Here is a 57295-nt window from a genome sequence, read left to right as displayed (position 1 = left end):
CTACGACGCCACCGCCGCGGCCGGGGGCACCCAGTACCCCGTCGGCAGCATCCCCTTCACACCCGCCGACTGGCGCGCCCACTTCGGTCCGGCCTGGCCGGGACTGGCGTCGGCGAAACGGACGTACGACCCGCAGGGGATCCTCGTCCCGGGGCAGGGCGTCTTCGGCTGATCCGGCCGCGCGCCTCCCCGACCCGACCGTATTTCATACTTAATCTGGTCATGTGACACAAACCCCCCGTTCGGGCGCACCCCGCCCGGCCCACCCGAAAAGGCGGCCTCCTCCCCGCCCCCGCACCATGCGAAGGAGGCCGACCGCCGGGCGGCCCACGCACGAGAGGTTCGCCGGCCCGGCGAGCCTGCACGGTCTGTGCTCTCGGGAGGACCTGCCATGACCGCCAGTCTGGAGCAGCTGCGCCGCTGCCACTTCGCCGTCGACCTGGGAGCGGCGCGGACGCGGGTGTACGTGAAGGGGGCCGGGCTCGTCGTCGACCAGCCGTCCGCCGCCGCCGTGAACACCCGGACCGGCGCGCTGATCGCGGTCGGCGAGTTCGCCGAGAAGATGACCGGGCGCACGCCGCACTACATCCGCGTCGTGCGGCCGGTCTCCGGCGGCACGGTCGTCGACATCGAGATGGCGCAGCGCATGCTGCGCCATCTGCTCGGCGACAAGATCCGCCGTCAGCTGCGCCGCAAGCCGTTCCTGCGCGCCGCCGCCTGCACCCCGCACGACGCCGACCCGCTCGCCCAACGCGCCGCGATCGAGACCCTGGTGGGTCTCGGGGCCCGCCGGGTGGAACTCGTCGACACCCTGATCGCCGCCGCCGTCGGCTGCGGGCTGCCCGTCGAACGCCCCGAGGCCACCATGATCATGGTGTGCGGGGCGGCCGCCACCCAGGTCGCCGTCCTCTCCCTCGGCTCGATCGTGACCGCCGAGCGGATCCCCGTGGGCGGTGAGGCCGTGGACCACGCGATCGTCCAGCACCTGCGCCACGAGCACGAGTTGATGCTGCCCAGCCAGTCCGTCCGGCCCCTGCAGGTCGCCCTCTCCGGCAACGGCCTCACCTCGCAGGGCCCCGCGTCCACCGAGATCCACGGGCGGGACGTCGCCACCGGCCTCGCCCGTACCGTGCAGGTCGACACCGCGGCCGTCCGGGACGCCATCGAGACCCCGCTGACCGCCGTGCTCGACGGCATCGGCAGGGTGCTCCGCGAGTGCCCGCCCGACCTGGTCGCCGACCTCGCCGACCGCGGAATCATGATGGTCGGCGGCTCCGCCCTGCTGCCGGGCTTCGACCAGATGCTGCGTCAGGCCACCGGCATGCCGGTGCACATCGCGGAACGGCCCGACATCTGCGCCGCACAGGGCCTGGGCGCCATGCTGGAGGGCAAGATCGAGCCGCTGACCCTGGACCCGCTGGGAGCCTGACATGGCGGGCGCCGGTGCGGGCGCGGCCTGCGTCCCTTGCCACCCCAGAACTCCTTCGTTAAAATACGATTGCTGTATGCAAATAGAATTTCGATCAGCAAATCGGGATTGAGCGGGTCACGCCGAGCTTCGCTCGGAGCGTTTATCTGAACACCGGGGGGATTCAATTGGGGGGTTTCCGCAGAGCCGACCCCGATCGGGCCGTGTGCATCACCGGAATGGGCTGGACCACAGCGCTGGGTGACGGTCTCGACGAGGTGTGGCGACAGCTGACGAACGGCCGCGTCGGCATCCGGGAGTCGGCCGGCGCCGACCGTGCGCCCGCCGCCCTCCTGACGGACGGCGGGCCGGCCGGACCTCCGTCCGAACGCCAGGTCTCGCTCGCCGTGACCACGGCGTCCGCCGCCCTGCGCGACGCGGGCTGCCCCGCCGGGGACGTCGACACGCTGGTGCTCGGCAGCAGCCTCGGCCCACACCTGGACGACGCCGCCGAGATCTCGCCGCACGTCCTGACGGCCGCCGTCGCCGAGCGGTTGGGGGTGGCCGGGTCCGCGTCGGTGAGCACCGCCTGCTCCTCCGGCGCCGACGCGGTCCTGGCCGGCGCGGCCCTGCTCACCGGCGGCGAGGCGGACCGCTGCCTGTGCGGCGGCATCGACCTGCTCACCGAGGGAAAGCTCCTCGGACACCGGGCGCTCGGCACCCTCGCGGCGTCCGGCACCGTCCGCCCCTTCGACACCGACCGCGACGGCACCCTCTTCGGCGAGGGCGCCGGCTTCCTGCTGCTGGAGACCCGGGCCGCGGCCACGGCGCGCGGCGCCCGGATCCTGGGCGAGCTGCGCGGCTGGGGCGCGTCCAACGACGGCACCGGCCCGACCGCCCCCGCCGAGACCGGGGCCGGCGCGGTCCTCGCCGTCCGGCGCGCCCTGGCCAGGGCAGGGGCCGACGCCCGGGACATCGCGGTGATCAACGCCCACGGGACCGGCACCCGCGCCAACGACACGGCGGAGGCGGCGTGTTACGGCACCGTCTTCGGCACGGAGTCGGAGGCGGTCGTGTTCGCCACCAAGCCGGCCCTCGGCCACACCCTCGGCGCCACCGGCGCCCTGGAGGCCATCGCCCTGCTCCTCGCACTGCGGCACGGCAGCGTGCCCCCGCTCCCGCACACCCGCACGGTCATGCCGGAACTGACCCTGGCGCTGGCCGCGGACGGCCCCCGGGAGTTCACCGGCTCCCTCGGCATCAGCCTCACCCTCGGCTTCGGCGGCTTCAACACCTGCCTGCTGATGGCGGCTCCCGAGCAGCTGACCGCGGTCGGGGACGCCGCGTGAACCCGGCCCAGTGGTGCCCCGCGGGAGCCGTGATCACCGGCTCCGCCCTGGTCGAGGCCGACGATCCGGGCACGATCGGGCGCCGCGTCCCCGGGGTGTACGCCGACCCCGTGGCCTGGCTGATGGCGGCGACCGTGGCGGACGCGCTGGAGAACTGCGGCGACGCGGCGCCGAGCCGGCCCGAGGAGGTCGGGGTCATCGGGGTGAGCGCGCCGGCCACCCGCCACACCCTGCGCGCGCTCGCCGAGTCCGTCCCGCGCGGCCGGGTCTCCCCCATGCGGTTCGCGGGCGCCGGAGCGGGCTCGCTCGTCGGCGTCGTCTGCTCGGCGTTCGGCTTCCACGGGCCGGTGTCGATGCTGCCCATGCCCCTCACCCCGGCCGTGCCGCTCACCAGAGCCCTGTGCGGCGACTGGCTGCTCGGCGACCCGCCGAGCGCCGCCCACGTCCTGGTCGTCACCCACGAAGTCGACGACGAAGGCAAGCACCGGGCGCACTGCCTGGTCGTCAGTGGGCCGACGCCCACGCGGAGGCCCCGGAGAACATGACCTCGCAGAACATGACCTCGCAGAACACCACCCCGCGGATGGCGACTTCACCGAGCGCGGCTTCACCGAACACGACGTCACCGAGCGCGGCTTCGGCGGACCTGACCGATCCGCTTCTCGACCCGGCCGTCGTCGGCGACTTCCTGGGCCGCGTCGAGGAACTGTCGCCCACCGAGGATCCCGACGGCCCGGTCGGGCTGCCCGCCCTGGTCGACCGGTTCGCGGCGCTGCCCGCCCCGCCCGGCGCCGTCGTCGTCATCGCGCTGCCGAACGGCATCCGGGCGCTGCGGTTCTTCTTCGCCGTCGCGCTGGCCGGACACACCCCCGTGCTGCTCTCCCCGTCCACCCCGGTGTCCAGGGTCCGCGAGGTGGCCCGCGAACTGGGCGCCTGCGCGCTGGTCCGGGCGGCGATCCGGGCCGACGCGTACGGCGTCACCGACGTCACCCGCACCGGCGGCGCCGACCTCGGCCTCTTCACCGGCCGACCGTATCTGCACCACGGGCCGGGCCATGTGATCCTGATGAGCTCCGGCACCTCCGGCATGGCCACCGGCTGTCTGCACGGCCTCGACGCCCTGCTGCGCAACGCCCGCCGGCACGGCCGTTCCCTCGGCCAGCACGCCGCCGACACCGCCCTGGTCAGCCTGCCCGTCTACTACTCCTACGCGCTGGTCGCCCAGGTCCTCGGGGGTCTCGTGCACGGCTCGCGGCTGGTCATGGCCGGGCCGCCGTTCTCGGTGGCCGACTATCTGGCCACGGTCGCCGGCCGGGGCGTCACCCTCTCCTCGCTCACCCCGAGCCTGGTGAAGTCCGTCGTCACCGCGGGCGGCGAACTGCCCGCGCCGCTGCGCACACTGACCGTGGGCGGCCAGGCGCTGGACCCGTCGTACGTCTCCCGCCTGCTGAAACTCAACCCCGAGCTGGGCCTGTACCTCACCTACGGGCTGACCGAGGCCGGCCCGCGGGTGTCCACCCTCGCCGCCCACCTCGAACCCCCGCACCGGCACGGCTCGGTGGGGGTGCCGCTGGACGGCGTGGAGGTGCTCACCCGGCCCACCGACACCGGGGAGCGCGAGCTGCTCGTGCGCTCCGACACCGTCTACCGCAGGCGGGTCGGCGAGCCCGCGCCGTCCAAGCGCGGCGATCTGATCGAGCCCGGCCTGCTGGCCACCGGCGACATCGGGCACGTCGACGACGACGGATACGTGTACGTGCACGGCCGCTCGTCGGACTTCGCGATGGTGCGCGGCGAGAAGGTGTCGACGGCCACGGTGCGCCGGGCCGCCGAGTCGCTGCCCGGTGTGGTCCGGGCCGCGACCAGGATCGCCGTCGTGGACGACGACTCCGCCGTCCTCGAACTGGACGTCTTCGTCGACGACGCCGTACCGCCCTCCGAGGCGGAGATGCGGCGGCATCTGCGGTCGCTGCTGACCCGTAACGAACTGCCGCTGACGGTCCGGATCCAGCCGCTGCGCGCGGGCGAGCACCACAAGTGACGGGCCCGGAACCGCTCACCCTGTACTGCGTGCCGCACGCCGGCGGCTCCGCGCGCAGCTTCGTGCGCTGGCGGCGCGAGCTGCCGGCCGCCCTGCACGCCCGGCCGCTGGAGATCGCGGGCAAGGGCCTGCGCTCCCGTGAGCCGCGGGCGGCGACCCTGCGGGCGGCCGCCTCAGACCTCGCGCTGCGCCTGGACCCGGCCGGCCGGTACGCGCTCCTCGGGCACAGCATGGGCGGCCTGCTCGCCTACGAGACGGCCCTCGCCCTGCACGCGCTGGGCCGGCCCGCGCCCGAGTTCGTCGTGGTCGCCGCGACCCGGCCGCCGCATCTCCTCGGCGGCTCCTCCTACGGCCCCCTGCTCGCCCTGGACGACGACGCGCTGCTCGACGCGCTCGCGGAGAACGGCCGGATCCCGCGGGAGGTGCGCCGGTCACCGATGCGGCACCGGTTCGTGCCGGTCATCCGCGGCGACCTCGCGCTGCTCGCCGGCCACCGCCCGGACCGCGAGCCGCGGCCCCTCCGAAGCGACCTCGTCGCCTGGTACGGCGGCGACGACGCGGACACCCCGCCCGAGGTGATGGCCGGCTGGCGGCACTACACGCGGCGCACGCACGTCGGCGAGGCCTTCGACGGCGGCCACTTCTTCCTCCATGAACGCTTCGACGAGGTCGTGGCCCGGCTCCTCGGCCTGGCACAGCACAGAGCGGGCCGCTGACCGAGACCGGTCGGCGGCCCGCTCGCCGAGGGGCGGTGCCGGAAGGAGCATCGCGAGAGGGACGACGCCGAAGGAGCGGTGTCAGTGCTGCACCGGACAGCCGCTCCCGCCGCCGCGCACCGGGGCGTCCGTGTCGTGCCGGGTGCCGAGCAGCCAGTACGCGTCCTCCGCCGCCCGCCACAGTTCCGGGAAGAGCGCCAGTTGCGAGCGGGCCTCCAGCGTCGCCAGGGACCGGCCGCCGAGGCTCTGCGGCAGCTCGAGCTCGTCGTCGCCGTCCTCGTTGCCCTTGCGCAGGCCGGGCTGGCCGCCCAGCTGCGACCAGACCATGATCAGGTGGTGCTGCTTCCAGCCGAGGACGCTGCCGTCCAGCCGCAGCATCGCCTCCCGCACCAGGGCCAGCGACTGCGACCCGGGCGAGCGCGGGCCGTCGTAGCCGTCGTCCTGCTGGGCGATCACGTCCTGGAGGGACAGCCCGGCGCGCTCCACCGCCTGTTCGTAGGCCTTCCAGACCGGACGGGCCACCCGCCGCAGGTTGCGGTAGCCGGGCGAGTCCAGGCCGGTGGCGTCCTCGGGGAGCGCGTTGCGCATCATCAGCAGGCTGTGCTGCGGCAGATGGTCGGTGAGCAGCCGCACCGCCTGGACGGTGACCTCGCTGAGCCCGGTGGCCCGGTCGAACATGCGGACCGCCTGGTGGTGGCGGTCCTGGTCGAGGTGTCCGATCGCCCGGCGCAGCTCGTAGTGCACCTGGACCCACGCGTACTCGGTGATCAGATGGGTGACCTGGAAGAACCGCTGGTCGGGGTGTTCCGTCTCGCTCTCCGGGACCAGTGCGCCGAGGGCGTCGGTGAGGTGCAGGACGTTCTCGTAGTTGCTGCCCCGGTCGAAGTCGTAGGAGAGCAGGGCGTTCGGCTCGTCCGGGTTCAGCGAACGCTTCACCGGGTCTCCTCTTTGGTGTACTCGACCAGCCAGTGGCCGGGCAGCTCGAACTTCCTGGAGTCCGTGAGGGTGAGCCCGACGCCGGCGCCGAGGTCGCGCAGGTCGTCCATGCTGCGTTCCCGGCCGCCGAGCAGGACCAGCATCAGCAGGTCGGCGTAGCTCGCCATCACGGGGTCCTTGCCGCTGTCCAGCAGCCGCTCGACGACCACGACCCGCCCGCCGGGGGCGAGCGCCGCCGAGCAGCGGCCGAGGATGCGGGCGGCGTCCCGGTCGCTCCAGTTGTGCAGGGTGTTGGCGATCAGGTAGACGTCACCGCCGGCCGGGATCGGCTCGAAGAAGCTGCCCGCGACCAGCTCGCAGCGGTCGGACACCGGGGCGGTGACCCCGGCGGCCTCGTCGATGACGCTCGGCAGCTCCAGCAGCGTGCCGCGCAGCGCCGGGTGCTCGGTGAGCAGCTTCAGCAGCAGGGAGCCGTTGCCGCCGCCGACGTCCACTACGTGCCCGACCGACGCCCAGTCGTAGATGCGGGCGAGTTCCGGCACGAGCCGCTCCGCGATCCGGGCGATGCCCGCGTTGAAGGACTTCTCGATGTCGGGGTTCGCCTCCAGGTCCTTCCAGAAGGGCCGCCCGTGCGCCTGCTCGTACACCGGCAGACCGGTGCGTACGGCGTCCATGAGCCGGCCGACGGCCGGTTCGAAGCGGGCCTCCATGGGCCGGCTGGGGTCCTCGTAGTCCAGCCAGCGGCGCAGATTGCTCGGATGGTCGCCGAGCAGCACCCGTCCGACGTCGGTGAGCTCGTACGTCCGCTGCCGCGACTCGGCGTCGTGCGTCTCCTCGAAGAGGCCGAGGAGGCTGACGTAGTGCAGGACGCGGCCCAGGGACTGCTCGTCGGTGCCGGTCTCGGCGGCCAGGGCGGCCGCGGTGCGGTGCCCCTGCTCGACCAGGTCGGGCAGGCGCAGGGTCGCGGTCACCCGCACGGCGGTGGGGGTGAACCCGGAGCCCAGGGCGAGGATCGTGTTCAACGGGTCTTGGCGGAACACCAAAAGCCTCCAGTCTCGGTGGAAATTCAGGCGCTTTTCTCGATCTCGTCGAGGGCGTCGAGGAACCGCAGGAGGTCCTTTTGTTCGCCGAGCGACGTACGGAGGTAGCCGGGGAATCCGAACAGTCCCGCATTGCGAACGAGAATGCCGAAATCAGCGGCGAGACGATCCTGCGCGCGGGCGCAGTCCCGGGCCGCGACGGCGACGAAGTTGGTCACGGAGGGCAGATGGGCCCGCCCTCGCCGGTCCAGCTCGCCGACGAACCAGCGCCTGCGCTCGGCGGTGGCCCGGCGTACCCCGTCGACGAAGTCCCGGTCGCCGAGGGCGGCGGTCGCCGCCGCCTGCCCGAGCCGGTTCACGCTGAAGGGCAGGGCGCGCAGGGCCGCCCGCAGCCCGGCGATCAGATCGGGCCTGCCGACGGCGTAGCCGACGCGCAGCGCGGCCAGGCCGTAGGCCTTGGAGAAGGTGCGCAGCGCGACGACCGGCGCGTCCCCGGCCAGCAGGTCGCGGGTCTGCGGGGTGCCCGGGTCGGCGAACTCCATGTACGCCTCGTCGCACACCAGCGGGACCCCGCTGCGGCCGGAGACGTCGACCAGCGCGGCCAGCTCCTGCCGGGTGAGGGCCGCGCCGCTGGGGTTGTGCGGGTTGCACAGATAGCCGATCCCGTGTCCGGGCAGCCGCGCGGCGAAGGAGGCGACGTCGACGGCCGTGCCGGCCGGCGGCACGGCGGTGCAGCCGCGCCCGATGAGTTCCAGACAGGCCCGGTAGCCGGGGAACGTACCGTCGGTGACGAGACCGGGAAGGCTCCGGTCCCCGAGGGTGAGGGCGGTGGCGAGCACGAGCTCGTCGCTCCCGTTGGCGACGGCGATGTGGCCCGGGCCGACATCCCAGTGCGCGGCGAGCGCCCGCGCCAACTCCTGCCGCTCGGGGTCCGGATAGACGTTCGCCCGCCCCAACTCCCGCTCGGCCGCCCGCAGGGCCGCCTCGCTGGCCCCGTGCGGACTCTCGCTCAGATGCAGCCGGATCAGGTCATCGGCCCCGGGGACACTCGTGTTGAACGACGTGCCGACGGCGGGGGCCGACTGTCCCGCGGCCGGGGTCACAGGCGGTCCCCCAGCAGGATGCCGAAGCAGTAGCTGCCGACCTCCGCCTCGAGGGTGAGGAAGCAGTGTTCGCTGCCGGCCGGGATCCGCATGACGGCCGGGGAGAGCAGTTCATGGCGTCTGCCGTCCAGTTGGACCTCGATGCGGGCGCCGCCCTTGTTCGGGGAGACCAACAGGTACAGCTCGTCGACCGGGTGGGTGTGCGGCGCGGCGACCGGCTTGCCGACCAGGGTGCTGAGTTCACCGCCGGCGAGCTGCACGGGCAGGCCGCCGAACATGTCCGCGGTGAGGTAGAAGGGCGCGGGCTGGTGGTGCCCGGCCACGGCGAGGGGAATGGGCAGACCCTCCACGATCTCGGGGTCGGCGGGACATCGCTCGGTCGTCACTGCGCCTCCAGGACGAACAGGTAGGTGTGCGGGGCGCCGAAGGCAACCGTGCGGCGCAGGTGCAGCCCGCCCTCGTGGAAGAGGTTCTCGTACTCCTCGCGCGTGTAGATCGGGACGCCCATCAGGGCGTGGGCGAGCTCGAAGCCGCTGGAGAAGACCGGCAGCGTGTCCTTCTCCCCGCGGGGCCGGACGGTGGTGTCGGCGAGCAGGAAGGTGTGCGCGCGCGGGAACGCCTTGCGCAGCGCCGGGATGACGTCCGTCCGGGTGGTGGGGTCGACGAGCAGGTCGTGCAGGAACATGAAGCTCATCGCGACGTCCACCTGGTCGGCGCCCTCGATGCGGCGGCCCCGGAAGAGGACGTCGAGGACGTCGGCGCAGATCGGCTGGACGCGGTCGGCCAGTTCGTGGCGCTCGACGGTGCCGGCGGCCAGCGCGGTGGCCGAGGCGCTGATGTCCAGGCCCAGACCGCGGGCGCCGGGACGGGACTTGACGAGGCGGCACACGCGCTCGCTGATCCCGCTGCCGAGGTCGGCTATGACGGAGAAGTCGAGGGCGGCGATCTGCTCGTCGAGCAGGTTCCGCATCAGCGCCATGTCGGCCTGGGCCGAACCGAGCGCCACCATGGCCTCGTTGCGCAACACGTCCTTGCCGAAAGCGCGTTCCCCTCGCGCGATGGACGCGGCATTGGCGAAGACGTCGTGGTATCCGCCCACGCCCCAGGTGAAGAACCCTATTTTCCGGCGGAGTTCACCCCAGGCCGGTGTGGGCGTCACCCGGTCGCCCCTGACGTCGAGATACCCGAAGGCCTCCGCCGCCGACAGCAAGTGGCGGAAAACGCTTTCGTGCACCTGTCGGCGCCAGCAGTACTCCGGGACGTCGAGGACGTCGTCCTCGTCGAACCAGGCGAACAGCCCCAATTGCTCCAAGGCGAAAACGACATGCGTGGAAATGAATCCGTTGAACGCGGTGTCGGCATCGAGCGGGGTGTTCGCGGCGCCCTGCCATTCGGCGGGACGGAAAACGCTTTCACCTAACTCTTGGAGGCCGTCACGGGAAAGGGGAGCAGTCACGAGAAGTGCCTTCCTGGTTTCTGTCGAGATGCCGAGCTCCGGTCGAGCCGACTGCCGATCCGGTATTGATCCGGTGTTGATCCCGCATTGATCCGTGTTGAGCCCGCCTTGAGCCCGCCTTGAGCCGATGCCGACGTCCAGCCGATGCCGACGTGCGCATCGGGCGGCGACCGGTGACACGCGGGGCGCCCGGTTACACGCGGGGACCGGTTACACGCGGGGCGAGGTGGCGGCGACGCGTTCCACCGCCACCGCCAGTTCGCGCACGGTGGGATGGTCGAAGAACAGCCGGTTGGGCAGCCGGACACCCAGCCGCCGACGCAGTCGGATGAGCACCTGCGTGGCCTTCAGGGAATGACCGCCCGCCTCGATGAAGGGCGTGTCGTCATCGAAGTCGTCATGCCCCAGAACCTCGACCCACGCGGCTCTGACCTGGTCTTCCATGGCCTGCGCGGGCTCTTCCACGACCTGCGCGGGCGGGATCGCGGGCCGCTCGGAGGCCGGCCCGGAAGGCGGTCCCGAAGCCCGTCCGGAGGGTAGCCCGGAAGGCAGCCCGGAAGACGGTCCGGCGTACGGATCCGGACGTGTTCTCACGCCGTCGTCGTTCAAAAGAATTCCCCCGTGTCATGACGGATCACGGTCGATCGCCCCGGATGCGGCGCAGCCGTGGAACGGCCACGCCCCTGGGCGTGGCTCGGTGAAGCTTCAATTGTTTTCCCCCGTAGAAACGGACGCTCCACCGGTCGGTCAAACCGGTTCGGTCCATGAGGTGATTGCTCACCCTGACGGCAGATTGCCGATATTCGGAGAGTAGGCAGCGGCCATCGAGCCAGTCAAGGGTCGAATGTCGGCCAGCACTTAAACAGAACACCTTTGGCCAACGCTTCTACCCTGTGTGCGAACCTGCCCCGACATTCACGTGCACCGGCCATCCGGTTGGCCGAAAAGCGGGTTGACGGCCGAAACTTGGCGGCTCTACCGTCGATGAGTCGATTGTGAACGCAGTATTTCAAGGGTTGCGTTCGAAGCCGACACCAACCGGCGTGACAGGGGGATTGATGTACGCCGCAACGGGGGAGACAGAACCGGCTGACCAACCGGTTCCATATTCCGTCAGAGTCCTTTTCGTACTCCGATGATCCTTGGATCGGCGACCGCCTGACCCGTGGCCGCCCGATCCCTCAAAGGCCGCAGCCGGCCTTTCTCCATCATTCACACGGTGTCGTCTTCCGCTGCCCGCCGCACAGCACACAGCCCACAGCGCACAGCTGTGCGCGCACCGCTGTACGGGCACCGGCATTCGTCACGACACGAGATGCATCAAGGAAGCGTGTTGAGGCATGCCATTCTGGGCGCCGGGGGAGTCGGGCTCGCCCTCGGATCGGCGCTGGCCCGCGCGGGCCACGAGGTCGTGCTGGTGATGCGGGAGTCCTCACGAGCCCGCTACCGCGGCGTGATCGACGTCCACAGCAAGCTGCACGGCGACCTCGCCGTCGAGGCACGCGCGGTGGAACGGCTCGACGAACCGGTCGACGTCCTGTGGGTGACGGTGAAGGCGCCGGAGCTGGACGCCGCCCTGGCCCGGGTCGCCCCACGGCTGACCCCCGACTCGGTCGTCCCCCTGCTGAACGGACTCGACCATCCACGGTCGCTGCGGGCCAGGTTCGGACCCCGCCAGCTCGTCGGCGCGATCCTCATCGAGGCGGAACGCACCGCACCCGGCCGGGTGACCTGGCATTCCCTGTACGCGGAGATCAGCCTCGCGACCACCCACGACGGCCACCCCGGGGACGTCCTCGCCGCGGGCGCCGGAGCCGGTGGCCGACGTCTCGGCGGGCTCGCCGAGGTCCTCGCCGACGCGGGTCTCGGCTGTACCCCGGAGCGGGATCCGGCGAGCGTCCTCTGGCGCAAGCTGGTCCTCCTGTTGCCGTTGGCGCTGGCCACCACCGCGGCCGACGGCCCCCTCGGCATCGTCCGCCGACGGCTCGACCTGTCCGCCCTGCTGCACGACGCCGCCCGGGAGGTCTGCGCCGTCGCCGCGGCGGACGCGGTCGCCGTAGACGCCCGGAGCCTGCTGCACACCCTGGACACCCTGCCCGGCCGGACCGACACCTCCCTGCACCGGGACGTCGCCGCCGGGGTCCGGCCGACCGAACTCGCCGCGCTCGCCGAGCCGGTGTTGCGCCGCGCCCGGGATCACCACGTGGCCGTACCCGCGCTGACCGAACTGGCCCGCAGGGCCGCGGAGCGGGAGCGGCAGGCGGAGGTTCCCGCACCGCACCGATCCACCTACCGCAAGGGAGAAACGTCATGACAGTCGGTTCGGGCGAGACACTGGGCGAAACCCTGGAAGCGACGCTCAAGGAGATCCTCGTCGAGGACCTCTTCCTGGACGTGCCCACCGAACGCATCGGGGACGACGACGGCCTCCAGGACGTGCTGGGCCTGGACTCCCTCGGCTTCGTGGAGCTGCGCGCCCAGTGCGAGCAGCGCTTCGGCGTGGCCATCACGGACGCCGAGTTCACCCCGCTCCACTTCCACTCGGTGCGCACGGTGGCCAATCTGGTGCGCACCCTGCGCACGGGCGCGGCGGGCGAGCACCTGGCGGTCCCGCAGTGAGGGAAGCGGCCTCCTCCGAGCAGATGGACGTCTGGCTCGCCTGCCAGCGCGAACCGGAGTCCGACCGCTACAACGTCACCGTCGACCTGGAGTTCACGCCGACCGTCGACGTACCGGCGCTGCGTGCCGCACTCGGCGATGTGCTGACCGCCCACCCGGCCCTGCGCTGCGCCTTCGTCACCGAGGGCGGCGAGCTGTGGCGCACCGCCGAGGCCGATCCGCCGATGGCGTTCGTCACCGACCGGCTCCCGGGCCGCTACGACCGTGCGCAGGCCCTCGCCCGCGCGGTCGTCGCCGGCCGCGCGCCCTTCGACCTGGCCACCGCGCCGCTGCTGCGGGCGACGCTGCTGGCCGGGGAGGGCGGCGCGCTGCTCGCCGTCACGATGCACCACATCGTCTCCGACGGCTGGTCCAGCCGGATCCTCGCCGAGGACCTGGTGACGGCCTACCGCTCCCGGACGACGGGCGGCCCGGGTCCGGCCCCCCACCCGGCCCCCCGCACGTCGTCCGACACCGAGGCCGACATCGAGGCCGAATCCGGTACGGGTGCCGGTGCCGGCGCCCGAGGCGATCACGACGCCGCCTCCGAGACCGACGCCGACGCCGACGCCGACGCGGACGCGGACGTCGATGCCGACGCGGACGCGGACGAGTACTGGACCTCCGTCCTGCGCGACGCCCCCGCCTCGCTCGCGCCCCCGCACGACCTGGTGCCGGAGGACGGTTTCCCCGGGCCCTCCGGCCGGGTGGAGGTGCTCCTGCCCGCCGAGGTGCACGCGGGCGTCCAGGCGCTGGCCGCCGCCGAGCGCGGCTCCCCCGCCGTCGTGTTGCTCGCCGCCTGGTCGGTGCTGCTGCACGCGTGGGCCGGGGAGTCCGAGGGCACCTTCGGCATGGTCTTCGCCGGCCGCCGGTACGCCGACGCCGAGCGCGTCGACCTGTTCAGCCGTGCGCTGCCGATGCGCGACCGGACGTCCCTCGACGACCGCTTCCTGGACGTGGCGGCCCGGCTGCGCGAGCAGATGCTCGACGCGATGGAACACGCCCACCTCCCGGTGCGGCGGCTGCGGGCGATCCGCAGCGCGCAGGCGAACGGGCCGGGCGTCGAGCGGACGGTGTTCATGTACACCCCCGCCTACGAGGACGAGTGGCAGGCCGGAGAGGCGACCGTCCGACGCTTCGACCACCCGGACGAGACGACGAAGTACGAGTTCTCGGTCAACGTGCTGGAGGGCTCGGCCGGCACCCGGCTGTGCGTCTACTACGACACCGCCCGCTACCTCCCCGCCACCGCCGAGCTGTTCGCCGAGGAACTGCGCGAGCTGCTGGCCCGCGCCGTGGCCGCCCCGGACAGCACCTGCGGCGACCTGCTCGCCGCCTGCGACCCGGGCCTGTCCGAGGTCGCCGCGCACGGCGCGCCCGTCGTGTCACCGGCGCCCAGTGTCTCCGAGCTGGTCCTGCGGCACGCCGCCGACCGCCCGGACGCCATCGCCGTACGCCACGGCGAGCGCACCCTCGGCTACGGCGAACTCGCCGTCCGCGCGGGCGAGGTGGCCGGCTGGCTGCGCGACCGTGGGGTCGGCCCCGGCGACACCGTGGCACTGCTGCTCGCCCCCGGCGTCGAGACCCCGGTGTTCTGGCTGGGGTCCGCCCTGGCCGGCGCCGCCTACCTCCCCCTCGACCCCGCCTATCCACAGGCCCAGCTCCAGCTGATCGTGGACGACGCCCGTCCCGCGGTCCTCGTCGTCGACCCGGACTGCGGACAGGCCCTCGACGTGCCGCAGGGCACGGCCGTACCGGTCGACGAGGCGCTCGCGCGGGCTCGCGGCCGGTCCGCGCCCGAGTCGGCGTACGACGACGGCGCGACCCTCTGCGTGCTCTACACCTCCGGCACCACCGGCCGGCCCAAGGGGGTCGTCCTGCCGCACCGCGGCCTGGCCCGGCTCTTCGTACGGCCCGACTTCCTGCCGCTGGACGAGACGGACGTCGTCGCCCAGTTGTGCCCGCTCAACTTCGACGGCGCCAGCTACGAGATCTGGGGCGCCCTCACGCACGGCGCGCAGCTGGTCGTCCTCGACAAGCACCTGGTGCTCAGCCCCCGTGAGATGCGCACGGTGGTCCGCGAGCGCGGGGTGACCACACTGCTCGTGACGACACCGCTGCTCAACCGGATCATCGAGGACGCCCCGGATCTGCTCCAGTCGCTGCGGCGGGTGTACTTCGGCGGCGAGCTGATCTCCGTACGGCACATGCGCCGTGCGCTGCGCTGGTCCCGGCCGGGTGTCCTGCTGCACAGCTACGGCCCCACCGAGAACTCCTTCACCTCGACCTGGTTCCCGATCACCGACCTCGCGCCGAACGCCAGGACGGTCCCGATCGGGCGTCCGGTGCCCGGCACCGAGATACGGGTGGTGCAGGAGGGCGGCACCCGTCCGGTCCCGCGCGGGGTTCCCGGCGAACTGCTGCTCGGCGGCGCGGGGCTGGCCGACGGCTATCTGAACGCGCCCGGGATGACGGCGGACCGGTTCGTCACCGACGGCACGACCCGGCTCTACCGGACCGGTGACCGGGTCCGCTGGCGTCCCGACGGCCTGCTGGAGTTCATCGGCCGCAACGACAACCAGGTGAAGATCCGCAGCCAGCGCGTCGAACTCGGCGAGGTGGAGGCGGTGTTGGACGCACACCCGGCCGTCGAGTCGGTGTTCGTCACGACGCGCGTCAACCGGCGCGCCGAGAAGGAGATCGTCGCCTACGCGGTGGCCGCGCCCGGCACGGACGCCGACGAGATCGGCCGGCACGCCAGACTGCGGCTGCCCGCGTTCGCCGTACCCAGCCATCTGCTGCTGGTCGGCGAACTGCCACTCACCCCGACCGGCAAGATCGACCGGCGTCGGCTGCCGGACCCGGAACAGTCGTCCCGGTCCGCACAGCCCTCCCCCTCCCCCTCGCTCTCCCCCTCCCCTGCCCTGGCCCTCGCCCTCGGCCCCGCTCCGGTCCCCATCCCGGCCCTCGCACCGGAAGCACCCTTCGCGGCTTCCGTGACGGAAGGCGTGCGGGCCGCCTGGCGGGCGGTGCTGGAGCACGACGGCTTCGGACCCGACCGCAACTTCTTCGACGCGGGCGGCCATTCGCTGCTGCTGGTGAAGCTGCGGGAGCAGCTGCGGCTGACGACCGGCGCCGACGTCCCGGTCATCGACCTGCTGCGCCATGTCACGGTCCGCGACCAGGCCCGCCTGATCGCCACGGCCCACCAGCCCACGGGCGGGACGGCGGCCCCGGCCGTCGTGCCCCGACGGCCCCTACATGGCGTGCCGTCGAGGCCGTCCGGCACGGCGTCGGTGGCGGCCCCCGGTCCGCGGATCGTCGCCCTCTCCGCCGCCACCGCCGACGCCCTGCTCGTCGCCCGCGAGCGGCTGGCCGTCCATCTGGAGGCGAGCCCGGACCTGGCACTGGCGGACGTGGCCCACACGCTGGAGGTGGGCCGACGGCACTTCGGTCACCGATGCGCCGTCGTGGCGTCCGACCTGGCCGAGGCGGTACGTGCCCTGCGCGCCCCGCACACCCCGACGCCCGCCGCCCCCGATTCGCTCCCGGCCGTGGTGTTCGCCTTCGCGGACGGCCCGCCGGACGGCGCGGGCCGGGCCGCCGAACCGCTCACCCGCCAGCTGCGCCTGGCCGGTCGGTTCGCCGAACGGGGCGTGACCCCGGCGGCGGTGTACGGCGTGGGCACGGGTCGGTTCGCCGCCGCGGTGGTGAGCGGCGCGCTGACGGCCGAGGAAGGCGTGCGGCTGGTCGCCGACGGGGCCGGCGCGCGCATCCCCGTACCCCGCCGTCCCGCCCTGCTGTGGTCCACCGCGCTGGGTCCGCTCCTCCCTGACGGGCCCGCCCCGCAGGAACAGCACCTGTCGGCCGAGGCCGAGCCGGCCAAGCTGCTCCGGACGGCCGGTGACCGGCTCGGCGACGTGGCCGTCCTCGACATCGCGGCCGAGGACCCCGACGAACGGGCGCTGCTGACGGCGCTCGCGGCCCTGTGGTGCCAGGGCGCCGAGGTGCGGCTGACGCCGTCCGGCCCGGCCCGTCGGCTGCGGCTGCCCGGCCATCCCCTGTCCTGGGCGTGTTCCGCGTCCCCGGTCCCCGCACACTCCTGAAGGAAGGTCCGCATGCCGCACGTACGTGGCGAAGCCGCCGTTCTCGTCGAACCCGGGCGCCTGGAGGTGGCGGAGGTCGCCTTCCGGGAGCCGGCCGAGGGCGAGGTCCTCGTCCGCAACACCGTGGCCGCCATCTGCGGCAGCGATGTGCACCGGGTGCGCGCCGAGTCCCCCTTCTTCCGGGACATGCGCGACCACCCCTACCCCTGCCCGGCGGGCTATCCGGGGCACGAGGGCGTCGGGGAGGTCGTCGAGAGCCGGTCGGCCCGCTTCTCGCCGGGCGACCTGGTGCTCACCGTGCCCAACCACGCCTACATGGCGTCGTTCGCCCGCTACCAGACGATCGCCGACCGGTTCCTGCTGCCGGTGAAGGGCACCGGGGCGCCGACCGTCCAGCTGATGGCGCAGCAGCTCGGGACGGTCGTCTTCGCGCTGAAGCGGTTCTGGCCGGAGCCCGTGCCGCAGGGGTCGACGGCCGCCGTGGTGGGCGTCGGCTCTGCGGGACTGCTGTTCCAGCAGCTGCTCAAGCACCGCGGTTTCGAGAAGGTCGTCGCGGTCGACCTGGAGCCGGGGCGGCTCGCGGTGGCCCGCTCCCTCGGCGCGGACGCCACCGTGCACGTGCCTGGGCAGAGCGCCGAGGAGGTCGTCATGGAGGCGACCGGCGGCAAGGGCGCCGACCTGGTCGTCGAGGCGGCCGGCACCGACGGAGCGCGCGAGCACGCGATGCGGATGGTCGGTCAGCACGGCCGGTTGGGCTTCTTCGGCATGCCCGAGGACTACGACATGCGCATCCCGTACGCCCATCTCTTCGTCCGCCAGGCGCAGTTGATCACCGCGGTCGGCGGCGCCCAGCTGGAACCGGGGCTCCCCTCCTTCCGGACCGCGCTGGAGCTGATCGGGGACGGCTCGATCCGGGTCGACGACCACATCACCCACACCTTCGACATCAAGAACATCGCCGACGCCTTCGACCTCGCGCACAACCGGCAGGACGACGTCGTCAAGATCGCGCTCACTTTCGGCTGACGGGAGGACAGGCATGTCGGAACTCGCCAAGCACTCGGCCCCGGTGGCCGTCATCGGCGTCGGCGGCCGATTCGCCGAGGCGCCCGACGTAGGGGCGTTCTGGGACAACCTCGTCGCGGGCCGGGACTGTTTCCGGCGGGAGCGGGTCCCGGTCGTGGAGGACCTGGGCGAGGACCGGCTGCGGGTCCACTCGTGGGGGATCGCCCCGCACCGGGACGCCTACGACCACACGCTCGTCGGCGTCGAAGGCCTGGACCCGCAGCACGGCATCCTCCAGGAGTCGCTGTGGCAGGCGGCGGAGGACGCCGGGGTCAGGCTGTCGGCGATCGCCGACCGGACCGCCGTCTACGCCGGCTGCGCCCGCACCAAGCATGTGCCGCGGGCCGCGTTCGACGACGTGGTGCGGGTCGACCCGACGTTCGCCGGGCCCTACTTCTCCTACCTCCAGGATCTGTGGGGCGAGTCGCTGATGCTCGACTCGGCGTGCGCCACGTCCACGGTGGCCGTCCAGCTCGCCTGCCAGAGCCTGCGGGCGCACGCCTGCGACTACGCGCTGGCCGGGGCGGTGGCCATCCAGGAGGACGTCGACGGCTCCTATCTGCGGACCCCGCGCAGCATCTACTCCACCGAGGGCATCGTGCGCCCCTTCGACCGCCGTCACAACGGCGTCGTGCCCGGCGACGGCTCCGGGGCCGTCCTGCTGCGCAGACTGGACGACGCCCTGCGCGACGGCGATCCGGTCTACGCCGTCATCCGGGGCGGCGCCGTCACCAACGACGGGCGGGCCAAGCCCGGTTTCGTCATCCCCGGTGTCGACGGCAAGGTCCGCGCGGTGCGCCGGGCGCTGGAGGCGGCGGGCCTGACCGGGACCGACGTCGACTACGTCGAGACGCACGGCGTCGGCATCCCCCTGAACGACCAGATCGAGGCGACCGCGCTGATCGAGGCCCTCGGCACCGACGGGCCGCCGGTGGCGGTCGGCTCGGTGAAGGCCTCCGTCGGCCACTGCGACACCGCCGCCGGCATGGCGGCCCTGATCAAGACATGCCTCGCGATCGACCGCGGCTTCCTGCCCGCGACCCCGAACACCGAGGTCCCCATCGAGGAGTTCACCGGGCGCGGCGAACGCTTCGGCATCCTCCCCGAAGGCCGCCCCTGGCCCACGAACGGCCGCCCCCGCACGGCCGGCCTGATGTCGGCCGGCGTGGGCGGCACCAACGCCTTCCTCGTCCTCGAGGAAGCCCCCGCTCACTGAGCACCCGTCAGTTCCGTTTGTTCTCCGCCCGCTTACCGAGGAGCACGTATGTCCGTCACCGCCGACCTCTACATCGAGGTCAAGAACTTCTACGCCCGCCAGATGCGCGTCCTGGACGACCTGGACATCGAGCGTTTCACCGCGACCTTCACCGAGGACGGCTCTGTCGCCCACCCCCACCGCGGCGAGAAGGTGGAAGGCCGCGAGGCGATGCGCACCAAGATGAAGAGCATGCTCCCGATGTACGAGGGGCTGGTCACCCGGCACTGGTTCGACCACTTCCTGATCGAGCAGACCGACGGCGAAGGCCTGCGCGTCACCTACTACTCGCTGGTGACCCAGACGAACACGCGGGACGAGGTCCACTTCTTCTCCTCCTCCAGCGTCGAGGACCAGATGGTGCGCGAGGAGGGTGAACTGCGCATCCGGGAGCGGGTCATCCACCGCGACAACCCCAAGTACGGCCGAGTGATCTGACCCCCCGCCCGCGCACCGTGACCCGCTGAAGGAGGGCAGAGCAGATGGCAGAGCAACAGCCCACGGAGTCCTGGGAACCGCCGCCGGCCGAGTGGAACGACACGGCACGGCCGTTCGAGGACCAGGTGAGCATGATCGACCTGATCGAGCGACGCGTCCGGGAGTCTCCCGACGCGCCCGCCGTCCGCCTCGGCGAGGGGGAGGTCAGGACGTACGGGGAGCTGTGGACCGACTCGGGTCTGCTCGCCCGTTTCCTCGCCGGTCACGGGGTGGGCCGGGGCGCGTTCGTCGGCATCCTGCACGAGAACTCGTGGGACAGCGTGCTCGCGGTCGTCGGGGTGCTGCGCACCGGGGCCGCCTATGTGCCGCTGGACGCGCGCTGGCCGGCCGCCCGGATCGCGGCGCCCGTACGCCAGTCGGGCATCGGATGGCTCGTCACCGGCCATGCGCTGGCGCGCCGCGCGGAGGAGGCCGGGCTGCTCGCGGGCACCGGCGTGCGACTGATCTGCACGGATCTGGTGGCCGCGGTCCCGGACCCGCTGGACACCGAGGCGGTGGGCCTGCTGTGGGACGCCGTCGCCGAGGACGAGGACCTGGGCCGGGCCTCGGGCTTCAACCAGAACCCCGGCGACGGGATCTCCGCCGCGCACATCGACACCTACGCCTCGCACGTGCGCGACCTGGTGCTGTCGGCGGCTCCGGCGGGACGGCGGCCCCGGGTCGTCGAGGTGGGCTGCGGCGCCGGTCTGATCGCCGGGGCGCTGCGGGACCGGGGGGCCGGCTACACGGGCGTCGACGTGTCGGCCGTCGCGCTGGAGCGGGCGGGGCGGGAGGCCGGCGAGGGGGCACGGTTCGTACAGGCCGCGGCGGCCGACCTCGGCCGGGTGGTGGCCCCGGCGAGCGCGGACGTCGTCCTCCTCGCGAGCGTCGCGCAGTTCTTCCCCGGGTTCGAGTACCTGCGGTCCGTGCTGCGGGACGCCGTGGGCGTTCTGGCGCCGGGCGGGGCGGTGGTCCTCGCGGACCTCGCCGACCTCGCGGAGCCGGGCGAGGGACCCGACTCCGGTCATCTGCGGGTGCCCGCCGAGTGGTTCGAGCGCCTCGCCGCCCGACTCGGCCTGCCGGTAAAGGCGGAGATCCACCGGCGCCGCGGGGACGACTGGCCGCAGGTTCTGCGCGACCGGTACGACGTCGTCCTGCGCCTGGCGCCGCGGGACGCGGCCACGACGCACACGCCGGTCATCAGCACCTGGAGCGACGTCGAGGAGGCCCGCGCCCTGCCGCTGCCGGCCGGCCCCGGCGCCGACGACACCGCGTACGTCATCTTCACCTCGGGCTCCACCGGCGTGCCGAAGGGCGTGTCGGTGCGCCACCGCAGTGCCGTCAACGTCATCCAGTGGGTGAACGAGACCTACGCGGTGGGTCCGGACGACTGTCTGCTGTGGGTCACCGCGCTCACCTTCGACCTGTCCGTCTACGACCTGCTCGGCGTGCTCGCGGCGGGCGCCAGCCTGCGCGTGGTCCCCGCCGCCGAACTGTCCGACGGCGAGCGGCTGCTGGACATCATGCTGCGCGAGCCGATCACCTTCTGGGACTCGGCGCCGGCCGCACTCGGCATGGTCATGTCCTTCGCCACCGAACCGAACGGCACGGCCGGGACGGAGGGCACGGCCGGGACGGAGGGCACGGGCGAGTCGGCAAGGACGGGCGCGTCGGCCGGTACGGCGGACGGCGGTCCGGTGCCGAGTCTGCGCCTGGTCTTCCTCAGCGGCGACTGGGTGCCGCTGGCCCTGCCCGGCCGGGTCCGGTCCCGCTTCCCGAAGGCCCATGTCGTGGCGTTGGGCGGCGCGACCGAGGCGACGATCTGGTCCAACCACTTCGACGTCGGCGAGATCGACCCGGCCTGGACGAGCATCCCGTACGGCAAGCCGATCCAGAACGCCCGCTATTACGTCCTGGACGGCGACCGCAAGCAGTGTCCGATCGGCGTCGAGGGCGATCTCCACATCGCGGGCGTGGTCGTGGCCGACGGGTATGTCGGTGACCCGGAGCTGTCGGCCGCGAAGTTCACGGCCGACACGGTGAGCGGCCCGGCGGACGAGTCCATGTACGCCACGGGCGACCGGGCCCGCTGGATGGCCGACGGCAACCTGGAGTTCCGGGGCCGCCGGGACGACCAGGTCAAGGTCCGGGGCTACCGGATCGAGCTGGGCGAGGTGCTGGCCGCCCTGCGCCAGGTGCCTGGGGTGGTGGACTGCGCGGTCACCACCCTGCGGGGCGAGGACGGACCGCAGATCGTGGCGGCCGTGGCCGTGGGCGGCTCGGAGCCGTCGCCGGGCGGCGGGTTCGTCCGCCGCCACCTCGCGCAGAGCCTGCCCAGCTACATGCTTCCCGAGCATGTGCTCGTCCTGCCGGCCCTGCCGGTCGGTCCCACGGGCAAGGTCGACCGGGACCGGCTGGCCCGCCTGGCCGCCCGCCCCCGGAACCGCCGACGGGCCTAGCGGGAGAGGGCGGCACCCGATGCGCGGTCGGGCCACCGCGAAAGACGGTGGCCTGACCGGGCAGGTCCTGGGGCCTGTCGTTTGGATCATGCCGCGCGTCGCGGGGTGTGGCACGCACATCTGCGGCGTTGTCGTCGGTCGCCGAGGCTCCGCCTCGACTCCCTCCTCCGCCTTGCAGCTGCACGCACCACAACCCGCTCGGGCCCGCCGACAGGGCACCGTCGGTCAGGCCGACCTGATCCAAACGACAGACCCTAGCCGCGCACGCCCAGCTTCCACACCATCGCGGCGACGGCGTCGCTGTTGACGTCCAGGGCCCGCCTGTCGATGTTGGCGGGGGTGTCACAGGCCTGGTGGTAGCACTTGTCCATGGCCTCGCCGGCGGTGCCGCCCCACTTCGCGGCCTGCTCCGGGGTCTTGATCTCGGCGGATCCGGTGAAGATCCCGCCCACCGCGACGCCCTTGGCCAGGAACGGCTCATGGTCGCTGCGGCCGTTGAGCGCGGTCGCGGGCTCGGTGGGGATGCCCTTGGTGGTGAAGTACCGGTCGAAGTGCCGGGCGACCTCCGGGCTCTGGTCATAGACGAAGTACCCGGGGTTCGGTGAGCCGATCATGTCGAAGTTCAGATAGGCGGTGATCTTCGACAGTTCGGCCGCCGGCAGGGTGTTCACGTAGTGCGTGGACCCGATGTAGGTCTCCTCCTCCGTTCCCCAGAAGCCGAAACGGAGGTGCTGGGCAGGGGTGACGTTCTTCGCGGAAACCGTCAGCGCGGTCTCCAGGATCGCGGCGACACTGGAGCCGTTGTCGTTGATTCCGGGGCTGGTCTCCACCGAGTCGAGGTGCGCCCCGACCATGAGGACTTTTCCGGTCCGGCCACCCCGGGGCCAGTCGGCGATCAGATTCCAGCTCTTCTTTCCGCCGAACTCGAATTCCTGGAGCGAGGTGGTGAATCCAGCGGCTTCCAGATTTTTCTTCACATAATCAACGGAGTCCTGATAACCGGCTGTGCCATGAGCCCGGTTTCCGTTGTTCGCGTCGGAGATCCGCTGGAGCGCGTCCAGGTGTCGCATCACTCTGGTGACCGAGACATCGGGTGCCGCACCTGCCTGAGCAGGCTCTTCCGCATGTACACCGACTGTTGTCAGCATCAGGACGGACAGCGTGGACGCCGCGACGACGGCCGGACGGGACGGCTTGAAAGGCACAGCTGATTCCCTTCTCGGTGCGAGCAGTTGATCTTTCCGAATGCTTCCACGAAGCCCGCGTAAATACCAACGGACTTCATCAGACTTCACAAACGGAACCGTCCGGACGCTCCTTTTGCGCCAAGTCGATCACAACGGCTTTCCCTCCAGGAAGCCCACCGGAAATCACCTTCCAGCGACCGCCTCCACGCCGAATAGGCGCGTCAATTCATGACGCGTTTCGCACTGTCGAGAACGGCTCGGGAAACTGCGGGACCACACCAACAAAAAAGGGCGGGACCACACCGGGCCATCGAAGTCGTACGCGGGACCGGACCGCCGAAGTCCTTCGCGGGACCGGGCCGCCGGGCACCTCACCGCACCGGCGGTCGACGGTCGCCCCCTTCCGTCCCACCCCGTCCCGCGCCACCCCGTCCCTCCCCGCGCCCCTCACTCCGCCCCGCCCCACCCGTCACCGGCGGCAACAGACGTTACGCGCCGGAAACCTTGACGATCACACCCCCGGGTGCCACGATTCCGGCGCCGCCATGTTTACGTAAACATCAGCCATCCCGGGACATTGATGTTTACGCAAACATCGCGTGGCGGCCGCCGCCCAGCCCGCGCGTCCCCCAGCGCCGAGCCGCCTCTCCTGAAAGGGCACGTCATGCGCAAGACCCCCACCAGAGCCCCCCGCACCCCCCGCCTGCGCGCCGCCCTCGTCGCGGTCGCCGTCGCAGCCGTCACCGGCACGACCCTGGCCGGCAGCCCGGCCGTCGCCTCCTCCGGCGCCGCTCCGACCACGGACACGACCCAGTTCAAGGGCGTGAACTGGGCCGACCCGCGCGACAACTTCGCGGACGACCTCCTCCAGCTGTCCGGTCTGTCGACCACGGACACCTACCGGCAGACCTACGCGAAGGCGACCCGGATCATCGCGGCGTTCCGCGCGAACCTCGGCGCCAACACCGTGCGGCTGCCCATCAACCCGTACACGGTCAACGGCGCCTACTGGAAGTCATACCGCGGGGTCATCGACGCGGCCTCGGACCAGGGCTTCAAGGTCATCGTGTCCTACTGGGAGGGCACGGGCGCGCAGAAGGACGGCTTCATCGACGACACGGCCACGTACTGGCCGATGTGGGACACCGTCGTCAAGGCGTACAAGAACGACGAGCGCGTCTACTTCGAGCCGATGAACGAGCCGCACGGCTACACCGACACGGAGTGGGCCGACATCGCGGCGAAGTGGCTGTCGACGTACTCGAAGGTCCCGCGCAACCGGGTGTTCGTCAGCGGCGCCGGCTACAACGACCACGTCACCTCGGTCTGCGCCGACCCGCGGCTGAAGGGCACGTACCTCTCCCTGCACCACTACGGGTTCTGGAAGGACTACGCGACCTACGACCAGTGGGTTGCCGACCTGAAGGTGCGCATCGGCGACTGCGCGAACCGGACGGTCGCGGACGAGTTCGGCGCCCCGATGACGACCGGCCTGAACTACAACGTGAAGACCCCGGACAACAACTTCGTCAACTACGTCCAGGCCGTCACCGACACCTTCCGCGAGCTGAAGATGGGCTCCGTGTACTGGCCGGGTCTGCGCACCGACGACACGTACTCGGTGCAGACCCTCACCGGCACCACCGCCCGCCCCTGGCTGGCCACCACCAACCAGTCCGGCGCCGACCGCCTCGCCTGGGCATGGGGTCGCGGCAAGCCCGTCAAGGGCTGAGGCGCACCGGCGGCCGGGCGTGAGCCGCCTTTCTCGATCGGTCCGGGCAGCGGCCCCCACCGCGCCCGGCCCGACCGGTCACCGTCACCGGGCCGGCCGACCTGACGGCCGGCCCGGTGACGGCTTCTTCCTCTGGACGGACTCCGGACGGACTGCGGACGGACTCTAGACGGACGGCTCCCCGCCGGGGCCCGCGTCGACGTAGTCGGCGACGAGCGCGGCGAACTCGTCGGGTGCGGCGAGCCGGACGCCGAGCGTCTCCGCCTTGGTCCGCTTGGATCCGGCGCCCTCACCGGCGACGACCATGCTGGTCTTCTTGGAGACGCTGGAGGAGGAGCGGCCCCCGGCGCGCTCGATGAGCTCGTTCATCTGGTTGCGGCTGAGCTTCTCCAGCGCCCCGGTCATCGCGCCGGTGACGACCACGGTCATCCCGGACAGCGGCCCGGCATCGGCGACGGCCGGCCCGCTCTCGCCGTCGCCGCCGTCGGTCGCGTCGGTCCCGTCGGCCGTCGGCGGGGCGGGCGGGGTCGCGCCGGGCTCGGTCATGTTCACCCCGGCGGCGACGAGCCTGTCGATGAGCGGGGCGAGTTCGGCGAGTTCGGCGACGATGGACGGAGCCTTCTCGGTGCCGATGCCCTCGACCCGCTGGATCGCCTCGGCGTCGGCGGCGCGCAGCAGGTCCATGGTGGCGAAGTGGCGTGCGATGCGGCGGGACATGGAGCGGCCGGTGCCGCGGACGCCGAGGGCGCACAGGACGCGGGACAGCGGTTGGTTCTTGGCCGCGGCGAGCGCGGCGAGGAGGTTGTCGGTGCTGGTCTCCCCCATCCGTTCCAGGCCGAGGAGCTGGTCGCGGGTGAGGGCGAACAGGCCGGCGAGGTCGGTGACCAGTCCGGCTTCGACGAGTTGGACGACCCGGGTGTGGCCGAGGCCTTCGATGTCGAGCTGGTCGCGTCCGGCGGCGTAGGAGAGGGAGGCGACGAGGTGGCAGTCGCGGCCGTTGACACAGCGCCAGCGCTGCTCGCTGGTGTCGATGCCCGATCCGCAGCGCGGGCACGCCTCGGGGAAGACGATGGGCTGTTCGTCGCCGGTGCGCAGATGGGCGACGGGCGCCTCGATGCGGGGGATGACGTCTCCGGCCCGGTGGACCATGACGTGGTCGCCGAGGCGCAGGTCGCGGCGGGTGATGTCGGCCGCGTTGTGGAGGGTGGCGTAGGTGATGGTGGAGCCGTCGATCCGCACCGGCTCCAGGACGGCGCGGGGGGCGATGATGCCGGTGCGGCCCACGTTCCACTCCACCGCCAGCAGCCGGGTGATCTTCTCGACGGCGGGCAGTTTGTAGGCGGTCGCCCAGCGCGGGGCGCGTGAACCCGATCCGGTCGCCCGCTGGTCGGCGGCGAGGTCGGCCTTGACGACGATCCCGTCGATCCCGAACGGCAGCGTGGCGCGCAGCCCGGCGATCTCGGCCACCCGGGCCAGCACCTCCTCGGCGGTGCTCGCGGTGACGCCGGGCACGGCCGTGGTCGCGGTGGTGTTCACGCCGTAGCCGCCGGCCCGGGTCATGAGGTCGCTGTGCGCGCTCTCCTCCAGCAGCGCGGCCAGGGCCGGTTCGGTGTCGTCCAGGGGCAGCAGTCCGTAGCCGAAGAAGGTCATCGGCACGGTGTACGCGCGGTCCTTCGCGCGCAGGGTGCCCGCCGCGGCGTTGCGCGGGTTGGCGAACGGCGCGCCGCCGTGCGCGGTGCGTACCTCGTTGGCGTGCTCGAACTGGGCGTTCGTCATCAGGACTTCGCCGCGCACCTCGACCGTGACGGGCTCCGTCAGTTCGTCCGGCAGGCCCTCGACCGTGCCGATCGCGTGCGAGACGTCCTCCCCGGCCGTCCCGTCGCCCCGGGTGATCAGCCGCGTGAGGCGGCCGCGGGTGTAGCGGGCCGCGATCGCCAGGCCGTCCAGCTTCGGCTCGACGCTGAACGAGGTGACGTCGTGGCCGACGCGCCGGGTGAGCGAGGCGGTCCACGCGGTGAACTCCTCGGCGGAGAACACGTTGTCCAGGCTCAGCATCGCTCTCGTGTGCGGGACGTCGCCCTCGACCGCTCCGCCGGCGACCTTGCCGGTCGGCGAGTCGGGCAGCACCTGCTCCGGGTGCTCGTCCTCCCACGCCGCGATGGCGCGCACCAGCCGGTCGTAGGCGTCGTCGTCCAGCACCGAGGTGCCACCCGCGTAGTAGGCGGCCGACGCCTTCACCGCGTCCTCGATCGCCTGCGCGTAGGCGACGGCGTCCACAATCACTGCACCGGGTGTTGTCATGCCTCACATCCTGCCTGCCACCACTGACAACGCCCCTGACGAGAGGGGCGGGCCGGGCTCCCGGGGGCGGCCTCGCGGCCCGGATACGCCGTTGATCCACCCGCCGTCCACCCCATAGGTTCCGGTGCATGACGAACGTGACGAACGTACGGGTCGGTGTCATGTACGACCGCGACTGGGCTCCCGAGGAGTTGCCCGGGTTCGCGCGGCGGGCCGAGGGGCTCGGGGTGGACGACCTGTGGGTGGTCGAGGACCTCGGCTGGACCGGCGGGGTGTCGGCCGCGGCGGTGGCGCTGGGGGCGACCGAGCGGCTGCGGGTGGGCATCGGGATCGCACCGGCGCCGTTGCGCAGTCCGGCGTTGCTGGCGATGGAACTGGCCACGCTGGCCCGGGTGTTCCCGGGGCGGCTGGTGGCCGGGATCGGGCACGGGGTGCGGGAGTGGATGGAGTCGGTCGGCGTCGCCCCCCGCTCGCCGCTGGCTCTCCTGGAGGAGACGATCACCTCCGTGCGCGCGCTGCTGCGCGGCGAGCGGGTCGAACTGGAGGGCCGCGAAGTGCGGCTGGACGGCGTGCGGTTGGTGCATCCGCCGGTCCAGGTGCCGCCGGTGGTGGCGGGCGTGGTCCGTCCCCGCTCGCTCGAACTGTCCGGCCGGGTCGCGGACGGCACCCTGATCGCCGAGGGGCACGGCCCGCGGGACCTGGAGAACACCCGGGCCCTCACCGCCAAGGGCGGGGCCGGCCCCGACCACACGCTGACCGTGCTGTCCTTCGCCTGTGTGGGCGACGACCCCGAGCAGGTCGCGCGGCTCCTGCACCCGCACACCGAGGGCCACGGCGCCTGGCTGGGCCGCCCGCAGGAGGAGGTGTTCACCGTCTCGGGCACCCCCGCGCAGGCCGTCGCCGACATCCGGGCCCTGGCGGACTCCGGCGCCGACACCGTCGTCCTGCGCGTCGTCGGCCCCGAACCCCTGCGCCAGCTCGAAGCCGTGCTGACGGCTTTCGGACGCTGAACGGGTGAACGGGCGGCCCGGACCGGCCATCCGGCGTCCGGCCGGAACTCCGGGCCGCCGTCAGGGCGTTCTGTCGTGGGTGGCGTACGACGACGGGGCCGTGCGTCCATGAGCGGAACAGCGGGGTGAGGCATGGCGCGCCTACTGGTCATCGGCGGCGGGATCGCCGGCACGGCGGCGGCTCTGGCGCTGGACAAGGCGGGGCAGGAGGTCGCCGTGTACGAGGCGCATCCCGACTCCGCCGAGGACATCGGCGCGTTCCTCACCCTCGCGAGCAACGGCCTGCGGGCGCTCGCGCAGCTCGACGCGACCCCCGCGGTCACCGCGATCGGCTTCCCGCTCACCAGCATGCGGCTGCTGGACGCCGCGGGCGGCGAGGTGGCCCGCGCTCCGCTCGGCGAGGCCGACGACCCCCGGCTGCGCTACCGGTGTCTGCGCCGCGGCGAACTCAACGCGGCCCTCCAGACGGAGGCCGCCCGCCGCGGCATCGGTGTCGTCCACGGCGCCCGGCTCGCCTCCGTCGAGAGCGGCCCCGAAGGCGTCACCGCACACTTCACCGACGGCGGCACGGCGACGGGCGACCTGCTGCTCGGCGCCGACGGCCTGAACTCCGCGGTCCGCCGGGCCACCGCCCCCGCCGCACAGCCCCGTTACGCGGGACAGCGGGTCTTCTACGGCTACACCACCCTCGCGCCGGCGGCCGGGGAGGACGAGGCCGCGTGCATCACGATGATCCGCGGCAGCGGGGCCGCCTTCGGCCATACGACGTCACCGGACGGGGAGACGTACTGGTTCGCCCGGGTCTCCGCCGACGCCCCGCTGACCGCCGCCGAGATCGCGCACGCCACCCCCACCCAATGGCGTGACCTGCTCGTTCCGTTGCTGCGCGCGGACGCCACGCCCGCCGCGGACATCGTCGCGGCCACCACGGCCCCCGTCCTGGTCACCAACGCGAGCGAGATGCCGGCCGGAACGCCCTGGCGCTCCGGTGGGACCCTGCTCATCGGCGACGCGGCGCACGCCGCGTCCCCCGCGACCGGCCAGGGCGCCTCCATGGCCCTGGAGGACGCGGTGATCCTCGCCAAGTGCCTGCGCGACACCCCGGACACCGAGTCCGCGCTCGCCCACTACGAGGCGCTCCGCCGCCCCCGCGTGGAACACAACACGACCGTCAGCGGCAACATCTCCCGCGGCGTCCACACCCCACCGCCCCGCGCCCCCGGGAACCCGCCGCCGGCCCGGCCCGACGAGGAGATCACCCGCCAACTGGAGTGGACCACCGCCCTGCGCTGACCGGCACGGACCCCGAACTCCCGCCCCCGAACTCCCGCCGCCGCACCGCGACTTGCCGCAGGGTCCGATCCTGCGCTCGCTACGATCCTCGGCGTGTGCGCAAACATCATGGTCGCCGAAGACGACGCGAAGCAGGCAGAACTGGTGCGTCGTTACCTCGAACACGAGGGACACGCGGTCACGGTCGTCGAGGACGGCCGTGCGGCTCTCGAGGAGGTCCGGCACCGGGAACCCGATCTGCTCGTCCTCGATGTGATGATGCCCCGGGCCGACGGCCTCGACGTGGTGCGGATCCTGCGCGCCGAGGACCGGGAGGTACCGGTCCTGATGCTGACGGCCCGCAGCACGGAGGACGATCTCCTGCTCGGGCTGGATCTCGGCGCCGACGACTACATGACCAAGCCGTTCAGCCCCCGTGAGCTGGTGGCCCGGGTCCGCACGCTGCTGCGCCGCAACCGGCGCCCCGCAGCCCCCTCGCCCGCCGCCGACCCCACGCCCACGCCCGGCAACGCGCCGGCGCCCGCCCCCGCCGAGGCCGAGAGCGACGACGCCCTGACGGTCGGCACGCTCCGGGTCGATCCGGCCCGGCACGAGGTGTCGGTCGGCGGGGCGCCGGTCGTGTGCACTCCCGGCGAGTTCCGCATCCTCGCCGCGATGGCGGCGGAACCCGACCGGGTGTTCACCAGGCAGCGGCTCCTGGCGGAGCTGCACGGCTTCGACAAGTACATCAGCGGCCGCACCGTCGATGTGCACGTCATGCATCTGCGCAAGAAGATCGAGCGGGCCCCGCGGCGGCCGGTCCGGCTGCTCACCGTCTTCGGCGTCGGCTACAAGCTGACCGACCCGGCCAAGGGAGCACGCCGTGCGTCGTCGTGACGAGCGGGCAGGGCGGACGGGGCCGGCAGGGCGGACCCGGCTGCCGCTCCGCAAGAGCCTGCTCGGCCGCCTGCTCACCGTGTCGGCGCTGGTGGCCTTCTGCTCGGTCGCCGCCACCGCCTGGCTCGCCGTGCAGACGACCTCCGTCGCGATCCGTCAGGAACAGGGGCGCAACCTCAGCACCGACGCGAGGATCTACGACACCCTGCTGGGCTACGCGGCCGGCCATGCCGACTGGGCGGGCGTCGACGGCGCCGTACGGGACCTGGCCCGGGAGGCCGGACGCCGGATCGTGCTGACCACCGAGGACCGGCAGCCGCTCTTCGACTCCGCCGCCGGCGCCTCGCCCGCCGCCGAGCTGCCCACGCAGGCTTCGGCGGTCGTCGACCCGCTGTCGGTCGACACCGTGCTGGTGCCCGACGCCGTTCCGGTCGGCACGGACCGCGTCGATCCACGGGCCGTCGGACCGTTCCTGCTGCCCGCGAAGGAACGAGCGGTCCTGCGCAGGGCCACCGCCCGCAGCACGGAGTGCCTCGCGGGGATGGGGATCGCCGCGGACGTCGTCGACAGCCCCAGTGGGCGGCCCTGGCTCCGGTTCGTGAGCGACGGCGCCGACCGCGACAGCGAGCTGAAGTGTCTGTACGCCGGTGGCGCCGAGACCACCGCGACCGAGGAGAAGGCCCTGCGGGCGCTGGAGCAGCTCGCCGACGCCTGTCTGAAGCGACAGGGCCGCACGGGCGTGAAACTGAACCTGGATCTGTCCTGGGACCGGGGATACGGGCAGGAAGGCGCGGATGTCGGCTCGTCGGCGCCCGTCCCCGTGCCCGACACCGGCATCGCCAAGAAAGAGGTGATAGCGCGGCGCACGGCCGAGGAGAAGGCGGACGCGGCGGGCGTTCCGTCCGACGGCGCGGACCGGGCCCGCGACAGCGGCTACGACCGGGCCGTGGCCGCCTGTGTCGGCAGCGCCCGTCGTGAACAGCTCACGGCCTATGTCGCCGCGCCCGCCCTGCTGTTCATCGACGGACCCGGCGCCGTCAGCGTGCCCGGCTTCGACCTCTCACCGGCCAACACGGCGCGCATCGCCGGGGTCACGGCCCTCGTCCTCGCCCTCACCGTCGGCGCCTCGGTGATCGCCGGGACCCGGCTGGTACGCCCGCTGCACGCGCTCACCGGCGCCGCCCAGCGGATGCGGGACGGCCTGGACTCGGCTCCCGTCCCGGTCGGCGCGGACAACGAGATCGGACGGCTTGCGCTGGCCTTCAACGACATGGCCGCGCACCGGACCCGGCTCGAGGAGGCGCGCAAGGTGATGGTCAGCGACGTCGCCCACGAACTGCGCACCCCGCTGAGCAACATCCGTGGCTGGCTGGAGGCCGCGCACGACGGTCTGGCCGAGCCGGACCCGGCGTTCGTCTCCTCGCTCCTCGACGAGGCGGTGCAGCTCCAGCACCTCATCAACGACCTCCAGGACCTGGGGGCGGCCGAGGCGGGCGCGCTGCGGCTGCACCTGGAGCCGGTGACCGTCGACGACCTGCTCGGCCATGTCGCCGCGGCGCACCAGGGGCCGGCCGAGACCGCCGGTGTGACCCTGAAGGTCGCCACGGCGTCCGACGCCCCTCCCCCGCCGCCGGTCGAGGCCGACCCGGTCCGGCTGCGCCAGGCCGTCAGCAACCTGCTCTCCAACGCGGTACGCCACACCCCGCCCGGCGGCCGGGTGACGCTGCGTTCGTACGTCACGAAGGCCGGGGACGAGGTGGCGGTGGAGGTGTCCGACACCGGCAGCGGCATCCCGGCGGGCGATGTCCCGCATGTGTTCGACCGTTTCTGGCGGGCGGAGAAGTCCCGCAACCGCAGCACCGGCGGCAGCGGCCTCGGGCTGGCGATCGTGCTCAAGCTGGCCGAGGCGCACGGGGGCACGGCGACCGTGACGAGCACCGAGGGACAGGGCTCCGTGTTCACCCTGCGGTTGCCGGCCATGCCCGACGGGAACGCCGAACGGCCGAGGCCCGACGAGGAGACCGCCGTCCGCCCTTGATGCGACGACCTCGATGCGACGACCTCGACGCAATGACCGATGCGACAACCCTGATGGGACGACCCTGATGCGATGACGACGACGCTCTGACAGCTTCTTCACAAGTGACGGCAAGTCTTCGGTCATGCCCGCGGCCACCGAGGCCGGGCTGGAACTGGAGTCATACATGTCCCGCCGCCGTCCCATCCTGCGTCTCGCCCTGCTGACCGCCCTCGCGGGCGGCGCGCTGCTCGCCCCCGCCACCGCGGCCGTCGCCGACGACCCGTCCCCGGCGGCGTCCGCGCCGACGGACCGCGCGGACTCGGCCGTGGCCAAGAGGAAGGCCGAAGCCGACAAGGCGGCCAAGGCGAAGGAGGAAGCGGTGGCCGCGGCCAGGAAGGCCGAGGCCGCCAAGCAGCTGCCGAGGGGCGGCGTCGACGCGGGCGAGGCCCCGGCCGCCGGCAGCGCCTCCGGCACCGCCGCTCTCGTCGGTTCCGCCGCCGGCGCCCTGCTGCTCGCGGGCGCGGGCACCTTCGTCGTACGCCGCCGCGCCGCCGGCCGCCCCACCGACTGACCCCGCAGCCCACCCGACTGGCACACCATGGCGCCGCCCCGCACGGGCGGCGCCATCGCCTATCGGCGCACGCCCTCACGCACCTCCGCGTATCGCGCGGACCACCGCTCACCTCCGCGTATCGGCGCACGCCTTCACGCACCTCCGCGTATCGCCGCGGACCACCGCTCACCCCCGAGGGCGGCCTCGCGCCTCCGCTCACCCCCGAGGGCGTCCGCGTGTCGCCGCGCGCATGCACGCACCCACCCTGCTTGGAGCCCGTCATGTCCCCCGCACACCGTCCGGTACGGCGCCGCGCCACCCTGCTGATCCCGATCCCGGTCCCGGTCCCGGTCCCGGCCGCCGCCCGTCTCGTCCGCCTCGCCCTCGTCGTACCCGTGGCGCTGGCCGTGCTCACCGGCTGCTCGGCCGCTCCCGAGAAGGCCGCCGCCGCGGCCACCCCGGCTTCCTCCGCCACGACCGCGGGCGCCCCCGCGTCCGGCGGCGCGCCGCAGAAGACCGAGCAGGCCCCGGCCCCCGCCGAGGTGAGCATCCCCTCGCTCGGGATCACCAGTTCCCTGATGGAGCTCGGCCTCGACACGGACGGCACCGTCGAGGTCCCGCCGGCCGACCAGGGCATGACCGCCGGCTGGTACACCGGCGGTGCCGTGCCCGGTGAGCCCGGTGCCGCCGTCATCATCGGCCACAACGACACCCGGTTCGGCAAGGCCGTCTTCCACGACCTCGCCAAGATCGTCAAGGGCGCGGACATCACCGTCACCGACGCACAGGGGGATGCGGCGCACTTCTCCGTCACCGGCACCGAGAGCGTCAGCAAGAGCTCCTTCCCCACCGAGAAGGTGTACGGCCCGACGGGGGACCGCGCCCTGCGGCTGATCACCTGCGACGGCGACTTCGACGCCGAGGGACACCCGGTGAACAACCTCATCGTCTACGCGACGCGGGACTGACCCACGCGCCGGAACCGCCCGGCGGGGCGCCCCGCTCAGCTCTCGCGCAGGCGGGTCGCCAGGGCGGCCAGGGTCTGGGCGGTGTCGGTCAGGGACTGGACGGCCGCCTCCAGGTCCGCGGCCAGGAGGGGCGCCGGGATGGCGAGGGGCGCCGGTACGGGTGCGGGCGTGGGGACCGGCGTACCGCGATAGCCGATCGGGCCCTCGTTGTAACGCTGGTAATAGCCGGTGAACGCCCGGCCGGTGGGGCCTTCCACGAAGCGGACCCGGGCGAGCTGGGTCTCGTCCGCGCCGGAGTTGTCGGTGATGTCGAGGCGGTAGTAGCGGTAGCCCGGGGCAGGGGCACGGAGGCGGAACTCCCTGGTCTCGAAGCGGCCGCTGAAGGTCTCCTCGGCGCGGGAGTCCACGCGCGTCCAGGTACGGCCGTCGTGCGAGCCGTCGAGGGTCCAGTCGCGCGGATCGCGATCGGGGCAGTCGTTCGCCGACATCAGCGTGTAGGAGGTGACGACGGCGGAGCGGGCGAGGGTGAAGTGGAGCTGGGCGGTGTCGTCGTGCACCAGCCACTTGGTCCGGCTGCCGGTCAGCAGGTTGTCCGCCGTCTCGCCGCCTTGCGCGAACTCGTCGCTCGCCTCGACGTCGGTCACCCGGACGTCGGTGGTTCCGGCTTCGCCGGACACGGCCTGGAGCATGGCCACGCCGGAGTTGCCTCGCTGATCCCGCCAGGTCACCCGCTCCACGGCGGCCCCGCCGTCGTCCACCAGCAACCGCAGTTCGTGCGAGCTGTGCCAGTCACCGCCGTATCCCTCCTCCGTGCGGAAGCGGTGCAGCCCGGACGCCGACGTCTCCTCGATACCCTCCGGGAAGGCCCAGTCGCCGGTGAGGCGGCCGCGGTACTCGTAGGCCGTACCGTCGGCGCTGCGGTGGCAGCCGTGGAAGTCGGACATGTTCGACTGGAAGCTGATGGCCGATTCGGCCCCGTCCTCCCCTCGCCAGCCGAGCTGCGCGGGCAGCGAGTGCTCGTCCCGGTCGAGGTGGAACACCAGCCGCGGTGCCGCTTCCCAGGGCGTGGCCGAGGCCGCGTGGGCGGCGCGGAGTTCCGTCCGGAAGGCGAAGACCGAGTTCCGGGCGGCCTGTGCCGCCAGCCCGCGCTCCGAGCGGCCCCGCTCGTCGATGGAGTCCAGGGTGATCCGGTAGAGGTGGAGCATGCTGCGCGCCTCGGCCGACGCCCGTATCTCCAGGGTGTTGGTCCCCGGCTTCAGCAGGAGGGCCGGCACCGCGAACACGTTGTCCTGCGGAAGGTCTCCGCCGCCGGGCACGGTGAGGTCTTCGGCCAGCGACTCGCCCTGGAGCAGTACGTCGATCGGGGCGTGGCCGGGGGCGGAGCCGAGCCTGGAGACCAGGGCCGTGACGGTGAGCGTCGCCTCGGGGATGTCCTCCGGGTCCGCCACCTCGAAGTCCAGCGTCACCGTTCCGCCCGCGTTCAGCGTCAGGTGGGATCCGCCGAACTCGGCCCGGTCATGCGTGACCACGGCGTTGGACAGCCGGGCCGGGTCGACGGAGAAGTCGGCGAAGGTGGCCTTCATGCTCATGGCGCTCAGCTCCTGATAGACAGTCAACAACGCTGCCACCAAAGGGAGGTGACGCGTTTCATGGGGACCCTAGCGCCCCGCTCTGACAATCCCGGTCACCCGAGTCGCCGCCCTCGCACCGCGATTCACGTCGTCCGTCGGCGGCGTCCCGGGTCGCGGGCGCGCCGGCGGTGACGGGATGGAGTGACGTACGGCGAAGGCGACTCACCACGCGGAGTGGATGACCGTGGCGGCCCCCCACTCCGCACCCGGTTCGCCACCCAGTTCCCCACCGGCTCCGCACCCGCTCCACACCGGCTCCGCGCCGGTCGGCGCGCGTCGTGCGCTGGTACGATCGCCGGAAAATCCCGGGTTCGTGTTGACGGTCGACGTCGTGACCGCCCACAATCGTGACATGGATGTGACCGGTCACACGAGCCCCGCCAGTCCCCCGGGTCCCGGCCCGGAACCGCGCAAGGCCGCCAGTATCCGGGATGTCGCTCGGGCTGCGGGCGTCTCCTACCAGACCGTCTCGAGGGTCATCAACAGCCACCCGAACGTCCGCGAGGAGACCCGCAAGCGGGTCGAGGCGGCCGTCGAGGCGCTGGGCTTCCGACGCAACGCCACCGCGTTCGCGCTGGCCGGCGGCGTCAACCGGTCGGTCACCGTACTGACGTCGAACACCACCCTCTACGGATACGCGGCCACCCTCCAGGGCCTGGAGGAAGCGGCCCGCGCCGCGGGTTACTCGCTGGGCGTGAAGCTGCTGACGCCCGAGGACGACCTGGACCGCACCATCTCCTCGGCGGCGGACGACGGCGGCGGACTGATGGTCATCGGCTTCGACCGGCTCGGCGCCTCGGCCCTGGACCGGGTCCCGGAGAACGTGCCGTGCGCCGCGGTCGTCGAAGCGCCCTCACACGGCCGGACCCCTCCCCGTCCGGCCGTGTGGGCCGACGACCGTGAAGCGGCCCGCGCCGCCACCGCGCATCTGCTGGAGCTCGGGCACCGGACCGTGCACTACGTCGCGATCCCGACGTCGGTGGGCACCCGGCACTCGGAAGGACCGCGTGCGCAGGGCTGGCGCGCGGCCCTGGAAACGGCCGGCGTCACCCCGCCCGAACCCCACGGCGGCAAGGGCTGGGACGCGCAGGTCGGCTACGACGAGGGACGGCAACTCGCCCACGACCCGGGCGTCACGGCGATCCTCTGCGGCAACGACGACCTGGCGCTGGGCGTGCTGCGCGCCCTGCACCACGCCGGCCGGGCGGTGCCGGGAGACGTCAGCGTCATCGGCTTCGACGACGCCCCGCACTCGGGGTTCCTCACCCCCTCCCTCACGACCATCCGGATGGACTTCCAGGGACTGGGCCGCGACGCCTTCGCCCTCCTGCGCAGCCAGTTGGAGAACGACTGCCGGCCCCCCGCTCCGACCTTCGTCGGCACCGATCTGATCGTCCGCGAGAGCACGGGCCGCACCGACGCGTGACACCGGGCGGCGAGACGACCGTGAAACCGGCCTGACCGGCGACGCCGACGAGACACAGGCCCGCTCCGGCGCCCCGGGGAACGGCGATCCGCGGGACGGCGGTCCGGGGAACGGCGGTCCGGGGGGCGGCGGTCCGCCCGGTCCGGGGGGGCCGCCCCAGCCTCCGTTTCTGCGAGTCTCTTGCTATTGCAAGTAATATGCAACAGGCTTGGCGGGTCCTTACCGCCTGCCTGTGACGTGGAGTCTCGCCATGCCCCGCCTGATGCCGGACACCGGACCGCAGCGCGTCCTCGTGATCTCGAACTTCGTCTACACCGTCGGCAGCGGCCTGTATCTGACCGCTGGGGTGCTGTACTTCACGGAGGCGGTCCACCTTCCGGCAAGCCAGGTGGGGCTCGGTCTCGGCATCGCCGGTCTCGCCGCTCTGGCCCTGGGTGTCGCGGTCGGTCATCTGGCGGACAGATACGGAGCACGCGGCGTCTACGCCACCACCCTCGTCGTCCAGGCACTGGCCACAGCCGGCTTCGTACTGGCGGACAGCTTCTGGCCGTTCGTTCTCGTGGTCACCGTGGCCGCCGGGGCCAAGGCGGCCGGTACGGCCGCGCGCAGTCCACTCATCAGGCACTACGGAGGCGACCGGCCGCAGGAGTTCCGCGCCTATCTCCGCGCGGTGACCAACGTCGGCATCTCCCTCGGCGCCGTGGGAGCGGGGGCGGTCGTCCAGGTCGGCACGCTCACCGCCTATCAGCTCATGGTCGTCGGCAACGCGATCGCCTTCCTGGTCTCCGCGGCGCTCCTCACCTCCCTGCCGCCGGTCGCGCCCCTCGCCCCCACCGGCGGTCCTCGCCGGATCGCTCTCAGAGACCGCCCCTACCTGCTGATCACCGCACTCGACGGGGTCATGGCCATCCAGTTCAAGGTGCTCACCGTGGCCATCCCGCTCTGGCTGGTCGGTGCCACTACGGCCCCGCACTGGCTCATCTCGGGCACCATGCTCACCGGCACCGTCATCGTCGTCGCGTTCCAGGTGCGAGCGAGCCGCAGCGTCGTCTCCCCCACGGCCGGCGGCCACGCCTACCGTCGGGCAGGCGTGGCCTTCCTCCTCTCGTGTTCGCTGATCTCCCTGTCCGCCGGCATACCCGCATGGGCCGCCGCGACGGTGCTCCTCACCGCGGTGGTGATCCACACCGTCGGCGAGCTGTGGCACTCCGCCGCCGGCTTCGAGGTGTCCTTCGCTCTCGCCCCACGGCACGCCACCGGCCAGTACCTCGGAGTGTTCGGCCTGGGCGCCGGACTGGCCGAGGCCCTCGGACCGGCACTGCTCATCGCGCTGTGCATCGGCTGGGGCCGGCCCGGGTGGTGTGTCGTGGGAGCCCTGTTCGCGCTGACGGGCCTGGCGGCACCGCTCGCCGTCCGCTCGGCCCAACGCCACCAGCCTGCCGGACGGACGCGGACCCACTCCGTGGAAGCGGCGCCGGCGGCTCAGCGCACGAGGTGACGGGCCTGGTCCTACCGGTGGTTACGCAGGCGGGCGCGCAGGAGATTGGGGTCGGTGGCCGTGGTGTAGGCGGCGCTGAGTACGTACACCTCGTTGCCGCGCAGCGCGACGGACGTGGGGTTCTGGAGTCCGTCGGCCGCGTCCAGAACGGTGGTGCCGGTGCCGTCGGGCCGGATGCGCACGACCGTGTTGGGGCCGTTGAGGGCGGCGAGGATCTCGTCTCCGCGGCCGGTGAAGGTGAAATCGTCGATACCGACCAGGCCCGTCGCCTTGACCTGCGGTGCTCCCGCCCGGTTTCCCGAACGGATCGGAATGCGCAGGACGGTGCCCCGGTCCAGGTTGGTCACCCACAGCGCGCCGCGGTGCACCTTCACGCCGTTGGCTCCGAGGAAGCCGGTCGAGGCGAGTTCGGGGGCGGTGGACCACGCGGTGGGCGCGCCGCCGGTGACGGGGACGGTCCATACGGTGCCGAGTACCGAGTCGGTGATGTAGAGCTGTTCGCTGCGCTCGTCCAGAGCCAGCCCGTTGGGCAGACCGCCCGCGGGCAGTGCGGCGATGCGCTGTGGCGGCTGCCCGGGGCGCAGCCGCCACAACCCCGTCAGGTCGGCCGTGCCGGTCGCGTACAGCACGTACACGGTGCCGTCCGAGGTGTGGACGATGCCGGTGGCCAGGGGGAAGCCGAGGACCGGTGTGTCCACTCCGCCGTCGGCGGGTGCAGGCAGCGTCGCCAGGACGCGCGTCGCGCCCCGGGGAGAGACCTGGGCCACCTGGCGGCTGGCGGCGAAGGTGACGTCCGCCGTGCCGTCGGGCAGCAGGGTGATGTTCTCCGGCATCTGCCCCGCGGACAGGTCGAAGTGGGTGGCGACCCGCACGGCCGTCACGGGTCCTGTGTCGGTCGTCGCGTCGGCGGGCACAGCCGCCGTGAGGGCGGCTGCGGCCACCACGACTGCCGACATGATCAGTTTGATGCTTCGCTCGGACATGGGTTCCTTCGCTGTTTTCGGGCATGCGGCAGCCGCGGTGCGGTGCCGTGGGCGAGAGCCGCTTCGGGGGCGGCCGTGATCGTGATGCCGACCGGCGGGCGCGGGAGCGCTACGGGTGCGGACGTTTCCCGGCCGGGCGGTCCGCGAGAGGGACGGCCCGGCCGCGGGACGCTCCGGCGCCGGCGGATACGCGCGCGCCGGACGGCCCCGGGCGACGAGGGGCTCGGGTCAGGGGGTGCGGGTCGCGGCGCCGGGGCGCGGCTGGGTCGATTTCCGCGGGGCGGTGGTGTGGGCGAGCAGGGTCAAGGCCGTCGCGGACGCGGAGCCGGGGGCGGCCGTGGCCACCACCAGGGACGGTCCGGATCCTTGCGGGCTCTGCAATGTCTGCTGGGTGACCGCCAGCGTCCCGACCAGCGGGTGGCGCATCTCGTAGTCGGCGACATCGCAGGCCAGGATCCGGTGATCGGCCCACATCGTGGCGAACTCCGTGCTGTGCATGGTCAGTTCACCGATCAGTCCGGCAAGCAGTGGATCGTTCGGGAAGCGGCCGGCCGTCAGGCGCAGGTTGCCCACCACGGCCCGGGCCTTGGCGGGCCAGTCGGTGTACAGGTCACGGGTGTGCGCGTCGAGGAACACCAGCCTGGCCATGTTCGGCCGTCGGCCCGGGTCGTCGGGACTGTCCCGATCGAGATGGCCCGCGAACAGCCCGTGACCCGGCCTGTTCCAGGCCAGGACATCGCTGCGGCGGCCGAGGACGACGGCGGGTGTGCCCTCGACGGCCGCGAGCAGGGCGCTCATCGCCGGGGTGACGCGTTCGACGGGCGGCCTGCCGACCGCCCTGGACCTTCTCGGCGCACGGGCCAGGGTGTGCAGATGGGCGCGCTCGGACTCGTCGAGTCGCAGGGCGCTCGCCACGGCGTCGAGCACCTCGCGCGAGGCGTTGCGCGACTGGCCCTGCTCCAGGCGGGTGTAGTAGGGCGCGCTGATGCCCGCGAGCATCGCGAGCTCCTCCCGCCGCAGCCCGGGCACCCGGCGCCGTTCGCCGTAGGTCTCCAACCCGACGTCCTGGGGACGCAGTTGGCTTCGGCGTGCCTGGAGGAAGTCGGCGAGGTGCCCGTGCTCGTTCATGGAACCGAGTATGCGCACCGCCGACCATCCGTGCCTCACCCCGCCGGGGTAGGGATCGGCAGGGTCTGGCTCGGCCCGGCCCCGGTCTCCAGGATGGGCCGCGTTCCTCTTCATCGCTTCCGGGAGAATCCATGAGCGCCACCGCATCCGACCCCCGACACGCCCTGGCCGGGCTCGACCCGGCCCCCTTCACCTTCACTCGGCGGTGCTGGGTCGACGCGACGCCGGACTCCGTCTACGACCTCATCAGCGACGTGTCACTGATCGAGACGTGGAGTCCGAGCGCCGGCGGGGTGAGCTACGCGCCCGGCGACGGTCCGTGGGTCGGCGCCCGGTTCAGCGGCCGTAACCGCCGGGACGGGCGCGAATGGGTCACCCACTCCGAGGTGGTGCGGGCCGATCCGGGCACCGCGTTCGCCTTCGTCGTCGGCGGCGCCGACCACGGCATCGTGCGCTGGGACTGGAACTTCCACGAGCAGGGCCGGGGCAGCATCGTCCAGCAGTCCTGGCAGTTGCTGCGCCTGGATCCGGTCCTGGGCGACACCCTCCAGGACGTCCATTCGTTGCGGGACCACATGGCCGCCAGCGCGGAGTCCACCCTGCTCGCCCTGGCGGAGTGGATCGCCGACACCAAGAGCGTCACGTGGGCTGTGCCCCGGAACGGACCTCGCACGTGAACTCCACGGTGGCCGGGTTTCCCCGACCGGGACGCGAGGTGCAAGCTGGAATGGAGGCCGCCTCGCGGTCTCGTCACTCCGAGTGAGCTCCCTGGGGCTCGGCAGGAGGGAAGCGAGATGACAGAGCAGGTCACCACCGGTACGCGTTGGCGCCTGGCCGGTGATTGGTTCGATGTGTGCAACTGCGCCATACCGTGCCCTTGCACGTTCGCACAGCCCCCGACGTACGGCGACTGCGAAGGCGTGCTGGTCTGGCACATACGGGAAGGAAGCTTCGGCGACGTGCGGCTCGACGATCTCAACGTCCTGATGCTCGGCTCGTTCGTCGGCAACGTCTGGGCCGGCACGCACACCGACGCGTACGCCGCGGTCTTCCTCGACGAGCGCGCCGACGAGCGGCAGCGCGGTGCACTCGGGGCCATCTTCGGCGGTGAGGCGGGCGGATGGCCCGCACAGTTCGGAGCGATGCTCCACCCTGAGATGCGCGGCATGGACATCGCCCCCATCCACGTGGAGATCGACGAGGACCTCGCGACCTGGCGAGCCGAGATCCCGGGCCGGGTCACGGCCGCCGCTGAGGCACTCACCGGTCCGACGTCCGCGGACGGCGCACGAGTCCAGGTTCACAACGCCCCGGGCGCCGAGGTCGGGCCTGGCCAGGTCGCCACCTGGGGACGGGCCACCGTCGACCGCGCCGAGGCGTTCGGCTTCTCGTGGGAACGCTCGGGAAAGTCGAGCAAACACTTCCCCTTCGACTGGAGCGGTCCCGACTGACGAGCTGGGCGGCCGGGCGGGAGCGCACGGTCACCGGGGACCAGGTGAGTCACATGCCGCCCATCGACGGCATCGCCCCCCGCAACCCCGGCAGCAGCCAGTCCTGGAACGGCGCGAGCACGGCCAGCACGAGGAACGCGATGCCCACCACCCGGGCGAGTAGCGGGCCACGGGGCCACAGCTTCTCCACGAAGATCACCACGGCCAGTCCGGCCATCGCCGCCACGTTCATCACGCCGAGCGGGATCAGGACGACCATCAGTCCCGCGCAGCAGCCGACACAGTAGGCGCCGTGATGGACGCCGACCCGAAGGTCGCGGGCCGGCTGCCGGAACCCGGCGTAGCGCACCAGCTGGCTCATGGGGTCGCGGCAGTGCCGCAGACATACGTACTTGAGGGGGCCGAGCTGATACAGGCCCGCGAGCAGGAAGGCCACCGCGCCGATCCAGCGGCCGACGGTCGGGTGGTCGTCCACCAGTCCGCCGGTAAGGGTCAGGGCGGCGTAGGCGAGCAGGCCGAAGGCGGTCCACACCAGCAGGTACCCGCCCACGAACTCGACAATGCGCACGGTCCGCGGCCAGCCGGAGGACTGCCGGCCGATCCCCCGCACCCATGTGATGGCCACCGGCGCCATGGACGGCAGCATCATGGCCGCCATCATCGTCACCCACAGCAGCAGGAACAGCGGCAGCGCCATCCCCATCGTGCCGGGCTCGACCCCTATCTCCCGGGCCTGCCCGATCGTCAGCGCCCAGGCCGGCACCGCGATCAGGACGACCAGGAACCAGGCGGCCGCGAGGTCCCGCGCCGGCAGCAACCCTCCGCCGGCTCCGGTCGGCGCGGGCGACCGGGCGGATACGAAGGTGGAAATCCGGCTGTGACGCATCGGCGTGTACTCCTGCGGAGACTTCCAGGACAGCACGCATCCTTGTGGGGCGCGACCTCGCGCGGCCCTGGCCCATCGAGCACGGGCCGCTCCCTTCGGCAGGGCCTGTACACACGGTGGTGCCGGCGGTGGAGGCCGATCACACCTGCCCGGAAGCCGAGGACAAGGGCTGCTGCCGACAGGTGGTTCTGAACGGCTGTCATCTCAGCTGATCCCCCAGGCCGGGGAGGTTGCCCTGCGTCCGGATGCACGAATCCGCCGGTGGTGACGACCCCGCCCAGCGCGGGGACCATCGCGTCCGCCCCGCCCGTCAGCGCGAGCGCGGCGAGGAGTCGTGCACCGCGAGACAGCTCCGCTTCCAGGTCAGTCGTTACCCGCATCCGCATCCGGCGCCGCGTCAGCGGCCGGACCGGCGCGGAGCATGGCCCGGTAGAGGGCGTCGTGCTCGGGTGAGGCGGGCAGGGGGCCGCGGGCGGGGGCCTCGTAGGACTGGACGAACAGGGCGACGACGCGGCGCCAGGCGTCGGGGGCGGCGTCGCCGGTGGCCTGGACGACACCGGCGTTGGCCATGTGCAGCAGCGGGGTCGGGGTCCTCCAGGGCGACGGCGACGGCATCGGCGTAGGCGGCCATGCGGCATGTCCTTGCTGCTGGCCGGCAAGGGTATGGCGCTGGGCCGCCTCGACCTGTCCCAGACCGCCGTCCAGTGGCAGGACCTCTGCCGCCTTCCACCGGCGGACCATATACAAAAGATCTTGTATCTTGGTATACTCCAGTTGATATACACAGGAGGGCACCCATGAGTCGTACCGTGATCGACCTCGACGACGAGGCCTTGGAAGAAGCGGCCAAGGAACTCGGCACCACCACCAAGCGCGAGACCATCAACACCGCGCTGCGGGAAGTCACGGCCCGTTATAGGCGTCTGCGCGCGCTCGACGAAGCCCGCGAGCTGGCGACCGACGGCGCGCTGGACATGGACCTTCTCCTGGACAAGAGCAAGTACCGGCCCACGAGCACAGCTGACGCCGCCTCCGACACCGGAGCGCATGAGTGACCGTCGCCGATTACCTCATCGACACCTCCGCGCTCGCCCGAGTCCTGCTCCGCCAGAACACGACCGACTGGGATGACAGAATCGGCGCCGGCCTCGTCGCGATCTGCGACCTCACCGAACTCGAGGTCCTTCACTCAGCCCGTTCGGCCGCAGACCGTACGCGTGTGAAGGCGGCGCTCGACGCCCACTACGTCTGGTGCCCCATGCCGGACGGCGTCTACCGCCGCTCCCGCGTCGTCCAGGAACAGCTGACCGCCAAGGGTGAGCACCGCAGCGCGGGCCCCGTCGACCTCCTAGTGGCTGCCGCCGCCGAGGAAGCGGGGCTCACACTGCTCCACTGCGACCGCGACTTCGACACCATCGCCCGCACCACGGGACAGCCGGTCCGCACGATCGACCTCAGGCAGTAGGGCCTCCACAGCCGCACAGTCGGCGATGAGGAACGGGGGTGGCCCGTGGCAACGGCCTGTCGAGGACTCAGCCGAAGCCCGAGCGCCCGAGCCACGGGAATGATCGGCCAACCGGAGAACTCACCATGGTGACGCCCACCCCCAGGCCAACGCCGCGCCGACTGAGCGCACCCATGTACTGCGAGACCAGGTCCCGCACCTGGGCGTAGGTCAGTCGCCGGTCGCCCGCGACGAACGCCTCCGACGAGCTGTGCCGCGTCAGCGACGGGCCGATGAGGTCGCTCAGCGTCGCACCGGCCGAGGCCGCCGATGCCGGCGAGGAGCTCTGGGTGATGGCGGAGGGAGTCACCCTTCCAGCGTGGGCTCCCACACCATTGGGCTGCCACCGATGTTCCGCCAGGAACTACGGCTACCCCGCCAACCTCTCACCCATGGGAGCTGCGGGAGGACCGAGCCGACGAGCGATAGCCCCCCGGTGTCTGACCGACCAGCTCGGTGAAGGCGTCGATGAAGCTGCTGGGGTTCGACCAGCCCAGCCGGATCGCCGTGTCGGTGACCGAGGCGCCGTCGCTGAGCTCGATCAACGCCCGTTGAATGCGCAGCAGGGTGCGCCACTGACGGAAGCTCATCGACAGCTCGCTGCCGAACAGTCGGCTCAGGGTGCGTTCGCCGGCGCCCGTGCGGTGGCCCAGCTCGGCCAGGGTCGCCGGGCTTGCCGGGTCCATGTGAAGCAGGTCGGTGACCGCCTTGAGACGCCGGTCGATCGGCTCCGGGAGGCGCAGCGGCTCCTGTGCGGCGCGGGCGAGCTCGGCGAGTACGACGTCGATCAGCAGCCGCGCACGGGGGCTCTCCAGCGGCTCGCCCTCGCTCATCAGCGCCAGATAGGCCTCGCGCAGCAACGCGCTCGCCACGAAGACCGACGGCTCGGCCGGCAGCTGTCCGGTCAGCGTCACGGGCAGCGACAGCACCCGGATGTCCGTCTCGCCGTACGCCTTGCTGCTGTGCACCGCGAAGGGCGGCACCCACATGATCCGACTGGCCGGCGCCACCCAGGTGCCCACCTGGGTCGCTGTGACCAGGGCCCCACGCGCGGCGTAGCGGAGCTGGCCGTAGTCGTGGAAGTGCGCGGCCACGTCGGCACCATGGGCCAGCGGCGCCGACAACGGCGCATCGTCGGTGCAGAAGCTCGGCTCGCCGCTGGGGTCGGACACGCGATCGAGGCTACCCGACACTGGCGGGTTATCGGGAGAACCTGGCGCGATACCGGTGGTGAGCCTGGCACCGCAGACACATCGTGGAGACATGTCACAACAGATCAAGCTCGAGGACGCCGCGCCCTCGTCGTCCTCCCCCCACCGCCGAGGTCAACACCGGACTCGTGCTCACCTCGCTCACGCCCTGAGTGAAGGGTGGCAGCGATGAGCACACAGACGACCGGCACGATCGCAGTCTTCGGCGCGACGGGGCAACAGGGCGGGGCGGTGGTCGACGCGCTGCTGGACCACAAGGCCACGGTGCGGGCCCTGGTCCGCAACCCGCAATCCGACCGGGCTCAGGCGCTGGCCGCCCGCGGCGTCGAGCTGGCGGCCATCCGGACCGACGACCCGGCGTCACTGGCCGCCGCGCTGACGGCGGTCGAGGCGTTCTCCTTCATGACCCCGGAAGCGAACAACCTCGAAGAGGTCGAGACGGAGATCCGCATCGGCACCGCGCTCGTCGACGCGGCGGTCGCGGCACGCGTCCCGCACGTCGTGTTCAACTCGGTCTTCGGCGCGGACCGGGAGCGGGGTGTGCCGCACCACGACTCGAAGCACTGGATCGAGGAGCACCTGAGGAAGTCCGGCCTGCGGGCCGCGATGGTTCGCCCGGCCCCCTTCATGGAGGTGATGGCACCGAGCCTGGAGCACGGAGAGATCGTGCTGAGGCTGCCGATGCCGGAGGACGTCGCCCTGAAGATGATCTCGGTCAGGGACGTTGGCCGGGTCGCCGCCGCGCTCCTGCTCGACACCGCGGAGGCGCCCGGCGGAGCCGTCGAGCTCGTCGGCGACGAGCTGACGGGCCCTCAGATCGCCGCGGCGTTCGGCGCGCGCGCCGGGCTCCCGGCACGTTACGAGGCCCTCCCGTTGAGCGTGCTTCCCAGCGACCTCGACAGGGCGATGTTCCGCCAGTTCGCGAAGGCGGCGGAACACCCGGCGGATCTTGCGGTGGTGCGGGCGATCGAGCCGGCCACCCTCGACCTGGCCGAGTGGATCCGATCCACCGGCTGGACCGCGCCCACAAACGTGGCTGGTTCCTGAGCCTCCGAGCCGGAACTAGTCGAAGTGCCGGTGCGGCCGCCACCGGTCCCGGCCAAGTTGATCTTTCACCTAGAGCGACGAGCACTGGAGCAGGACATGAAGGCGATCACCTACACCGAGTTCGGCGGCCCGGAAGTCCTCCGCCTCGAAGAGGTCGACGAGCCGCACGCCGGACCCGGGCAGGTGCGGCTGAAGGTCGTGGCGGCAGGGGTCAACCCGCTCGACTCCAAGATCCGCAACGGGTGGAGGCCGCAAATCGCCCCGCCGTTCCCGGTGATCCCCGGCGTGGAGGCGGCCGGCGTCGTCGACGAGGTCGGCGAAGGCGTGACCGGCGTCGCGGTGGGTGACGAGGTCCTGGGCTGGACCGTCACCGGCACATACGCCGAGCACGCGCTGGCCGTCGACTTCGGCCCGAAGCCCGCGGACCTCGACTGGGACCTCGCCGCGGCACTGCCCGTCGCCGTCGAGACCTCGGTCCGCGTGCTCGACGCCCTCGGCGTCGGGGAAGGCGACACGCTCCTGCTGCACGGAGCCGCGGGTGTGGCCGGCGCCGTCGGTGTTCAGCTCGCGGTCACCCGCGGCGCCACGGTCATCGGCACCGCCTCCCCCGGCAACCACGACTACCTGCGCTCACTGGGCGCGATCCCGGTCGCCTACGGCGCCGGCCTCGCCGACCGGGTCCGCGAGGCCGCACCGCAGGGCATCGACGCCGTGTACGACGCCGCGGGGGCAGGCGACCTGGAGGTGTCGATCGACCTGCGCGGCGGCACCGACCGGATCATCACCATCGCCGATCCGAAGGCCGCCGAGCTGGGCGTCACCTTCTCCGGCCCCGGCGCCCCGTTCGGTTCCCGCCTCGGCGAGTACGCCCGCCTCGCAGCCGACGGCAAGCTCACGGTGCGCATCGCGCAGAGCCTTCTGCTGGAGGACGCCGCGAAGGCGCAGGAGCTGAGCGCGAGCGGTCACGCCACCGGGAAGCTCATCCTGCGGCCGTAGCTCAGCGCCCGGCCGGCTGGGAGGCACGACGGCAGCGCACCGGCCAGTCGCCACGGTCCTGGCGAACCCGGCCGGCTCGTCCGCCTCGACCGGTCCTGCCTGCCGCACGGCCTCGAACGGGACACGCCGCCCGCTGTAGTGCTCCTCCACATGCGCGACCAACGCCGGTAGCAGCGGCTGGCGTTGCCTGACCCGGTCGGCGGTGCGTTCGTTGATCCGGCGCGGCCCAGCGCGCCCACCGCTGGGGTTCCTCCAATGCCCAGCTCTGGATGTCCATGTAGAACGCGCGGACCGGCAGCAGCACGCCGGTACCGCCGTCGACCCGTGGTTTGCCGTCCTTGCGCAGCCGGATGGCCTCGCGCCAACCAGAACTCGCCCGCGATCGCCCTGGCCAGCCCTTCGCGGGTGACGTAGTCGGTGTCACCTTCCCGGCGCACGATGACCGAGGGCCTGAACGCGATCTCTGACCTGCTGCTATTTACGCGTCAGAGGCACGGATGGTGGGGCGGGTGGGACTCGAACCCACGGGTGGCGGATTACGAGTGGGCGGTTCGTGATTCTTTGAGGGGTTCTGGCGTCGCCTGATGGTGTGAGCCACCAGGGCAATGAGGGGCCGGCGAGGACGGCGCCGGGGCCGCGTTCGAGGTCGTGATGATCGGCCTGCGCCACCAGCAGACGTCTTCCATGGCATGGCACCGCTCGCCGGCCTTCAACCTCCGGTTCGTCGCGTCTGCGGCGGCCGGCAAACAGCCGATGATCACGGCCTCCCCCGGGCCCGGCGTCAACATCCGCACCACGGCGCTGAGCGACGGCGGCATGACAGCCGCATGGCTCAGCAGACAGGCCAGGCTGTTTTCTGTTCGGGCAGTTTCCGCCCTGGCGCGCACCAGCTCCTCACGCCCTGCTCCGACGCGATCGAGCTCCCCGGAGTTGAGTCCGAACCCGGTCAGCACGGAACTCCTCGGGCGGCCGGCCAGAGCCCACGGGGACTGGTCAGCAGACCTCACCGAAACCCTGCGTCCCCAACACGTCCCCAAAATCACGAAAACGAAGCCGAGGAGACGCTGCCAGCTCGTGACGTTGCTGAGGCACAAGTCCTGATCATCAGCATTGCCGCAGGTCAGCGCGATGTCTGCTCAGCGAGGGAGCGAGAGCCTCGCCCCGTTCCGAAGTCGCGAGCAGCGGATTCAGTCCGTTGAGCGAAAGTTGACGCTCCGACACCTCACGAGGAACGTTTCCGCAGGTCACAGCACTGCGCAGGTGGGGCGGGTGGGACTCGAACCCACGGCCGACGGATTATGAGTCCGCTGCTCTAACCGGCTGAGCTACCGCCCCATCGCGGCGTGTCGCGTACATGTGTGCGCGCCGTCTGCCGCAGCATAGCCGCTCATACGATCTCACGCTCCGGCTGGTCGACCTTGCACGACCATGAGGACAGCACCCCTGGCCTGCACGGTTCCCGCCGACATGAAAAAGGACCCCCACGGGGCCCTCGATCACGATGCTCCCCCGACTGGACTCGAACCAGTAACCTGCCGGTTAACAGCCGGCTGCTCTGCCAATTGAGCTACAGGGGATCGAAGCTCCCCCGACTGGACTCGAACCAGTAACCTGCCGGTTAACAGCCGGCTGCTCTGCCAATTGAGCTACAGGGGAACGCCTCGTTTTGCATCGAACGTGCTCACCTGGGTATTCGCCAGAAGGCGCTCGCTCGCTGCGACACATACATTAGCGCAAGCAGGGGGGTGCTCCGCCAATCGGTTCCCCCTGCGCCGATGCCGCGCCAGGGACTACGCAAGGAGAGGATGGCCGTCATGCGCTACAAGCTCACGTTCGTCGTCGGGCTGGCTCTGGGTTACGTACTGGGCACGCGTGCCGGGCGCGAGCGCTACGAGCAGTTGAAGAAGTCCGCGCGGCAGGTCGCCCAGAACCCCGCCGTGCGCAACACCGCCGAGACCGCCGCCCAGCAGGGCCGCCAGTACGCGGGCAAGGCGTACCACGCGGTGAGTGACAAGGTCGGCGACCGGATGCCGGAATCGGTGGCGGGCCGGGTGCGGTCCCTGCGCGACCGCAACAGCAACGGCGCGGGTGGGGACGACTGGGGCACCAGCAACACCTAGCGGCACCTTCGAGGCACTGGGAGGGCCGTCCCGGGGCCGCGGGGATGTGACATATGCGGCTCCGTCGCGGGGGCCCCACCAGCGACAACGCCCCGCGTTCGGCGGCAGCGAGGCACCCCTGCGGTCTCCGCGGCCCAACCCGAGCGGCGCGTGCGGCAGAATTTTCGCCATGGGGATAGTCGCCGGGTTGGACAGTTCACCCGAATTCACTCGTATCGTCGTCTGCGACGCGGACACCGGAGCCGTGCTCCGGCAGGGGTATGCGCCGCATCCGATGGAAGGCGCGGAGAGTGCGGGAGGGCGGCCCTCCGATGTCGATCCGCAGGCCTGGCTGCTGTCCCTGGGCGAGGCGGCGGGCGGCGGGCTGCTCGAGGGCGTGCAGGCCATCGGCGTGTCCTCGCAGCAGAACGCCGTCGTGCCGCTGGACGCGCAGGGCAACACCGTGCGGCCGGCGATGGTCGGCGGGGACAAGCGGGCGCAGGTCGCGGCGGCCGATCTGATCGACGCGATCGGCGGGCGCGAGGCGTGGGCGCAGGCGGTGGGATGCGTCCCGCAGGCCGCCCAGCCGGTGACCAAGCTGCGCTGGCTGGCGAAGAACGAACCGGAGGCGGCCGCCCGGACCGCCGTGCTGCTCCAGGCCCACGACTGGCTGGTGTGGCAGCTCCTCGGCCGGCCCGGGCGCAGGACCACCGATCGCGGCGGGGCCTCCGGGACCGGATACTGGTCCGCCGCCACCGGCGGTTATCGGCCAGATCTCGTCGAGCTGGCGCTCGGTCACCAGGCCATGCTTCCCGAGGTGATCGGACCGTCCGACGCGGCCGGTACGACGCCGGAGGGGTTGCTGATCTCGGCCGGGACCGGCGAGACCATGGCGGCGGCCCTGGGGCTGGGAATCGGGCACGGGGACGCGGTCGTCTCCCTCGGCGCCTCCGGGTCAGTGATGGCCGTGCACCACGAGGCGCTGATCGACCAGAGCGGGATGATCACCTCGCTGGCCGACGCGACGGGCATGCACCTGCCGGTCGTCACCACCCTGAACGCCGTACGGACCCTGCGCGGGGCCGCCGAGCTGATCGGGGCTCCCGATCTGGAGGCGCTGTCGGACCTGGCGATGAAGTCGACGCCGGGGGCGCACGGGCTGGTCATGCTGCCCTATCTGGAGGGCGAGCGGACGCCGAACCTGCCGCACACGGCCGGGACGCTGGCGGGCCTGCGCCGCGAGTCGATGAAGCCCGAGCACTTCGCGCGAGCCGCCTTCGAGGGCATGCTGTGCGGGCTCGCGGACGCGCTCGACGTGCTGCGCGGCCGGGGCGTGGACGTACGGCGCATCTTCCTGCTGGGGGCGGCGGCCGAGCTGTCGGCCGTGCAGGCGGCGGCGCCCGCGCTGTTCGGTGCGCAGGTCGTCGTGCCGCAGCCGGCGGACTACGCGGCGATCGGGGCGGCCCGGCAGGCCGCGTGGGCGCTCGGAGCGTCGCAGGGCACCCACGACCCGCGGACCCCACCGGCCTGGCAGGGAGCGGCCGCGCAGGTCCTGGACCCGGGCGAGGAGCTGGCCGTCGGGCAGGCGGTGCGGCAGCAGTACGTGTCGGTGCGGGAGCAGACCCACCCGGGAGCGTTCCGCGCATAGGCGCAGAGGGGTTCGCGGACGGGAGCGACGCGTTCCGCGGACGGGAGCGCGCGGGGCGTACAGGGCGCGTCGGGCGCGTCGGGTGTACGGGTGTGCGCCCGGCTTGCACGGACGGCCGTAAAAGCACTGCTCTCAGCTTAATCAGTTGAGGTAACGCGGGTGGAGTGTTCAACGATAGGGGCCAGGGGCAACCAATGCCCCTCCCCTGCTCCTCCCCGCCGACTCCGAGAGACGTAGCGTGCTCATACGACTACTGCGGACCTATCTCAGGCCCTACAAGAAACCCATCGCCCTGCTGGTGGGGCTCCAGTTCCTCCAGACCTGCGCGACCCTGTACCTGCCGACACTGAACGCGCACATCATCGACAACGGCGTCGTCGAGGGGGACACCGGATACATCCTGTCCTTCGGCGGCGTGATGATCGGCATCTCGCTGGCGCAGGTGGTGTGCAACATCGGCGCCGTGTACTACGGCGCCAGAACCGCTTCCGCGCTCGGCCGGGACGTGCGGGCGGCCGTCTTCGACCGGGTGCAGTCCTTCTCCGCCCGCGAGGTCGGCCAGTTCGGCGCCCCCTCGCTGATCACCCGGACGACGAACGACGTCCAGCAGGTCCAGATGCTGGCCCTGATGACGTTCACGCTGATGGTGTCGGCGCCCATCATGTGCGTGGGCGGGGTCGTGCTGGCGCTCGGCCTGGACGTGCCGTTGTCCGCGGTGCTCGTCGCCGTGGTGCCGGTGCTGGGCATCTGCGTGACGCTGATCGTGCGCCGGCTGCGGCCGCTGTTCCGGTCGATGCAGGTGAGGCTGGACACCGTGAACCGGGTGCTGCGTGAGCAGATCACCGGCAACCGGGTGATCCGCGCCTTCGTCCGCGACGAGTACGAGCAGCAGCGGTTCCGGAAGGCCAACAGCGACCTCACCGACATCTCGCTGAAGACCGGAAACCTGCTGGCGCTGATGTTCCCGGTGGTCATGACCACGGTGAACCTGTCGTCGATCGCCGTGGTGTGGTTCGGCGCCCACCGGATCGACAGCGGCGGGATGCAGATCGGCGATCTGACCGCCTTCCTCGCCTACCTCATGCAGATCGTCATGTCCGTGATGATGGCCACCTTCATGTTCATGATGGTGCCGCGCGCGGAGGTCTGCGCCGAGCGCATCCAGGAGGTGCTGGACACCTCGTCGTCCGTGGTCCCGCCGGTGGCTCCCGTCACCGAGCTGCGGCGGCACGGGCACCTGGAGATCCGGGGGGCCGGATTCCGCTATCCCGGCGCCGAGGAGCCCGTCCTGAAGTCCATCGAGCTCGTGGCGCGGCCGGGCGAGACGACGGCCGTGATCGGCTCGACCGGGAGCGGAAAGTCCACGCTGCTCGGGCTGGTGCCCCGGCTGTTCGACGCCACCGAGGGCGAGGTGCTCGTCGACGGGGTGTCCGTCGCCGAGGTCGAGCCGGTGCTGCTGGCGAAGACCGTCGGACTCGTGCCGCAGAAGCCGTACCTGTTCGCGGGCACGGTCGCCACCAATCTGCGCTACGGCAATCCGGACGCCACCGACGAGGAGCTGTGGCACGCGCTGGAGGTGGCGCAGGCCAAGGACTTCGTGAGCAAGCTGGAGAACGGCCTCGACTCCCCCATCGCGCAGGGCGGGACGAACGTCTCCGGTGGTCAGCGGCAGCGGCTCGCGATCGCCCGGACGCTCGTGCAGCGGCCGGAGATCTACCTGTTCGACGACTCCTTCTCCGCCCTCGACTACGCCACCGACGCGGCGCTGCGCGCGGCGCTCGGGCGGGAGACCGCCGAGGCGACCGTGGTGATCGTCGCCCAACGGGTGGCCACCATCCGCGACGCCGACCGGATCATCGTCCTCGACGAGGGCCTGGTCGTCGGCACGGGCACCCACCGCGAGCTGATGGCGGACAACGAGACCTACCGGGAGATCGTGCTCTCCCAGCTCACGGAAGCGGAGGCTGCCTGATGGCCGGGCCCATGGGACGCATGATGGCCGGCTCCGGTCCCGACAGCCATTCGCTGGACTTCAAGGTGTCCGGCAGGCGGCTGCTCGCCCAGTTCAAGCCGGAGCGGTTCACCCTGTACGGGATGCTGTTCTGCGTGGTGCTGAGCGTCGGCCTGAACGTGGTGGGGCCGAAAATCCTCGGCAAGGCCACCGACCTGGTCTTCGCGGGCATCGTCGGGCGGGAGATGCCGGCCGGGTCCAGCAAGGAGCAGGTCCTCGACTCGATGCGGGAGCGCGGCGAGGGCAGCGTCGCCGACATGCTCAGGAGCACCGACTTCACGCCCGGCAAGGGCATCGACTTCGGCTCGGTCGGCGAGGTCCTGCTGTTCGCGGTCGGGGTGTTCCTGATCGCCGGTCTGCTGATGGCGGTGGCGACGCGGCTGGTCAACAAGACCGTCAACCGCACCATGTTCCGGATGCGCGAGGACGTGCAGACGAAGCTGTCCCGGCTGCCGCTGTCGTACTTCGACAAGCGTCAGCGCGGCGAGGTGCTGTCCCGTGCCACCAACGACATCGACAACATCGGGCAGACGCTCCAGCAGTCGATGGGCCAGCTGATCAACTCGCTGCTGACCGTCATCGGCGTGCTGGCGATGATGTTCTGGGTGTCGTGGATCCTGGCCCTGGTCGCGCTCGTCACGGTGCCGCTGTCGGCGGTCGTCGCCACCCGGGTGGGCAAGCGGTCGCAGCCGCACTTCGTGCAGCAGTGGCGCTCCACCGGCAAGCTCAACGCCCACATCGAGGAGATGTACACCGGCCACACCCTGGTGAAGGTGTTCGGCCGCCAGGAGGAGTCGGCGCAGCAGTTCGCCGAGCAGAACGACGCGCTGTACGAGGCCGGGTTCAAGGCGCAGTTCAACAGCGGGGTCATGCAGCCGCTGATGATGTTCGTGTCGAACCTCAACTACGTGCTGGTCGCCGTGGTCGGCGGGCTGCGCGTGGCGTCGGGTTCCCTGTCCATCGGCGACGTGCAGGCGTTCATCCAGTACTCGCGCCAGTTCTCGATGCCGCTGACGCAGCTCGCGTCGATGGCGAACCTGGTGCAGTCGGGCGTCGCCTCGGCCGAGCGGGTCTTCGAGATCCTGGACGCGGAGGAGCAGGAGGCGGACCCGGTGGCGGCCGAGCAGCCCGCGGAGCTGCGCGGGCGGGTGGCGCTGGAGGGCGTGTCCTTCCGGTACGACCCGGAGAAGCCGCTGATCGAGGACCTGTCCCTGACGGTGGAGCCCGGTCACACGGTCGCCATCGTCGGTCCGACGGGCGCCGGCAAGACGACGCTGGTGAACCTGCTCATGCGGTTCTACGACGTCTCGGGCGGGCGCATCACCCTCGACGGCGTCGACATAGCGAGGATGTCCCGCGACGAGCTGCGGGCCGGCATCGGCATGGTGCTCCAGGACACCTGGCTGTTCGGCGGCACCATCGCGGAGAACATCGCGTACGGGGCGTCGGGTGAGGTCACCCGCGGCGAGATCGAGGAGGCGGCGCGGGCCGCGCACGCCGACCGGTTCGTCCGCACCCTTCCCGACGGTTACGACACGGTGATCGACGACGAGGGCAGCGGGGTCAGCGCCGGTGAGAAGCAACTGATCACCATCGCGCGGGCGTTCCTGTCCGACCCGACGATCCTGGTGCTCGACGAGGCCACCAGCTCCGTCGACACCCGCACCGAGGTGCTGATCCAGAAGGCGATGGCGAAGCTGGCGCACGGGCGTACGTCGTTCGTCATCGCGCACCGGCTGTCGACCATCCGGGACGCCGACACGATCCTGGTGATGGAGAACGGCTCGATCGTCGAGCAGGGCACGCACACCGACCTGCTGGCGGCGGACGGGGCCTACGCGCGGCTGTACAAGGCACAGTTCGCGCAGGCACTGGCCGAGGTCGACTGACGGTCCCCACGGACGGTCCCTCTCCCGGAGGCGTCTCAGGGGCGTCTCCGGGGGCGTCTGCGGGACTGTTCGGGGGCCGCTCGCACCGGGTGACGGCGAGCGGTCCCCCTCAGTCCAGGTAGCCCCTCAGCTGGTCGGCGAAGGCGTGGTCGCGGAGTTTGTTGAGGGTCTTCGACTCGATCTGCCGGATCCGCTCGCGCGTCACGCCGAAGATGCGGCCGATCTCCTCCAGCGTGCGCGGCCGGCCGTCCGCCAGCCCGTAGCGCAGCTGGACGACCTTCCGCTCGCGTTCGCCGAGCGTGGAGAGCACGGCTTCCAGGTGCTCGCGCAGCAGCAGGAAGGCCGCCGACTCGACGGGGCTGGCCGCGTCGCCGTCCTCGATGAGGTCGCCGAGGGCCACGTCGTCCTCCTCGCCCACCGGGGCGTGCAGCGAGACCGGCTCCTGGGCCAGCCGCAGGACCTCGCCGACGCGTTCGGGCAGCAGGTCGAGCTGGGCGGCGACCTCTTCCGCGGTCGGCTCGTAGCCGCGTTCCTGGAGCATCCGGCGCTGGACGCGGACGACCCGGTTGATGAGCTCGACGACATGGACCGGGACGCGGATGGTGCGGGCCTGGTCGGCGAGCGCACGGGACATGGCCTGGCGGATCCACCAGGTGGCGTACGTGGAGAACTTGTAGCCGCGGGCGTAGTCGAACTTCTCGACCGCCCGGATCAGACCGAGGTTGCCCTCCTGGACGAGGTCGAGCATGGTGAGCCCGCGGCCGACGTAGCGCTTGGCCACGGAGACCACGAGCCGCAGGTTGGCCTCGATCAGCCGGCGCTTGGCCATGCGGCCAAGGACGACCAACCGGTCGAGGTCGAGGGCGAGTTGACTGTCCAGGTCGGTCGCGCCGCTCAGCTTCTCCTCGGCGAACAGACCGGCCTCCACGCGCCGGGCCAGGTCGACCTCCTCGGCCGCGGTGAGCAGCGGGATGCGGCCGATCTCGCGCAGGTACTGCCGGAACAGGTCCGAGGAGGGGCTGCCGCTGTCGGCGGCCCGGGCGCGGGGCGGCGGGACGGGCTCGGGGGCGTCCTCGGGAGCCTCCTCCAGCGCCTCGGCGGGCGGCTCGGTCTCGGGCTCGGCCTGCGTCTCCGGGTGCGCTTCCACGGGCGGCTCGGGGTGGCTCTCAGGGTGGCTCTCGGGGTGGGTTTCCGGGTGGTGCGCGGCACGGTTCTGCGGCGGGACGGCGGCCAGGACGTCGCTCTCGGCGTCCGGTTCCGTGCCGTCGGCCGTGTCGGCACCGGTGGTGGTACCGGCCGTACTCTCGGCAGTGCTGACGGTCTGGGTCAGGGTCTGGGTCTGCACGGGGGCGACCTCCAGGATGATCGCTGCTGAGGTGAGCAGCAGCGGTACTTCGGGGCGGAGTCGGCGGCCACGCCGCGTCCGTCCGGGATCGGCCGCGCTCCGAGGACTCAGGCACCGCACCCCAGTGTGGAGTACGACACACAGCCGCCACGAGGGGCGTGCGACGACTTTTTGAGTCCGGTCAGTGACCGCGCGGTTACCGTGCCGCGGCCGACGGCTCAGAGAGCGGACGGGCCCTCGTGCTGCAACGCCCTGTCGTACCTGGTCAGGATCATCATCTCGTTCTGGACGGCGGCCGACTGGGCCGGGTCGCTGTGGCCGAGACGGGTCAGCGTGCCCTGGAGATCGGTGATCCTGCGGGTCACGGCCCGGCGGCGGACCGTCACCAACTGCTCCCCCGCGTAGTTCTCGTCGACCGAGCGGCGCATGATCGCCTCGACCGCGAGCTCCGTCACCATCGCGCGGACCGCGTCGTCGGGCGCGGCCTCCCGCACCCGGACGAGGTACTCCTGCCCGTCCTTGACGCCGAACTC

At 72.0% G+C, this 57295-nt stretch carries 50 protein-coding genes and 3 tRNA genes (2 of these 53 running past the window's edge); 32 read left to right on the top strand and 21 right to left on the bottom strand.

The annotated features are described in order from the left end of the window. The 6 genes from ACIRPU_RS02940 to ACIRPU_RS02915 form a co-directional block, all read left to right on the top strand. On the top strand, window positions 1-172 hold the end of the coding sequence (locus ACIRPU_RS02940; RefSeq protein ID WP_403860783.1) for an FAD-binding protein. 1319 nt of this gene lie to the left of the window's left edge; 172 of the gene's 1491 nt are visible here — the last part of the coding sequence; the start codon falls outside the window, past its left edge; it ends in the stop codon at window positions 170-172. Between the two features lie 219 nt (window positions 173-391). Further along, on the top strand, window positions 392-1429 hold the full coding sequence (locus ACIRPU_RS02935; protein ID WP_403860781.1) for a rod shape-determining protein: 1038 nt from the start codon (window positions 392-394) through the stop codon (window positions 1427-1429). A 203-nt stretch (window positions 1430-1632) separates the two neighbouring features. Further along, on the top strand, window positions 1633-2757 hold the full coding sequence (locus ACIRPU_RS02930; protein WP_403860778.1) for a beta-ketoacyl synthase N-terminal-like domain-containing protein: 1125 nt from the start codon (window positions 1633-1635) through the stop codon (window positions 2755-2757). Further along, window positions 2754-3302, top strand: coding sequence for a hypothetical protein (locus ACIRPU_RS02925; RefSeq protein WP_355705698.1), 549 nt, complete (start codon window positions 2754-2756; stop codon window positions 3300-3302). Before ACIRPU_RS02930 ends, ACIRPU_RS02925 begins: the two co-directional genes overlap by 4 nt. Continuing rightward, window positions 3299-4798 carry a class I adenylate-forming enzyme family protein gene (locus ACIRPU_RS02920; RefSeq protein WP_403860775.1) on the top strand — a complete coding sequence of 500 codons (1500 nt, stop codon included), beginning with the start codon at window positions 3299-3301 and terminating at the stop codon, window positions 4796-4798. Before ACIRPU_RS02925 ends, ACIRPU_RS02920 begins: the two co-directional genes overlap by 4 nt. Further along, entirely contained in the window at window positions 4795-5514 is a 720-nt protein-coding gene (locus ACIRPU_RS02915) for a thioesterase II family protein (RefSeq protein WP_403860772.1), read from the top strand. Before ACIRPU_RS02920 ends, ACIRPU_RS02915 begins: the two co-directional genes overlap by 4 nt. An 81-nt stretch (window positions 5515-5595) precedes the next feature. On the opposite strand, the gene ACIRPU_RS02910 is transcribed toward ACIRPU_RS02915, so the two are convergent. The 6 genes from ACIRPU_RS02910 to ACIRPU_RS02885 form a co-directional block, all read right to left on the bottom strand. Then, entirely contained in the window at window positions 5596-6450 is an 855-nt protein-coding gene (locus tag ACIRPU_RS02910; RefSeq protein ID WP_403860769.1) for a hypothetical protein, read from the bottom strand. Further along, window positions 6447-7490 (bottom strand): methyltransferase, encoded by a 1044-nt coding sequence (locus ACIRPU_RS02905; RefSeq protein ID WP_403860766.1) that lies wholly within the window; start codon window positions 7488-7490, stop codon window positions 6447-6449. Before ACIRPU_RS02905 ends, ACIRPU_RS02910 begins: the two co-directional genes overlap by 4 nt. Before the next feature lie 26 nt (window positions 7491-7516). Then, the gene (locus ACIRPU_RS02900; RefSeq protein WP_403860763.1) at window positions 7517-8593 is read right to left on the bottom strand and encodes a pyridoxal phosphate-dependent aminotransferase; all 1077 of its coding nucleotides are present in this window, start codon (window positions 8591-8593) and stop codon (window positions 7517-7519) included. Then, the gene (locus ACIRPU_RS02895) at window positions 8590-8979 is read right to left on the bottom strand and encodes a cupin domain-containing protein (RefSeq protein ID WP_189917447.1); all 390 of its coding nucleotides are present in this window, start codon (window positions 8977-8979) and stop codon (window positions 8590-8592) included. Before ACIRPU_RS02895 ends, ACIRPU_RS02900 begins: the two co-directional genes overlap by 4 nt. Then, a complete protein-coding gene (locus tag ACIRPU_RS02890) occupies window positions 8976-10049 on the bottom strand; it encodes an SAM-dependent methyltransferase (protein WP_355705704.1) in 1074 nt (357 codons plus the stop codon). The genes ACIRPU_RS02895 and ACIRPU_RS02890 overlap by 4 nt, the downstream gene beginning before the upstream one ends. A gap of 210 nt (window positions 10050-10259) precedes the next feature. Continuing rightward, window positions 10260-10493: an acyl carrier protein gene (locus ACIRPU_RS02885; protein WP_403860759.1), complete on the bottom strand. Its 234-nt coding sequence runs from the start codon at window positions 10491-10493 to the stop codon at window positions 10260-10262. Window positions 10494-11382: 889 nt separating this feature from the next. Here ACIRPU_RS02885 and ACIRPU_RS02880 point away from each other — a divergent pair. Genes ACIRPU_RS02880 through ACIRPU_RS02850 form a run of 7 tightly spaced genes read left to right on the top strand, consistent with a single transcriptional unit; the run spans window position 11383 to window position 22069 of the window. Next, window positions 11383-12363 (top strand): ketopantoate reductase family protein, encoded by a 981-nt coding sequence (locus ACIRPU_RS02880; RefSeq protein ID WP_403860756.1) that lies wholly within the window; start codon window positions 11383-11385, stop codon window positions 12361-12363. Continuing rightward, window positions 12360-12668, top strand: coding sequence for an acyl carrier protein (locus ACIRPU_RS02875; RefSeq protein ID WP_403860753.1), 309 nt, complete (start codon window positions 12360-12362; stop codon window positions 12666-12668). The genes ACIRPU_RS02880 and ACIRPU_RS02875 overlap by 4 nt, the downstream gene beginning before the upstream one ends. After that, window positions 12665-16813 (top strand): amino acid adenylation domain-containing protein, encoded by a 4149-nt coding sequence (locus tag ACIRPU_RS02870; protein WP_403860750.1) that lies wholly within the window; start codon window positions 12665-12667, stop codon window positions 16811-16813. Before ACIRPU_RS02875 ends, ACIRPU_RS02870 begins: the two co-directional genes overlap by 4 nt. Before the next feature lie 12 nt (window positions 16814-16825). Further along, window positions 16826-17839 (top strand): zinc-binding dehydrogenase, encoded by a 1014-nt coding sequence (locus ACIRPU_RS02865; RefSeq protein WP_267020082.1) that lies wholly within the window; start codon window positions 16826-16828, stop codon window positions 17837-17839. 13 nt (window positions 17840-17852) lie between these two features. After that, window positions 17853-19094, top strand: a complete 1242-nt coding sequence (locus tag ACIRPU_RS02860; RefSeq protein WP_403860746.1) for a polyketide synthase — start codon at window positions 17853-17855, stop codon at window positions 19092-19094. Between the two features lie 48 nt (window positions 19095-19142). After that, window positions 19143-19571, top strand: a complete 429-nt coding sequence (locus ACIRPU_RS02855; protein WP_403860743.1) for a nuclear transport factor 2 family protein — start codon at window positions 19143-19145, stop codon at window positions 19569-19571. A 44-nt stretch (window positions 19572-19615) separates the two neighbouring features. Continuing rightward, window positions 19616-22069, top strand: coding sequence for an AMP-binding protein (locus ACIRPU_RS02850; protein ID WP_403860741.1), 2454 nt, complete (start codon window positions 19616-19618; stop codon window positions 22067-22069). Between the two features lie 254 nt (window positions 22070-22323). Here the strand turns inward: ACIRPU_RS02850 and ACIRPU_RS02845 are convergent, their stop codons facing one another. Beyond that, on the bottom strand, window positions 22324-23046 hold the full coding sequence (locus ACIRPU_RS02845) for a M28 family peptidase (RefSeq protein ID WP_403860738.1): 723 nt from the start codon (window positions 23044-23046) through the stop codon (window positions 22324-22326). Between the two features lie 874 nt (window positions 23047-23920). On the opposite strand from ACIRPU_RS02845, the gene ACIRPU_RS02840 reads away from it, so the two are divergent. Beyond that, a complete protein-coding gene (locus ACIRPU_RS02840; protein WP_355705713.1) occupies window positions 23921-24988 on the top strand; it encodes a cellulase family glycosylhydrolase in 1068 nt (355 codons plus the stop codon). Window positions 24989-25153: 165 nt separating this feature from the next. On the opposite strand, the gene ligA is transcribed toward ACIRPU_RS02840, so the two are convergent. Next, window positions 25154-27289: an NAD-dependent DNA ligase LigA gene (gene ligA, locus ACIRPU_RS02835; RefSeq protein ID WP_403860735.1), complete on the bottom strand. Its 2136-nt coding sequence runs from the start codon at window positions 27287-27289 to the stop codon at window positions 25154-25156. Between the two features lie 137 nt (window positions 27290-27426). Between ligA and ACIRPU_RS02830 the strand changes: the two genes are divergently transcribed. The 6 genes from ACIRPU_RS02830 to ACIRPU_RS02805 all read left to right on the top strand — a co-directional run bounded on the left by ACIRPU_RS02830 (window position 27427) and on the right by ACIRPU_RS02805 (window position 34009). After that, on the top strand, window positions 27427-28299 hold the full coding sequence (locus ACIRPU_RS02830) for an LLM class flavin-dependent oxidoreductase (RefSeq protein WP_403861585.1): 873 nt from the start codon (window positions 27427-27429) through the stop codon (window positions 28297-28299). 132 nt (window positions 28300-28431) lie between these two features. Next, entirely contained in the window at window positions 28432-29592 is a 1161-nt protein-coding gene (locus ACIRPU_RS02825; protein ID WP_403860732.1) for an FAD-dependent oxidoreductase, read from the top strand. A gap of 108 nt (window positions 29593-29700) precedes the next feature. Beyond that, window positions 29701-30468, top strand: coding sequence for a response regulator transcription factor (locus tag ACIRPU_RS02820; protein WP_403861582.1), 768 nt, complete (start codon window positions 29701-29703; stop codon window positions 30466-30468). Continuing rightward, window positions 30455-32506, top strand: a complete 2052-nt coding sequence (locus ACIRPU_RS02815) for a sensor histidine kinase (protein WP_403860729.1) — start codon at window positions 30455-30457, stop codon at window positions 32504-32506. Before ACIRPU_RS02820 ends, ACIRPU_RS02815 begins: the two co-directional genes overlap by 14 nt. Window positions 32507-32630: 124 nt before the next feature. Beyond that, window positions 32631-33059 carry a sortase-dependent protein gene (locus tag ACIRPU_RS02810; RefSeq protein WP_403860726.1) on the top strand — a complete coding sequence of 143 codons (429 nt, stop codon included), beginning with the start codon at window positions 32631-32633 and terminating at the stop codon, window positions 33057-33059. 263 nt (window positions 33060-33322) lie between these two features. After that, window positions 33323-34009: a class F sortase gene (locus ACIRPU_RS02805; protein ID WP_403860723.1), complete on the top strand. Its 687-nt coding sequence runs from the start codon at window positions 33323-33325 to the stop codon at window positions 34007-34009. A 35-nt stretch (window positions 34010-34044) separates the two neighbouring features. Here ACIRPU_RS02805 and ACIRPU_RS02800 read toward each other — a convergent pair whose 3' ends face one another. Next, window positions 34045-35598 (bottom strand): discoidin domain-containing protein, encoded by a 1554-nt coding sequence (locus tag ACIRPU_RS02800; protein WP_403860720.1) that lies wholly within the window; start codon window positions 35596-35598, stop codon window positions 34045-34047. A 394-nt stretch (window positions 35599-35992) separates the two neighbouring features. On the opposite strand from ACIRPU_RS02800, the gene ACIRPU_RS02795 reads away from it, so the two are divergent. Then, on the top strand, window positions 35993-37066 hold the full coding sequence (locus tag ACIRPU_RS02795; protein WP_403860717.1) for a LacI family DNA-binding transcriptional regulator: 1074 nt from the start codon (window positions 35993-35995) through the stop codon (window positions 37064-37066). Window positions 37067-37316: 250 nt separating this feature from the next. Next, a complete protein-coding gene (locus tag ACIRPU_RS02790) occupies window positions 37317-38564 on the top strand; it encodes an MFS transporter (protein ID WP_403860714.1) in 1248 nt (415 codons plus the stop codon). An 11-nt stretch (window positions 38565-38575) separates the two neighbouring features. On the opposite strand, the gene ACIRPU_RS02785 is transcribed toward ACIRPU_RS02790, so the two are convergent. Both ACIRPU_RS02785 and ACIRPU_RS02780 read right to left on the bottom strand, forming a co-directional pair. After that, window positions 38576-39547: a hypothetical protein gene (locus ACIRPU_RS02785; protein ID WP_403860711.1), complete on the bottom strand. Its 972-nt coding sequence runs from the start codon at window positions 39545-39547 to the stop codon at window positions 38576-38578. A gap of 228 nt (window positions 39548-39775) precedes the next feature. Then, window positions 39776-40675 carry a helix-turn-helix domain-containing protein gene (locus ACIRPU_RS02780; RefSeq protein ID WP_403860708.1) on the bottom strand — a complete coding sequence of 300 codons (900 nt, stop codon included), beginning with the start codon at window positions 40673-40675 and terminating at the stop codon, window positions 39776-39778. A 131-nt stretch (window positions 40676-40806) separates the two neighbouring features. On the opposite strand from ACIRPU_RS02780, the gene ACIRPU_RS02775 reads away from it, so the two are divergent. After that, window positions 40807-41352 (top strand): SRPBCC family protein, encoded by a 546-nt coding sequence (locus tag ACIRPU_RS02775; protein WP_403860705.1) that lies wholly within the window; start codon window positions 40807-40809, stop codon window positions 41350-41352. 117 nt (window positions 41353-41469) lie between these two features. Then, on the top strand, window positions 41470-42126 hold the full coding sequence (locus ACIRPU_RS02770) for a DUF1326 domain-containing protein (protein ID WP_403860702.1): 657 nt from the start codon (window positions 41470-41472) through the stop codon (window positions 42124-42126). Between the two features lie 49 nt (window positions 42127-42175). On the opposite strand, the gene ACIRPU_RS02765 is transcribed toward ACIRPU_RS02770, so the two are convergent. Together ACIRPU_RS02765 and ACIRPU_RS02760 are read right to left on the bottom strand one after the other, a co-directional pair. Then, entirely contained in the window at window positions 42176-43012 is an 837-nt protein-coding gene (locus ACIRPU_RS02765; protein WP_403860699.1) for a DUF2182 domain-containing protein, read from the bottom strand. A gap of 363 nt (window positions 43013-43375) precedes the next feature. Further along, window positions 43376-43627, bottom strand: coding sequence for a hypothetical protein (locus tag ACIRPU_RS02760; RefSeq protein WP_403860696.1), 252 nt, complete (start codon window positions 43625-43627; stop codon window positions 43376-43378). A 182-nt stretch (window positions 43628-43809) separates the two neighbouring features. On the opposite strand from ACIRPU_RS02760, the gene ACIRPU_RS02755 reads away from it, so the two are divergent. Both ACIRPU_RS02755 and ACIRPU_RS02750 read left to right on the top strand, forming a co-directional pair. Beyond that, the gene (locus tag ACIRPU_RS02755; RefSeq protein ID WP_403860693.1) at window positions 43810-44067 is read left to right on the top strand and encodes a type II toxin-antitoxin system VapB family antitoxin; all 258 of its coding nucleotides are present in this window, start codon (window positions 43810-43812) and stop codon (window positions 44065-44067) included. Then, a complete protein-coding gene (locus ACIRPU_RS02750) occupies window positions 44064-44477 on the top strand; it encodes a PIN domain nuclease (protein ID WP_403860690.1) in 414 nt (137 codons plus the stop codon). The genes ACIRPU_RS02755 and ACIRPU_RS02750 overlap by 4 nt, the downstream gene beginning before the upstream one ends. A gap of 67 nt (window positions 44478-44544) precedes the next feature. Here ACIRPU_RS02750 and ACIRPU_RS02745 read toward each other — a convergent pair whose 3' ends face one another. Continuing rightward, window positions 44545-44826 carry a hypothetical protein gene (locus ACIRPU_RS02745; protein WP_403860687.1) on the bottom strand — a complete coding sequence of 94 codons (282 nt, stop codon included), beginning with the start codon at window positions 44824-44826 and terminating at the stop codon, window positions 44545-44547. Window positions 44827-44902: 76 nt separating this feature from the next. Beyond that, window positions 44903-45688: an AraC family transcriptional regulator gene (locus ACIRPU_RS02740; RefSeq protein WP_398659633.1), complete on the bottom strand. Its 786-nt coding sequence runs from the start codon at window positions 45686-45688 to the stop codon at window positions 44903-44905. Between the two features lie 207 nt (window positions 45689-45895). On the opposite strand from ACIRPU_RS02740, the gene ACIRPU_RS02735 reads away from it, so the two are divergent. Then, on the top strand, window positions 45896-46774 hold the full coding sequence (locus tag ACIRPU_RS02735; protein ID WP_403860684.1) for an NmrA/HSCARG family protein: 879 nt from the start codon (window positions 45896-45898) through the stop codon (window positions 46772-46774). 96 nt (window positions 46775-46870) lie between these two features. Further along, complete coding sequence (locus ACIRPU_RS02730) at window positions 46871-47770, top strand: NADP-dependent oxidoreductase (RefSeq protein WP_403860681.1); 900 nt, start codon at window positions 46871-46873, stop codon at window positions 47768-47770. A gap of 536 nt (window positions 47771-48306) precedes the next feature. Here the strand turns inward: ACIRPU_RS02730 and ACIRPU_RS02725 are convergent. The 4 genes from ACIRPU_RS02725 to ACIRPU_RS02710 all read right to left on the bottom strand — a co-directional run bounded on the left by ACIRPU_RS02725 (window position 48307) and on the right by ACIRPU_RS02710 (window position 49426). Further along, entirely contained in the window at window positions 48307-48723 is a 417-nt protein-coding gene (locus ACIRPU_RS02725; RefSeq protein WP_403860678.1) for a hypothetical protein, read from the bottom strand. Between the two features lie 308 nt (window positions 48724-49031). Next, window positions 49032-49105 (bottom strand) — tRNA-Ile (locus tag ACIRPU_RS02720). 169 nt (window positions 49106-49274) lie between these two features. Further along, window positions 49275-49347 (bottom strand) — tRNA-Asn (locus ACIRPU_RS02715). Window positions 49348-49353: 6 nt separating this feature from the next. Further along, window positions 49354-49426 (bottom strand) — tRNA-Asn (locus tag ACIRPU_RS02710). Window positions 49427-49584: 158 nt separating this feature from the next. Between ACIRPU_RS02710 and ACIRPU_RS02705 the strand changes: the two genes are divergently transcribed. The 4 genes from ACIRPU_RS02705 to ACIRPU_RS02690 all read left to right on the top strand — a co-directional run bounded on the left by ACIRPU_RS02705 (window position 49585) and on the right by ACIRPU_RS02690 (window position 55417). Then, a complete protein-coding gene (locus ACIRPU_RS02705; RefSeq protein ID WP_171397095.1) occupies window positions 49585-49890 on the top strand; it encodes a YtxH domain-containing protein in 306 nt (101 codons plus the stop codon). Between the two features lie 169 nt (window positions 49891-50059). Then, on the top strand, window positions 50060-51517 hold the full coding sequence (locus ACIRPU_RS02700; protein WP_403860675.1) for an FGGY family carbohydrate kinase: 1458 nt from the start codon (window positions 50060-50062) through the stop codon (window positions 51515-51517). 238 nt (window positions 51518-51755) lie between these two features. Further along, window positions 51756-53489: an ABC transporter ATP-binding protein gene (locus ACIRPU_RS02695; protein ID WP_403860672.1), complete on the top strand. Its 1734-nt coding sequence runs from the start codon at window positions 51756-51758 to the stop codon at window positions 53487-53489. Continuing rightward, window positions 53489-55417, top strand: a complete 1929-nt coding sequence (locus ACIRPU_RS02690) for an ABC transporter ATP-binding protein (protein ID WP_384121712.1) — start codon at window positions 53489-53491, stop codon at window positions 55415-55417. Before ACIRPU_RS02695 ends, ACIRPU_RS02690 begins: the two co-directional genes overlap by 1 nt. Before the next feature lie 109 nt (window positions 55418-55526). Here ACIRPU_RS02690 and ACIRPU_RS02685 read toward each other — a convergent pair whose 3' ends face one another. Beyond that, the gene (locus ACIRPU_RS02685) at window positions 55527-56762 is read right to left on the bottom strand and encodes a sigma-70 family RNA polymerase sigma factor (RefSeq protein ID WP_403860668.1); all 1236 of its coding nucleotides are present in this window, start codon (window positions 56760-56762) and stop codon (window positions 55527-55529) included. Between the two features lie 218 nt (window positions 56763-56980). Beyond that, window positions 56981-57295, bottom strand: the 3' end of a protein-coding gene (gene dnaG / locus ACIRPU_RS02680; RefSeq protein ID WP_403860665.1) for a DNA primase. Its footprint extends 1584 nt past the window's final position; 315 of the gene's 1899 nt are visible here — the last part of the coding sequence; its start codon lies beyond the right edge, outside the window; the stop codon is at window positions 56981-56983.

Source organism: Streptomyces sp. NPDC102259 (genome assembly GCF_044766465.1).
Taxonomy (GTDB): domain Bacteria; phylum Actinomycetota; class Actinomycetes; order Streptomycetales; family Streptomycetaceae; genus Streptomyces.
The sequence above is the reverse complement of the archived record's forward strand: the minus strand, read 5'-3'. Positions and strand labels throughout refer to the sequence as shown.

Bases quoted from the DNA above. Each gene is read 5' to 3' on its own strand.
- ACIRPU_RS02935 (WP_403860781.1), top strand. From the start codon at position 392: ATGACCGCCAGTCTGGAGCAGCTGCGCCGCTGCCACTTCGCCGTCGAC.
- ACIRPU_RS02920 (WP_403860775.1), top strand. From the start codon at position 3,299: ATGACCTCGCAGAACATGACCTCGCAGAACACCACCCCGCGGATGGCG.
- ACIRPU_RS02885 (WP_403860759.1), bottom strand. From the start codon at position 10,493: ATGGAAGACCAGGTCAGAGCCGCGTGGGTCGAGGTTCTGGGGCATGAC.
- ACIRPU_RS02875 (WP_403860753.1), top strand. From the start codon at position 12,360: ATGACAGTCGGTTCGGGCGAGACACTGGGCGAAACCCTGGAAGCGACG.
- ACIRPU_RS02865 (WP_267020082.1), top strand. From the start codon at position 16,826: ATGCCGCACGTACGTGGCGAAGCCGCCGTTCTCGTCGAACCCGGGCGC.
- ACIRPU_RS02860 (WP_403860746.1), top strand. From the start codon at position 17,853: ATGTCGGAACTCGCCAAGCACTCGGCCCCGGTGGCCGTCATCGGCGTC.
- ACIRPU_RS02855 (WP_403860743.1), top strand. From the start codon at position 19,143: ATGTCCGTCACCGCCGACCTCTACATCGAGGTCAAGAACTTCTACGCC.
- ACIRPU_RS02850 (WP_403860741.1), top strand. From the start codon at position 19,616: ATGGCAGAGCAACAGCCCACGGAGTCCTGGGAACCGCCGCCGGCCGAG.
- ACIRPU_RS02840 (WP_355705713.1), top strand. From the start codon at position 23,921: ATGCGCAAGACCCCCACCAGAGCCCCCCGCACCCCCCGCCTGCGCGCC.
- ligA (WP_403860735.1), bottom strand. From the start codon at position 27,289: ATGACAACACCCGGTGCAGTGATTGTGGACGCCGTCGCCTACGCGCAG.
- ACIRPU_RS02825 (WP_403860732.1), top strand. From the start codon at position 28,432: ATGGCGCGCCTACTGGTCATCGGCGGCGGGATCGCCGGCACGGCGGCG.
- ACIRPU_RS02820 (WP_403861582.1), top strand. From the start codon at position 29,701: ATGGTCGCCGAAGACGACGCGAAGCAGGCAGAACTGGTGCGTCGTTAC.
- ACIRPU_RS02810 (WP_403860726.1), top strand. From the start codon at position 32,631: ATGCCCGCGGCCACCGAGGCCGGGCTGGAACTGGAGTCATACATGTCC.
- ACIRPU_RS02805 (WP_403860723.1), top strand. From the start codon at position 33,323: ATGTCCCCCGCACACCGTCCGGTACGGCGCCGCGCCACCCTGCTGATC.
- ACIRPU_RS02800 (WP_403860720.1), bottom strand. From the start codon at position 35,598: ATGAGCATGAAGGCCACCTTCGCCGACTTCTCCGTCGACCCGGCCCGG.
- ACIRPU_RS02795 (WP_403860717.1), top strand. From the start codon at position 35,993: ATGGATGTGACCGGTCACACGAGCCCCGCCAGTCCCCCGGGTCCCGGC.
- ACIRPU_RS02790 (WP_403860714.1), top strand. From the start codon at position 37,317: ATGCCCCGCCTGATGCCGGACACCGGACCGCAGCGCGTCCTCGTGATC.
- ACIRPU_RS02785 (WP_403860711.1), bottom strand. From the start codon at position 39,547: ATGTCCGAGCGAAGCATCAAACTGATCATGTCGGCAGTCGTGGTGGCC.
- ACIRPU_RS02780 (WP_403860708.1), bottom strand. From the start codon at position 40,675: ATGAACGAGCACGGGCACCTCGCCGACTTCCTCCAGGCACGCCGAAGC.
- ACIRPU_RS02775 (WP_403860705.1), top strand. From the start codon at position 40,807: ATGAGCGCCACCGCATCCGACCCCCGACACGCCCTGGCCGGGCTCGAC.
- ACIRPU_RS02770 (WP_403860702.1), top strand. From the start codon at position 41,470: ATGACAGAGCAGGTCACCACCGGTACGCGTTGGCGCCTGGCCGGTGAT.
- ACIRPU_RS02765 (WP_403860699.1), bottom strand. From the start codon at position 43,012: ATGCGTCACAGCCGGATTTCCACCTTCGTATCCGCCCGGTCGCCCGCG.
- ACIRPU_RS02760 (WP_403860696.1), bottom strand. From the start codon at position 43,627: ATGCCGTCGCCGTCGCCCTGGAGGACCCCGACCCCGCTGCTGCACATG.
- ACIRPU_RS02755 (WP_403860693.1), top strand. From the start codon at position 43,810: ATGAGTCGTACCGTGATCGACCTCGACGACGAGGCCTTGGAAGAAGCG.
- ACIRPU_RS02735 (WP_403860684.1), top strand. From the start codon at position 45,896: ATGAGCACACAGACGACCGGCACGATCGCAGTCTTCGGCGCGACGGGG.
- ACIRPU_RS02730 (WP_403860681.1), top strand. From the start codon at position 46,871: ATGAAGGCGATCACCTACACCGAGTTCGGCGGCCCGGAAGTCCTCCGC.
- ACIRPU_RS02705 (WP_171397095.1), top strand. From the start codon at position 49,585: ATGCGCTACAAGCTCACGTTCGTCGTCGGGCTGGCTCTGGGTTACGTA.
- ACIRPU_RS02700 (WP_403860675.1), top strand. From the start codon at position 50,060: ATGGGGATAGTCGCCGGGTTGGACAGTTCACCCGAATTCACTCGTATC.
- ACIRPU_RS02690 (WP_384121712.1), top strand. From the start codon at position 53,489: ATGGCCGGGCCCATGGGACGCATGATGGCCGGCTCCGGTCCCGACAGC.